Origin of the sequence: Streptosporangium sp. NPDC006007, from assembly GCF_040614315.1 — a bacterium.
Classification (GTDB): Bacteria; Actinomycetota; Actinomycetes; order Streptosporangiales; family Streptosporangiaceae; genus Streptosporangium.
Window position 1 is genome coordinate 1 of the sequence record NZ_JBEXUG010000010.1, and the last position, 57,671, is coordinate 57,671.

Consider the following 57,671-nt stretch of genomic DNA (forward strand, 5'->3'; position numbering starts at 1 on the left):
GTGAACCCCGCCCACACCTCCCGCACCTGCCCGCGCTGCGGGCATGTGGCGAAGGAGAACCGCCTCACCCAGGCCTCGTTCGTCTGTACGGCGTGTGGACACACCGCGCACGCCGACGCCAACGCGGCGATCAACATTCTCAGGGCAGGGCTTGCCCTTCGCCGGGCTACGCAAGCGGCTTAGCGAGAAGCCGCTCCTTTCAGGGAGCGGAGGAGTCACCTGTTCAACCCCCGTCTTGGGCCGACGCCGGGCCCTGATATCTGCCATATTTTGGCCTATCGAGGGGTCTATCGCTGTATGGTCGCCAGACGTAACATGCCGGAGAGGAGATACCGGCGGTATCTTCTCCCGGCCCGACGGTGTAACCGATGTAACGGCAGACGGACGCCTGTCGATTGGTAACTGTATTGTCTCGGGGGTTTTGCTGTGCCCCGGCATGAATAGGGGGCGCAGGCGCATGGACTTCTGGAAGACCATTTTCGGCCTCGTCAGGCGGAGAGCGATAGGGCCCCCTCTGGGCGCTCTCGGGCTCGTCGCCGCGGCCCTGGTCTTCTTCCTCGTGCCGACCTACTACGTGTCGACCGCGTCCATGGTGCTGACCACCCCGGCGACGGGGGGGACGCTCTCGACCGACCCCACCAGGCCGATCGGGCTTACCAACCCGCTGCTGCAGTTCAGCGACGGGCTCCGCGTCACGGCGGGCATCCTCATCCTCTCCATGAACACCCCCGAGGTGCTGGCCGAGCTGGGGGTGGCGGAGAACGGCACCACCAAGGTCACCGTCAACGACGGACGTACCAACCCGGATCTGCTGGGCATCAGCACCAACGGCCCGTTCGTCTACGTGGAGGTGGAGGGCCGGGACGCCGCCGAGGCCCAGAGCGTCGTGCTGCGGGCCAAGGAGCGCATCCGCAAGGAACTGGCCGACCGCCAGCAGGCGCTCAGGGCGCCCCGCTCCACCTTCATCTCGATCGTCGACGTCGTGCCCTCCTCCGTCCCCACCGCCAAGATGTCCGGCAAGCTGATGGCCGCCGGCGGGGCGCTCTTCCTCGTGCTCCTCGTCGGCCTGGGCATCGCCTACGGCCTGGCCTACCGGCGGGCGGACGGCCACCCCGGCGACCATCCCGGCGACCACGCCGGCACTCCGGAGGCCGAGGGGAGGCGCGGCGACCCGGACGACGGCGACGTGGTGGCCGGGCCCGAGGGCGACGCCCCTCCGGCTCCACCCGAAAAAGGACCGTTCCAAGATGACTCGGCGGAGCTCATCGTGGTGGTGGAGGAGGACGACGAGGGGTCGTTCGCGCACGGCGGCGACCACGGGGCCGACACCATCGTGTTCACGCGCGCCGGTGGGCGGGACGAGCCCGAGAAATGACCGGCGGGCGGGACGGGCGCCGGAGAGCGAAGGCGGCGGCCCACGGACCACGGGTCCCGGCCGGCCGCCGGATGTCGGAGTAACACCCCGCCCGGGTGCGGGCGATGACCATTGGCGGGTTCGGGCCCGGCTGCCCGCCGTACGGCTGGGGGGAGGAAACACATGGACTTCTGGGGGACGGTCGTCGTCCTGTTCCGGCGTTGGTACGTCGTCGTGCCGGCGTTCGCGCTCTCCCTCGCCGCCGCGGCGGGCGTCTACTCGACGGTGCCCACGACCTACACCTCGGGCGCGGTCCTCGTCCTGACCACGCCGACCACCGGCGGCAGCCTGCCGACCAACCCGCGCATCCCCAACGGCCTGACCAATCCGCTGCTCAACTTCGACCGAGGGCTGAACGTCTCGGCCTCGATCCTCATCGCGGTGATGGGGACGCCGGACATGGCGGCCGAGCTCGGCGCGGTGGAGGGCGGTGACACCTCCTACGCGGTCACCAACGGCGGCAGCAACCTGGAGTCGCTGGCCACGGGGCCGTACCTCTTCATCGAGGGCGAGAGCTCGTCGCCGCAGGCCGCGCGGGACATCGTGACGCGGATCATCGTCCGGGCCAAGCTTGAGCTGGTCACCCGTCAGAAGGCGGTGAAGGCGCCTCCGGCGACCTACATCACCACCTACGAGGCGGTGCCGCCGACCGTCGCGCTGCCGCAGCGCGGCAAGAAGCTGCGCGCCGTCGCCACGGCGGTGGGCATCGGTGTCGCGGCGGGTATCTGCGCGGCCTTCGCCGCCGAGAGCCTCCTCCAGGCCCGCAAGGCCCGGCGCGGTGCCGTCAGGCGCCGGGGCGCCGAGGAGACGCCGCCGGCGCCGGAGCCCGCACTCAACGGCCGGTCGCCGGCCGACAGTCCGGCTGTGAGGGGCTGACGTCCGTGACACCCTTGCCATCCCCATCCCCATCCCCATCCCCGGCCCCGTCTCCCGCGGCCCCCTCGGCGTCCGTGCCCCCGGCGGCCCGGGGCGCCGCCCTGCCGACCCGCAGGCGGGCCGACGGCGCGACCCTGGTCTGCTTCTTCGTCGTGGCCCTGTTGATCATCCCGGCCCGTCTCGTCTTCCGGGCGTTGCCGCTGTCGCTCACCCCGGCCAACTTCGCGGCCCTGGTCGCCACCCTGTGCTGGCTGTGCGCGCACTTCACCGTCACGCTCGGCATGGCGAAGGGCCGCACGCCGGTGCGGAGCGCGCTGTTCGTCTTCCTGACCGCGATGATGGCCACCTTCGGCTACGCCACCTACGGCTATCTGCCCGCCGACGAGCTCAACCTCGCCGACCACGCCATCATCCTGCTGGTGGCCGGCGCCGGGCTCGCGCTCATGGTGTGCGACGGGGTCCGCGGCGTCGACCGCCTGGACTTCGTGCTCAAGGTCGTCGTGCTGGCCGGCGCGGCCATCGCGGTGATCGGGGCCTGCCAGTTCCTGTTCGAGCTGGACCTCACCCGCTACCTGGCGCTGCCCGGCCTCCGCTACACCTCGGAGGACGGGTTCATCAGCGCGAGGTCGGACTTCCGCCGGGTCGCCGCGACGACCGGTCACGCCATCGAGTTCGGCGTCGTGTGCGCGATGCTCCTGCCGCTCGCCGCCCACTACGGCTTCAAGGCCCGCGAACGCGGGGAGCCCGCCCTGCGCTGGTGGCTCTGCGCCGGTCTGATCGGGATGGGGCTGATGTTCTCGGTCTCCCGATCGGCGGTGCTGAGCCTGGGCGGCGTGGCGATCGTGCTGTTCCTCGGCTGGCCCGCGCGCCGGCGGATCCAGGCGCTGGGCGTCACGGTCGGGTTCCTGGTGCTGATGCGGATCATGGTGCCGGGGCTCATCGGCGCCTTCTACAGCCTGTTCGCGAACGTCGGCACCGACGACAGCGTCCGCTACCGTACGCACGACTACGAGGTCGCCGCCTACGAGGTCGCCAAGCATCTGTGGCTGGGACGCGGAGCCGGCACGTGGTACGCCCCCAAACACCAGGTCTTCGACAACCAGTACCTTCTCTCCGCGGTGGAGACCGGCCTGGTCGGCATCACCGCGATCGTCGCGATGTTCGTGTGCGGGATCTACTCCGGGCTCCGGGTCCGCCGTCTGAGCGCCGACCCCGGCACGCGCGACCTCGGGCTCACCCTGGCCGCCTGCCTGGTGGTCCCGCTGATCGGCGCGGCCACCTTCGACCTGCTCTCCTTCGCCACCGTCACGGGCCTGTCGTTCCTGCTGATCGGCGCCGCCGGGGCGTTGCTGAGGAGCACGGTCGCGGTGGCCGCCGAGCGGCCCCGTGAACCCGCGGCCCCCTGGCGGGCCCGGGTCGGCACCGCGACCAGGGGGTTGTTCCGCAGGTCCGGCGGGGCGGGCGGCTGACGCGCCACCCGCCCCGCCGGGGCCGTCACTTACAGGGCAGCGGGCCGACGGTCGAGGTGATGCGGTAGTTCTCGTCGATCGTGACCAGCGTGTTCCCAGCCCAGTCGATCTTGGCGCAGTCGGACTCGACCGGCGCGTACTCCCAGGACTTGTCGACCAGTCTGTTGTCGCGCACGACCAGCTTCCCTCGGCCGTTCCTCAGCTGGATACTGTAGGTGCCGCCCATGATGAGGTTGTCGGTGACGCTGGCGTTCACGATCTGGCTGTCGGTCAGGAAGATCGGCGCGGTGATGTCCTTGGCGTCGCGCTGGTCGACGGTGTTGTGGTCGAAGATCAGGTTTTCGCCGGTGTGGTAGGTCTGGATGCCGTCGGAGTGGTCGTCGGGGTTGGAGCACAGGTGGACGTAGGAGTCCCGGATGACCACGTCGTCTCCGGCGGCCCGGAAGCCGTCCCCGTGGTTGCGGACGTGCACGCGCAGCGCGGTGTACTTGTCCTGCCCGATGCCCGGCAGGGTCTCGCAGCCGGTGGGCGGTCCGACGGTCGAGTCGACGATGGTGAACCGGAAGGTCTTGGGCCCGTTCGCGTTGATCACGGTGCCGTCGATCCGGCTGTTCTTGATCGTGACGTTGTCGGCGTGGATGAGCAGGTCACCCCGGATGTGCTTGCCGTTCAGCATGGCCCCCGGGGTGGTGACGCGGTAGGCGGCGTTGTCCTCGTTCAAGGCCAGCTCGGCGAGCTTCACTCCCGGCGGCACGCCGGTGCAGGCCGGAGTCGGATAGGCGCAGGCGCCGTCGTCCGGGATCGGGGAGTGCGAGGGGTCGGCCGTCAGCGTCGGCAGGGGGGTGCTGCGGGTGGGGGTCGGAGAGGCGGTGGGCGGCGGGGTGCGCGTGACGGTCGGGCTGGGAGCCGGGGTGGCCGTCTCGCTCGGGGTCGTGCCCGGCGTCGGCTCGGGGCTGCCGGGCAGGCTCGGCGTCGGCTCGATGGTGCTCGGACCCGGGGTGGCCTCGGGCTCCTGGTCCTCGCCCGTGGTCGCCGAGGGGGAGGGCGGCGGCTCCGGTGACGGGGTGCCGTGTCCCGGCGGGCGGCGGTGCCAGCGGAAGATGACGTCCACCCAGTAGTTGTAGCCCTTGGGGTTCGAGCGCCGGGGGAAGGCGCTGCCGCCGTACCCGAACACCCCGGGGGTGCGGGTCGCCGTGGTCAGCGGGCCCGAGCGGGTGGCGCCGAAGCCCCGGCTGCCCACGTAGGTGCCGTTCTCGCTGTGGTAGGAGACCGTGTAGACCCGGGTGGCCTCCAGCCGTACCGGGGAGGCGAAGCGGGCCTCCTGCCAGCCCGAGGGCCTCTCCCCGGCGAACGAGACCTGTGCCAGGCGTCGTCCGCGGCTGTCCCAGAGGCTTCCGGTGTGCCTGCCCTTCTCTCCGCGCGCCTTGTAGAACCGCACTCCGGTCACCCAGCCGCCCTGGGCCGGGGTGAAGCGCATGCCCAGCTCCATGGGCGTGCGGTCGGCGTGCGCCGGCGCCTTCACCGTGGTGGCCGCCGACCAGAAACCGGTCTCCTTCGGTGCGCCGAGCTCCGAGCCGGACTCGGGCCGGGCCGCGGACGCCTGCCTCACCGTGACCTCGCCACGGTTGAGCAGCCATACGGCCGGGACGGATATCGCCACAAGGGCAACGATCAGGATTGCTACCAGGCCTGGCTGCGACCTTCGACGGCCGGGGTGGTCACCCGTACGTTTCTCGTCGCCGTGTGGGGGGTGCGTACTGGCCATTTCTCTGACCTCCGCGCCGATCGACGATCGGCTTGACGATGTGTCGTTCTGGTCCTCGTACGGAGGCCATTGTTGCGACTGAGGTCATGGCAGGGCAGGGGTTTCGCGACTATTTCCCTGCAAGTGATATTAAATAACGATTGTCCTACTATGTCGCGACTTGCCTATTCGGTTGGGAGAAAAGCAACGGCCGGGCGCCGAAAAGGATTCGAATATGAAGATCAGCCTACACAGTTCAGCGGGCCGACGGTCGAGGTGACGCGGTACTTCTCGTCGATCGTCACCAGCGTGTTCCCGGCCCAGTCGATCTTGGCGCAGTCGGCCGCGACCGGTCCGTAAGCCCAGGATCCGTCGACCAGCCTGTTGTCGCGCACCACGAGTCTTCCCCGCCCGTTCTGCACCTGGATGCTGTAGGTGCCGCCCATGACGAGGTTGTCGGTGACGCTGGCGTTCACGATCTGGCTGTCGGTCAGGAAGATCGGCGCGGTGATGTCCTTGGCGTCGCGCTGGTCGACGGTGTTGTGGTCGAAGATCAGATTTTTGCCGGTGTGGTAGGTCTGGATGCCGTCGGAGTGGTCGCCGGGGTTGGAACACAGGTGGACGTAGGAGTCCCGGATGACCACGTCGTCTCCGGCGGCCCGGAAGCCGTCCCCGTGGCCGCGGACGTGCACGCGCAGCGCGGTGTACTTGTCCTGCCCGATGCCCGGCAGGGTCTGGCAGGTGTCGGCGCGGCCGACGGTCGAGTCGGCGATGGTGAACCGGAAGGTCTTGGGGCCGGCGGCGTTGACGACCAGGCCGTCGATCCGGCTGTTCTTGATTGTGACGTCGTCGGCGTGGACGAGCAGGTCACCCGGGATGTGCACGCCGTCCAGCACGGTTCCCGGGGTCCTGACGCGGTAGGCGGCGTTGTCCTCGTTCAAGGCCAGCTCGGTGAGTTTCACGCCGGGCGGCACGCCGGTGCAGTCGGGGGCCGGATAGGCGGGACACCGCGTGGCGCCACCTGTGGGGCCGCCTGTGGATCCGGCGGAGGGACCCTCCGCCGGACCTCCGGCGGAGGAGGAGGAGCATCCCGCCGCGAGCGTCACGGCGGCCGCCGAGAGGGCGGTGAGAAGTCTGGCCCATCGCATCGTCGTTCACTCCATCGCAGTCGGAATCGCACGTGTCGTCGTATCGGTACCGCGGAGCCGCTCCCGCAATCGTGCCCACGACCCGGCCGACAGATCCCGCCCGCTGATCGCGGACACCGGCAGCGGCCAGTCGATCCGCAGGTCGGGATCGTCGTAGCGGACCGACAGGTCCTCGGCCGGGTCGTGCTCGCGGTCGATGCGGTAACAGACGTCCGTCTGCTCGGTCAGAGCCTGGAAGCCGTGCAGCAGGCCGGGGGGCACGTAGAGGGTGGTGAACGTCTCGTCGTCGAGCAGCACGGACGTCCGTTCCCCGAAGGTCGGCGAATCCGGGCGCGCGTCGATCAGCACGTCGTGCACCGCGCCGCGCGCGCAGCGCACCAGCTTCGCCTCGCCCCGGCCGGAGCGGCCGTGCATTCCGCGGATCGTGCCCCGCCGGGAGCGGGACTGGCTGTCCTGCACGAAACTCGCCGGGTCCAGCCCGAACCTCTCGGCGGTGACCCGGTCGAAGGTCCGGGTGAACAGCCCCCGGTCATCACGGTGCGGCGTCGGTATGAATAACAACACCCCGTCTATTCCGGTTCGTTCTACTCTCATGTCGTCAATCCTTCAGAGGTGATCGGGAGGCGTTCCGGTGAACGGCCCTGTGGATGAGGACGGCCCCGCGGACGAGGGCGTTCCGGTGGCCGCCGAAAGTTCCGGCGGGCGGCGGCCGGTCGTCGGCGTGGTCATGCCGGCCCACAACGAGGAGGCCGTGATCGCGGGCGGTCTCGACCGGCTGCTCGCCGGCACCGCGCCCGGCGAGTTCGACGTGGTGGTGGTCGCCAACGCCTGCTCCGACCGGACGGCGCAGGCCGCCAGGCGGGCCGGGGTGCGCGTCCTGGAGACACCCGTGCCGGGCAAGGCCAACGCGCTGCGGCTCGGCGACGAGGTCTGCCGGACCTTTCCGAGGGTGTACCTGGACGCCGACGTCGAGCTGGACGCCGGGGCGGTACGCGCGCTGGCCGCCGCGGCCGGCAGGCCCGGCGTGCTCGCCTGCGCCCCGGACTCGGTGCTGGACCTGGACGGGGTCGGCCGGCTCGCCCGCCGCGTGCACACCGTGCAGGACCTGCTGATCGCCCCGTTCCGCGCGCTGGCCGGGGTCGGGGTCTACGTCCTCACCGAGGAGGGGCACGCCAGGGTCTTCCCCATGCCGTCCGACGTGATCTCCGACGACGGCTGGGTGCACGGCAGCTTCGCCCCGCACGAGCGGGTCGTGGTGCCCGAGGCCCGCTCCGTGGTGCGCCCGCCCAAGACCGTCTCGGCGCACCTGAGGCGGAGGGTGAGGGTGCGCCTGGGCAACCGGCAGCTCGCCGTCCTGGGCCGGCCCGCGCCCGAGGGCCGCCTGCGGCTGAGCTCCCTGGGCGCCCTGGTGGCCGGGCGGCGGGTGAGCCCGCTCGACGCGGGCTGCTATCTCGCCGTCATGCTCCTGGACCGGGCGCTGACCCGGATACGCGCCCTCCGAGGGGGCGGGGTCCAGTGGGGCATGGACGTCGGCAGCCGGTCCCGGGCGGGCGGGTGACCCACCCGGCACCGCCCCGCCGGGCCGTACGGCCCGGCCGGGCGGAAGCCGGGTCCGCTCAGGCACCGGCCCGCTCGGAGACGGTGTATATCCGGATCCAGTCGAACGGGCTGTCCGGCCGGGCCTTGCGTTTCGCCTTCAGCGTGCGCACGTGGTGGAAGCGGCCGGTGCTCAGCAGGAGGTCCTCCTCCGTCGGGTTGAGGTAGATCACCGTGACCGGGCGCGGATTCCGGTCCACGGTCGCCAGCAGCCTCGTGATCACGGTGGCGAACGTCTCCCCCCGGAAGGGGTTGTTGAGGAAGACCACGCTGACGTCCTCGGGGATCTCGTAGTCGAGCACGTCCGACTGGACGAGCTCGACGTTCTCGCAGCGGAGCCGGAGACGGGTGCCGACGATGTTCTGCCGGGCGATGTCGTTCAGCTCCCCGGACAGCTCAACCCCGATCACCTTCTTGAACGGGTACCGCCACGCGGCCTCCAGCACCATGCGTCCCATGCCGGAGCCCAGGTCGATGAAGACGTCGCTCTCGCCGACGGCACGCCTGGGCAGCGTACGCCGCAGCAGCCGCCAGCTGGCCGCCACGTAGTCGACCCGCTCCTCACCGGCGAGCCCGAGCCGCGCGAGGCTCACCGTGTCCGAGGTCCGCACGCCGTACCGGCGCTCGAACAGCAGGCGGACGGCGACGCCGCGCAGCCATCGACAGGGGCGCTGGAGCGGTCCCAGCACCGTGCCCACCGCGGTCGCCACGACCTCCAGGGCCGCCTCCACCACGGTCGCGACGAGCTCCGCGGCCGTCTCCACGGCGGGTGTGATCTCTCCGCCGACGACGACGGCCTGGAGAAACAGGCCCATGGCAACCACCTTTCTCTGATCGGATGGGACGACCGGCCGGCTCTCTCCTCCCGGCGTCCCGTGAACTCTCCGCGGCCCCTACCGGCCGACGGCCGCGTAGGCGGCCAGCAGCGCGCTCCTGGAACGCTCCCAGGACAGCGGGCCGCTGACGCGGGCCCGGCCGATCTCCCCCATCCGGTGACGCTCGTCGGGGTCGTCGAGCAGACGGGCGATCAGCTTGGCGAACTCCGACTCGTCGTTGGCCGGCGCGTACACCGCGGCGTTCCCGGCCGAGACCCTGGCCTCCTTCAGGTCGAAGGAGACGATCGGACGGGACATCGCCATGTACTCCATGATCTTGTTCATGGTGGAGACGTCGTTGAGGGGGTTGAGCGGGTCGGGCGCCAGGCAGATGTCCGCCGCCGACAGGTAGCGCACCAGGTCCTTGTCCGGGATCCGGCCGGTGAACTCGACACGGTCGGAGAGCCCCAGCCGGTGGGAGAGCGCGACCATGTCCTCGAAGGTGTCTCCGCTGCCGACGAACACCGCGTGCCAGTCCGTACGGCTCAGCTCGTCGCGGAGTCTGGCCAGTGAGCGCAGCGCGTAGTCCACGCCGTCCTGCGGGCCCATCACGCCCAGGTAGCACAGCAGGTGCGGCTTGCCCCGCCTGAGTGACTCCTCGACGGGAACCTGGTGGAAGCGCTCGACCGCGGGCGCGCTGCGCACCACGAACACCTCCTCGGGCTTCTTGCCGCCCCGGCTGACCGCGACGTCGCGGTAGCTCTCGTTGGTCGCGATGACCACGTCGGCCACCCGGTAGGTGAGCTGTTCGAGCCGGCACACGGCCCGGTAGAGGAGGTCCTCGCCCCGGTCGAAGCGGGACAGGTAGAGCTCGGGAACGAGGTCGTGCTGGTCGAACACGAACCGCGCGCCGTGCCGTTTGAGCATCAGCGCCACCAGGAACAGCAGATCCGGCGGGTTGCAGGCGTGCACGACGTCCACGGGGCCGATCCGCCGGGCCAGCCGGAAGGTGTGCCAGAGCGCCGAGCCGTACTCCCGCAGATAGCCGAGCGGCCCGCCGGTCGCGGCCCGCAGGGGATAGCGGTAGATCTTCACCCCGTCTATCTCGATCCGCGGCTCGGTGTCCCGCTTGGTGCCGAGAGGGCAGATGACGTGCACCTCCCATCCGGCGTCGCGCAGCGTGGTGCTCTCCTGCCACACCCGCCGGTCGAACGGGACGGAGAGGTTCTCGACGAGAATGAGTGCTTTACCAGCCAAGGCCCACGTATCCAGGGTGTGCCCGGCGCGTGTCGGCGTCGGGGAGTCGGACGAGATCGATGATTGTGCGGTCCTCCGCGCCGTCGAGAGCGCTCAGCACGGCCGGATCCTGGCAGCCGACGACGCAGACGTCGGCGTGTGCGAGCACGTCGTCGGCGGAGTTGGTCAGCAGGTCGCCCAGGTGCGGCAACCTGCTCTCCATGTAGTCCCTGTTGGCTCCCATCAGGCGCGACAAGGTGACGTTGGCGTCGTAGATGCGCAGGTCGAAGCCCTTGCCGAGCAGGCGCTCCGCCAGCTCCACCAGCGGGCTCTCCCGCAGGTCGTCGGTGCCCGGCTTGAACGACAGCCCGAACAGCCCGACCTTGCGGCTGCCCGCCGCGGCCACCAGCTCGAAGGCGCGCCGCAGGTGGTCCTCGTTGGACGGCAGGACGTGCGAGAGCAGCGGCACCGAGACGTCGGCCTGCCGCGCCGCGTAGACCAGGCCCCTGAGGTCCTTGGGCAGGCACGAGCCGCCGAAGGCGAATCCGGGGCGCAGGTAGGCCGTGCTGATGTTGAGCTTGCGGTCGGCGAGGAAGACGTCCATGACCCGGTGCGAGTCCAGGCCGAGCGCCTGGCAGATCGCCCCGATCTCGTTCGCGAAGCCGATCTTCAGGCCGTGGAAGGCGTTGTCGGCGTACTTCGTCATCTCGGCCACCGCCACCGGCACCCGGAAGACCTCGCCGGGCAACCCCTCGTACAGCGCGGCGACCGGGTCGCCGCTCGCCGCGTCGAACTCGCCGATGACCGTCTTGGGCGGCTCGAAGAAGTCGCGCACGCTCGTGCCCTCGCGGAGGAACTCCGGGTTCACCGCCACGCCGAACCCGGTTCCGGCGGTCAGCCCCGACGCCCGCTCAAGGATCGGGACGAGCAGGTCGGTGCAGGTGCCGGGGAGCATGGTGCTGCGGAAGACGACCGTGTGCCGCCCCTCCTTGGCCGCCAGCGCCCGGCCGATCTCCTCGGCCACCCGCTCCAGGTAGACGGTGGACAGGCTGCCGTTCGAGGCGGACGGCGTGCCCACGCAGACCAGGGAGATCTCGGTCGCGCCGACGGCCTCGGCGACGTCGGTGGTGGCCCGCAGCGCGCCGCTCCGCACCACCTCGGAGGTCAGCTCGCCGATCCGCTCCTCGACGACGGGCGCCTGCCCTCGGGCGATGAGCTCGACCTTGAGCGGATTGACGTCGACCCCGATCACCTCGTGCCCGCTGGCCGCAAGACAGGCTGCGGAAACGCAGCCGACATAGCCGAGCCCGAACACGCTGATTCTCATTTGTGTTTTGCCTCCGTCGCGTCACGTGCCGCTTGGTCGTGAGGCAGGAGGAACGCTTTCTCAAGCCTCGTCTGACTCATCCGCCGGCCGGATGACTTATTGTGATCACTGCGATTTCGAGAAGCAATTATCGCCGGAAATTCCGGATGCGATCAACGGTTCAACATCCGGAATCCACGGGCAATCCTTCGCAGGGCGGGGCCGAGCGCGGACGACTTGGCCGCGTCGATCACGGAGGTGCGAGCGCGCCGTAGTGTCTGCAGGGTGGAGCTGCGTGTCACGATTCCCTGGCACACCAGCGTCTCGCCGGTCTTGGCGCGTCGTTTGTATTCGTCCTCACCCCGGCCGAGGTCGATGCGGGTGATTCCGAGGGCGGGAGCGGCGGCGACGAGTTCGCGCAGCAGCATCCATCCGGGGGAAAGATTCGCGAAGGCGGGATCGTAGACCGGAAACCACCAGTGCAGCACCTTTCCGGAACGTAATCCGAAATGCGCCGCGATCAGATGAGGACCGGCGTGCAGAGTGGACAGCACACCGCCGAAGGCGGAGTCGCGGGTGTGCAGCAGTCGCGTCAGCAGTTCACGGCGATCCGGTTCGGCGAAATAGTCCCTGGCCCCGGTGGCGGCGTACTGCCCGCGTTTGAGCTCCACCACCCGGGCCAGCGCCTCCCGATCGAGTGAGTCGGCGACGAACCGCACCGTGCCGTGGGTCCGCTCCGTCTTCGCGATACGGCGGCGGGCCTGCCCCATGTTGTCCTTGCCGCTCCGTGACACGCGGCCCAGATACCCCTCCAGGCCGCCGGAGACGTCCAGGAACGGCGACGGGCGGCGCGACTCCACCCACGGCTCGAAGCCGGAGTGGCCCTCGATGAGATGGTCGAACGCGAAACCGCGGACCCCGCCGGTGAGCAGGCCCAGCGGGGAGAAGGAGGAGCCGGGGGCCAGTACCGGCCCCTGGAAGTCCGCCGCGGGCCAGCCCGCGGGCCTGATCAGCGACCGCTCACGGTGATGGGGCAGCAGGGCCAGCACCCGGCCCGCCCGGTCCCTGCCCACCGCGACCCGCACCCGGCGCCCGCTGGCGTGCACGGCCGCGGCGAAGCCGGGGTGGAAGTAGGGGCTGTCCAGCAGCGGATTGGCCGCCCGCAGCAGATGCCAGGCGTCGAGTTCCTCCGCGCCGAGCGCCTCGAACCCGACCGTCCTCATCGCCGTGGGCCGGTCGGGGTCACCGGCGCCCGGCTCGCCGACCGTCTCGCTCGCGGGCACGCTCATCGTTGTCCCTCCTCGGGAGGCCGGGTCAGTCCGCGAGCTTCTGGAGCCGGCGTGACGGCCGCAGGAGTGCCATGACCGAGGCTCTTGAGGTGCGGCGCCCCGCGAGCGCGCGTACCGTCTCGCCGAGCATGACCGCGAGATAGTAGGCGAACGAGGCGAGAGTGCCCCGGCGCCGGTGGAAAAGCGCCACCTTGTTGACGGTGAGCAGCGCGGCGAGGGTGGGATTGACACCGGAGTCGCCGCCGATGTGCTCGACCAGCGCCGTCGGCTCGTACCAGAACATCCAGCCGTGGTCTCTGGCGCGCAGCGCGAACTCGGTCTCCTCGCTGTAGAGCAGGAAGGACTCGTCCCACGCGCCGATCTCCTTGATGGTCTTGGTCGAGACGAGCATGGCCGCGCCGGTCGCCCAGGCCACGAAACCGGCTCTGCCGTACTCGCGCGGGTTGGTGACCATCTCTCCCAGGGTGCCGATCCGGCCCGCGAGGTTCCCGCCGATCACCGCCTCGGCCAGCGCCCTGCCCACGGAGGGCATCCTGCGCAGCGAGGGCTGCAGGCTGCCGTCGGGGTTGAGCAGCCGGGGCGCGGCGATGCCGCACCCCGGCCGCCGCAGCGCCTCGGCGAGCGGGAGGATGGAACCCGGCCGCAACCTGCAGTCGGGGTTGATCACCATGACGGCGTCGAGGTCCTCGATGTCCAGGACGTCGATGCCGGCGTTGACCGCCGCGGCGTAGCCGGCGTTCCGCCCCACCTGGACGATCCGCATCGGAAGGCCGGTCGCCTCCCCGGCGAGCTTGAGCGACTCGTCCTTCGAGGCGTTGTCGGCTACCACGACGTGCGCGAGATGGACGCCCCGTGCTCCGTCCCCCAGGGAGCGCAGACACCCTTCGAGCACCTGCGCGCTGTTGTAGGTGACGATCACTATGGCGATCCGGGGGGTACCAGGCGTCATATACCGGTCATCCTCATATACGGGTCATCTTCGACGGCAGGGGTCTGTTACCTCGTTCCAAGGCGTGGTCGTGGTTCCGGCCCTCAGCCACGGACACGCTTGAACGCCCTCGCGGCGAGCCGCCGGGCGCGCAGGGGCAGAGAGGGGGCACCGTTCAGGACGTCCGAGATCCAGGCGGCGTCAAGGTCACGGCGGAGGCTGTCACGCGACTGCAGCCAGGTGCCCGGCTGGGCGCGACCGCCGTCGCTGGTGTACGCGCACGTCACCCGCGCCCGGCGCATCATGCCGAGCACGCGCCTGTCGTAGGAGCCGAAGGGGATGGCCACCCTCGACACCTGCCGTCCGGTGAGCTCGCTGAGGAGCCGGTGGGAGTCGGTGAACTCCTGGTCCACCTGCTCGGGGGTCAGCTTCCGCCAGTCACGGTGCGCCCAGCCGTGCGAGCCGACCCGCATGCCCGCGCCCACCAGCTCCCTGACCCCGTCCGAGTCCAGCCTGCCCTGCTCACCGAGCAGTCCGGCCGGCACGAAGAACTCCGCGGTGAGACCGCGTTCCAGCAGCCGGGGGAGGGCGATCTCCACATCCGACGAGTTGCCGTCGTCGAAGGTGATGCGGACGTCCTGGCGGCCCACCACCGCGTCGAGCACCTGCTCGAACTGCTCCACGCCGACCCAGAAGTCGCCCTCGCCCGGGTCCAGCTCGTGGCTGATCGGACCGATCCCGTGCACCGTGAGATTGACGACCGACTGCACCAGCACCCTCGTTTCTGGTCCGGCACTCCGACGGAGGGAGTGGTGCCCGCACGATGTCTGATTCCCGATTGATATCGGGTTCCAGAGCGTCTCGTTACAGGCTTTTTCCCGTAAAGACGGTTGATCGCCTCGGAACCGTCGCGCCGGAGGCCGTCCGGGCACCTCGCCGCACGAGGAGCGGCCCCGGACGGCTCGGCTAACCCGCCGGGTACGTCCCGAGCCGGTCGGCGTACCAGGCCGCGGTGAGCCGGAGCCCCTCCTCCAGCCCGACCCCGGGACACCAGCCGAGCGTCTCGGCGGCGGATGTGATGTCGGCGATCCGCGCGCTGTCCAGCGGCCGGTCGGAGATCGCGCCGTACCGGGGGCGCGGCGAACCGCCGACGATCCGGCTCAGCAGCTCCACGGTGTCCCGGATGGACGTCCGCGTCCCCGTGCCGATGTCGAAGCCCCGCCCTGCCGCCTGAGGGGTCGTGCCCGCGGCGAGGAAGGCGTCGACCACGTCGTCGACGTAGACCCAGTCCAGCTGGCGTGTCCCGCTGCTGAGACGGGGCTCCTCACCGCGGAGCAGCGCGAGTGTCACGTACGGCACCAGCTTCGTGATGTCCTGCTGGCCCGGCCCGTAGACCATGCCGATCCGCAGGGTGGTCACCGAGACGTCCCACAGCTCGTGGAACATCCGCGCGTAGCCGCCGGCGGCCCATTTGGCGACCGCGTAGGGCGAGGACGGGGTCGTCTCACCGTCGCCCGGCCGCGGCTCCTCAAGCGAGCCGGCGAGCACCACCCGGGTGCCCGGCATGCCGGTGACGGTGGTCAGCAGGTTGACCACGCCGGCGAGGTTGCTCTCCAGCATCGGCCGGACGAGCCGGGGGTCCCGGGCGCCGGCGACCTCGCTGGCGAGGTGGAACACGACGGCGGGCCGGGTGGAAAGGAGGAGGTGTTCGATCGCCTCGGGGTCGCTGACGTCGGCGACGTGCCAGGTCTCCCCGGGGCCGCCTTTCTCCCTGGGGCTGCGGCTGACCGCGTGCACCCGCGCGCCGAGTGCGCCCAGGCGCCGCACCAGGTGGGCCCCTATGAAGCCGGTGGCGCCCGTCACCAGCACGGACGCTCCATGCCAGCCGTGCCCCTCCTGACGGCGGACGAGGGTTTCCGTGGATGCCGGCGCGGTAAGCATGGGCGTTCTCCTCGCGGGTGTGACGAGTTCCGTCGGATGCTCTGGTCGGCGGCTCCCGGCTGGCAGGTCCGCGCGTGTCATAGCTTGTCGGACCAATAGCCATGGATCGTGTTAATTTCCCGAAAAAGCAACGGGGCCGCTCGGATGAGCGGCCCCGTGGTCTTCTTGTCGATCAGTCGATGCGCCAGGTGTCTCCGGCCAGCAGCAGGTCGTCCAGGTCACCCGGGCCGCCCCGGTCGACGGCCTCCGCCAGCTGCCCGGCCATCAGCTCGTCGTAGGAGGGGCGTTCGACGGAGCGGAAGACGCCGATCGGGACGTGCTCGAAGGCGGGCTCGTCCAGGCGGGAGAGCGCGAAGGCCAGGGAGGGGTCGGGGCGGTGGGCGTCGTGGAGGAGGATCTCGTCCTCGTCCACCGTGGAACGCGGGACGACCTCGATGCCGCCGTCGGCGGCGCGCCGTACCGCCTTGGAGGCCGAGACGATCGGCCGGCCGTGCTCCAGGCGCAGGGTGACGTCGTCGCGCTGCTCGGGGTCCTTCAGCGGGTCGAAGGCGTTGTCGTTGAAGATGTTGCAGTTCTGGTAGATCTCGACCAGGGAGGTGCCGCGGTGGGCGGCGGCCTCGCGCAGCACCGACTGCAGGTGCTTGCGGTCGGAGTCGATGGTCCTGGCCACGAAGGAGGCCTCGGCGCCGATCGCCAGCGAGATCGGGTTGAACGGCTTGTCCAGCGAGCCCATCGGGGTGGACTTCGTGATCTTGCCGACCTCGGAGGTGGGGGAGTACTGGCCCTTGGTCAGGCCGTAGATGCGGTTGTTGAACAGCAGGATGTTCAGGTTGACGTTGCGGCGCAGCGCGTGGATCAGGTGGTTGCCGCCGATGGAGAGCGCGTCGCCGTCACCGGTGATCACCCAGACCGACAGGTCGGGGCGGGAGGCGGCCAGGCCGGTGGCGATCGCCGGGGCGCGGCCGTGGATGGAGTGGAACCCGTAGGTGTTCATGTAGTACGGGAACCGGGACGAGCAGCCGATGCCCGAGACGAACACCATGTTCTCGCGTTTGAGGCCGAGCTCGGGGACGAACGACTGGACCGCGGCCAAGATGGCGTAGTCGCCGCAGCCGGGGCACCAGCGGACCTCCTGGTCGGACTTGAAGTCCTTCATCCCCAGCTTGACGTCGGTCTTCGGGACCAGGGACAGCCCCCGGCCGTTGCCGATGGTCTCACTCACTGTCGATCACGTCCTGGATCACGCCGGCCAGCTCCTCGGCCTTGAACGGAAGACCGCGCACGCGGTTGTAGCTGATGATGTCGACCAGGAAGCGGGCGCGGAGCAGCAGCGCGAGCTGGCCGAGGTTGATCTCCGGCAGCAGCACCCTGTCGTAGGAGCGCAGCACCTCGCCGGTGTTGGCCGGCAGCGGATTGAGGTGACGCAGGTGGGCCTGGGCGACCTTGCCGCCGGCCTTCCTGATCCGCCGTACCGCGGCCGCGATCGGGCCGTAGGTGGAGCCCCAGCCGATGACCAGCACGCGGGCGTCCCCGTCGAGGTCGTCCACCTCCAGCGGCGGGATGTCCCGGGCGATCCCGTCGATCTTGGCCTGGCGGAGCCGGACCATCCGGTCGTGGTTGCCGGGGTCGTAGGAGATGTTGCCGGTGCCCTCGGCCTTCTCGATGCCGCCGATCCGGTGCTCCAGGCCCGCGGTGCCCGGGATGGCCCAGGGCCGGGCCAGGGTCTCGGCGTCCCGCTTGAACGGCAGGAAGGTCACCCCGTCCTCGCCGTTCGGCGCGTCGGCGAACGCGGTGGTGATGTCCGGCAGATCGGCCGCGCCGGGCACCCGCCACGGCTCGGAGCCGTTGGCCAGGTAGCCGTCGGAGAGCAGCATGACCGGGGTGCGGTACTTCACCGCGATCCGGGCCGCCTCGATGGCCGCGTCGAAGCAGTCGGACGGGGTGGACGGCGCCACGATCGGCACCGGCGACTCGCCGTTGCGGCCGTACATGGCCATCAGCAGGTCGGTCTGCTCGGTCTTGGTGGGCATGCCGGTGCTCGGCCCGGCCCGCTGCACGTCCACCACGATCAGCGGCAACTCGGTGGTCACCGCCAGGCCGACGGTCTCGGCCTTGAGCGCGACCCCCGGGCCACTGGTGGTGGTGACGCCCAGCGCGCCGCCGAAGGCCGCCCCCAGGGCGGCGCCGACGCCCGCGATCTCGTCTTCGGCCTGGAAGGTGCGGATGCCGAACCGCTTGTGCCTGGAGAGCTCGTGCAGGATGTCGGAGGCCGGGGTGATCGGGTAGGAGCCGAGGAAGAGCGGCAGCCTCGACTGCACGGAGGCGGCGATCAGCCCGTAGGCGAGCGCCTGGTTCCCGGAGATGTTCCGGTAGACGCCGGGCAGGAGCCTGGCCGGCTTGACCTCGTAGGAGACCGAGAAGGACTCGGTGGTCTCGCCGTAGTTCCAGCCCGCCTGGAAGGCCGCGATGTTGGCCTTGGCGATGTCCGGGCTCTTGGCGAACTTGTTCTCCAGGAACTTGATCGTCGCCTCGGTCGGCCGGTGGTAGAGCCAGCTCAGCAGGCCGAGGGCGAACATGTTCTTGGAGCGCTCGGCGTCCTTCTTGGAGAGGGAGAAGCCCTCCAGGGCCCTGACCGTCAGCGAGGTCAGCGGCACCCGGTGCACCCGCCACTCGGCGAGCGAGTCGTCCTCAAGCGGGTCGCCCTCGTAGCCCACCTTCTGCAGGTTACGCCGGGTGAACTCGTCGGTGTTGGCGATGATGTCGGCCCCGCGCGGCAGGTCGCCGAGGTTGGCCTTCAGCGCGGCGGGGTTCATGGCGACCAGGACGTTGGGGGCGTCGCCGGGGGTGAGGATGTCGTGGTCGGCGAAGTGGAGCTGGAAGCTCGACACGCCGGGCAGGGTCCCCGCGGGGGCTCGGATCTCGGCGGGGAAGTTGGGAAGGGTCGACAGGTCGTTGCCGAACTCCGCCGTCCCGGCCGTGAATCGATCACCGGTCAGCTGCATGCCGTCGCCGGAGTCGCCGGCGAACCGGATGATCACGCGGTCGAGTTGCTGAACCTGCTTGGTCACAGCTCAGTCCTCCTCGACGCGACTGGGCGCCGTTGATGTTGGCACGTTCTTGGTTCCATGCTAGATCCCTCGGAGTAACGCGTGGTCTTTCGCGTTCCACTCGGCGGAAGGGTGTGACGTAAGTCGCAGATCCTCGGCGGCCGCTGAGTTGGAGTGTGGGGCGGGCGGGCGGTGCGAGCCGCGGCCGGATGACATGGCCGCTGTGGGGTCACGATCGCGAGCGGTTGGCCCAACACAGAGCGGCGGCGAGCCGGCACAGGTCCACGTGCAGACGGCCGAAGAGGACGGTTAGGGTCACGTTGCCTAACTATATGTCCCGCCGGGCGGCCGGGTTCATCGGCTCGGGCCATGTGCTCATAACTCCTGGCCAAGACAGTCCCGGCCCCCGCCGCGGCGCCACCGGCTCCCGGTCACGGTGCTCCCGGTCACGGTGCTCCCGGCCGCGGAGGCGCCGGCGCCGGCTAGGGCCTCGCCGGCCTGCCCGGTGCCGCGGGGCCGCCCTCGGAGCCGTAGATCCCGCCGGCCCGCATCCCCTGCGAGCCGTACAGTTCGGGGACGGTCACGAAGGTGTAGCCCTTGCGTCCCAGGCGTCGCAGGATGTCCGGGGTCGCCTCGACGGCCGAGTCGCGGACGTCGTGCAGCAGGATGACCGATCCCCGTCCGGCCCCGGCGACGGCCCGGTCGGCGATGGTCTTCGCGTCCGCGCCGCGCTCGTCCCCGGTGTTCACGCTCCAGCCGACCAGCGTCAGGCCCAGCCTGCCCGCGACGGAGGCGGTCCGGCCGTCGGTCACGCCGTACGGCGGGCGCAGCAGGCCGGGCGCCTGCCCGATCGCCCGGGTGATCGCGCACTGGGCCCTGTCGATCTGGTCGGCGGCCTTGCTGTCGGTGAGGGCGGTCAGGTCGCGGTGGGACCAGGTGTGGTTGCCCACCAGGTGCCCCTCCCGCATCATCCGCCTGAGTAACTCGGGGTGGGCGGAGGCGTTGGTGCCGGTGCTGAAGAAGGTGGCCCTGGCGCGGTGTCCGCCGAGGACGTCCAGCAGCCGTCCGGTGCCCGGACCCGGCCCGTCGTCGTAGGTGAGCGCCACGCACTTGGCCTTGGCGCAGTCCACGCTGCCTGCCCGCGAGCTCTCCGCCCGGGGCCTGGGGATCGACGTCTCCCTGATGGTCCGCTGCGGAGAGACGGCGCCCATGCCGGCCACCGCCTTCACGGCCGCCCGCTGCGCCCGCACCCCGGTCGCCGACAGCAGCGGCCCTATCTCGGAGGCGGGTACGGCCACCGCCACCCGGCCGTGCGAGGCCGAGGCCACCTGGTGGTCGTCGAACTCCACGACGAGGTCGCCGCGCGGGTTGAAGGCCAGGGAGTCGAACAGCTCCGCCTCCGGCCCGATCGCACCCGGGTTCACCTCGGGCCTTGAGCCGGCCAGCCGCCCCTTGACGAGCACGGCCAGCTCGGCCAGCTCGGGACGGCCCCGGAGCAGGGCGTCGGAGTCCAGGGCGCGCCTGTCCACCCGGTCGTACCAGACGGTGGTGCGAGACTCCACCCAGTCGGCCCCGGCGGACCGGCCGATGCGCAGCCGTACCCCGATCACCTGGCTGGACACGGCGGCGAGCTGCCAGTCGACGTTGAACTCGGGGTGGGCGGGGGTGACGGTCTCCCAGGCCTTCTCCCCGGGGGCGTTTCCCAGGGCGCCGCGGTTGAACCGGTCGAGCCATTCGGCCACCGTACGCTGGAGTTTCCCGGTGAGGCGGGGGGCGCCTTCGAGCGAGGGGTACACGGCGTGCACACGCTGGTCACCGGGGCCGCCTCCGGTTACGGTATGTACATCCAGCCCGTTCACCTGGGATGGGTCCCCATAGTTGATCATCGTGGGTTCCGACGGGACGAGGTCTTCCGCACTGGAGGACGCGGTGGTCGGGCCGCACCCGGCGACCGTGGCGGCGAAGATCGCGATTCCTCCGGCGAATCGCATAATGGGCATAGATGTAACGCTATATGTGATATAGCACACTTTACTGTTCCTTGGGGCGAAAGGTGCGGAGGTTTGGACTGTGTCGGGTTTGGCGGTTCCACTGGGTGACGGAGACGGCGGATTCCGCTACGGCTGGTGCGAGGGAGACTCAGGCGAACAGACGTCCGGGCCCCCGGCGCCGCCGGCCCGTCCGGCCCTTTTGACACATCCAGCCCTTTCGACACATCCAGCGCGTTCGATACGCCCGGCGGCGGAGGGCCCGTGAACGGATACTTCGGCTCTTACGCGGTGGTCCTCGCCCTGTTCGCGCTCGGGGTGGCGATCGTGGCCGGGATGCTGTTCGCCAACCGGATGCTCCGCCCCACCCATTCGACCCCCGACAAACTGCTCACCTACGAGTGCGGCGTCGACCCGGTCGGCGCCGGGTGGGCCCAGTCGCAGGTCCGCTACTACGTCTTCACCTACCTCTACGTGGTGTTCGCGGTGGACGCCGTCTTCCTCTTCCCCTGGGCCCTGGTCTTCGACGCCCCCGGGTTCGGGACGACCACCCTGGTGGAGATGTTCGTCTTCCTGGGCTTCATCGCCCTCGGCATCCTGTACGCCTGGCGCAAACGCGTGCTCGTCTGGACCTGACGGCCGGCATCGGAGGAGACGGGAGGAGAATGGGTGTCATGGCGGACCTTCCGATGCCCACTCTGGGGCCGGTCTCCCGGCTGGCCCCCAAGCCCATGCGCTTCATCCTCAACTGGGGGCGGCGCTACTCGCTGTGGGCGTTCAACTTCGGCCTGGCCTGCTGCGCGATCGAGTTCATCGCGACCTCGATGAGCCGGCACGACTTCATCAGGTTCGGGGTCATCCCGTTCGCCAACGGCCCCCGTCAGGCCGACCTGATGATCGTCTCCGGCACGGTGACCGACAAGATGGCCCCCGCGGTCAAGCGGCTGTACGAGCAGATGCCCGACCCGAAGTACGTGATCTCCTTCGGCGCCTGCTCCAACTCCGGCGGACCCTACTGGGACTCCTACTGCGTGACCAAGGGCGTCGACCAGATCATCCCGGTGGACGTCTACGTCCCCGGCTGCCCGCCCCGGCCCGAGGCCCTGCTCCACGGCATCATGATGCTCCAGGAGAAGATCGCCGCGGAGAACCTGGGGGAGCGGTATGCCTGACCTCGCGGACGGCCGGGCGCGAGACCGGCGGGCGGTCGTCGCCGCGATCCGGGAACGGTACGGCACGCGCGCCGAGGTGTCGGAGTCGTTCGGGGAGACCACCGCGACCGTCCAGGCCGGCGATTGGATCGACCTGCTGACCTTCGCCCGCTCCCGGGGGTATGAGTTCTTCGACTGGCTGACCGCGGTGGACGACCCGCCGGACGGGTTCGAGGTCGTCGCCCACGTGTTCGACCCCGTCTCACACGGACGCCTGCTGCTGCGCACCCGGGTGCCGCGCGCCCAGCCCCGGCTGCCCAGCGCCGTCGGCGTCTTCCGGGGCGCCGACTGGCACGAGCGTGAGACCTTCGAGATGTTCGGCGTGATCTTCGAGGGGCACCCGAACCTGGTCCCGCTGCTGCTGCCGGAGGGCTTCGAGGGTTTCCCGCTGCGCAAGGACTTCGTGCTGGCCGCCCGGGTCGCCAAGGCGTGGCCCGGGGCCAAGGAGCCCGGCGAGTCCGACCACGGCTCGCCGAGCCGCCGTAAGACGCTCCCGCCGGGCGTGCCCGCCGACTGGGGCCGTGACGACGGCCGGGACGCCCGCTGATCGGAGGATGTGATCATGGCCGAGGTGCTCGACGTCGCCGTCCGGCTCGTTGTGATCGTCGCGGCCTTCCTGGTGCTGCCGCTGATCGCCGGGCAGGCCGAGCACAAGGTCATGGCCCACATGCAGGGACGCCTCGGCCCGATGTACGCCGGGGGCTTCCACGGCTGGGCCCAGCTGATCGCCGACGGGGTCAAGTTCGCCCAGAAGGAGGACGTGGTGCCGGCCGCCGCCGACCGGCGGGTCTTCGTCCTCGCGCCGGGCGTGGCGCTGATCCCCTACCTCGTGGTGATGGCGGTCATCCCCGTCGGTCCCGGCCTGGCCGGGGTGGACCTGGACGCCGGGCTGTTCTTCGTCCTGGCCGTGATGGGGGTCGGCGTGCTCGGCTCGATCATGGCCGGCTGGTCGTCGGGCAACAAGTACTCCCTGCTGGGCGGGGTGCGTTCGGCCGCCCAGCTCATGGCCTACGAGCTTCCACTGGTCCTCGCCGCCTCCAGCGTCGCGATGGCGGCGGGCACGCTCTCCCTGCAGGGCATCGTGGAGTCCTGGCGGTGGTGGTGGCTGCCCTGGCAGGCGATCGGCGGCGTGGTCTTCTTCACCGCGGGGCTCGCCGAGCTGCGCCGCCCGCCGTTCGACATGCCGATCGCGGACTCCGAGATCATCATGGGCCCGATGACCGAGTACACCGGGATCAGGTTCGCCCTGTTCATGCTGGCCGAGTACGCCGGGATCATCGTGATCGCCGCGCTCACCGCCACGCTGTTCCTGGGCGGCTGGCACGGCCCTCTCCTGCCGGGACCCGCGTGGATGCTCGTCAAGGTGTTCCTCCTGGTGTTCGTGGTGATCTGGGTCCGGGTGAGCTACCCCCGGCTCCGTGAGGACCAGCTCCAGAAGCTCGCCTGGGTCGGCCTGGTGCCGCTGGCGCTGGTCCAGCTCGCGCTGACCGGGGTCGTCAGGGTCCTCACCGGGTGATCCGTCCGGGGGACGGGGCGCGGGCCTGACCGGAGTCCGCGCCGTCCGGCCGGGCCGATGTTCGAAGCGCGCGCACCGGGCATGGAGGACGAGCAGGGGTGCGGTGACCACGTACCTTTGCCGGGAGGACGGCCTGCCCGCCGCGCCGGTGTGGCGAGTGGTGCCGCCGACCCGACCGGCACCGGTGAACCACACGCGACCCGGTGAACACTCGTGGTCACCGCACCAGGTGACATCGGCGGCCAAGGACGGAACACATGACCCTCACGCTTGCCGTGGACGACGACCTGGTCGTCGAGGTGCCGGAACATCCACCGGTACGGCTGCCCCTCGCCGGTCCGGGCAGGGCGAGCACGCTGCTCTTCTTCGGTTACCCCGGCCGGGGCAGGACGAGGTACGGCCTGGCGGTGCTGGACGACTCCGGCCTGGTGATGCTGGAGGCGCCGGGCTCCCGCTCGCGCCGCGAGGTGGAGGCGTTCGCCGGCGACAACGGCCTGACGTTCGAGCTCAGGCGGTTCGCCACCGGGGAGGAGGCCAGGACGGCGCTCGCCCGTAGATCGCCCGCCTGGCGCGCGGTGACCTGGCGCCGGTCGCCCTCCGCCCTGCCCCGGCTGCGGGTGCCCGGGGTGCGGAGCCTGCGGCCCCCCAAGGGGTCGCCGAGGGTCTGGTGGCGCGAGCAGCTGCTCTACGGGCTCATGTGGCTGGTGCTCGCCTACGGCGTCGCCTTCGTGACGCTGGTCGTTCTGAACATGAGGAACCCCGGCGGTGACGTCAGCCGGGGGATGGGCGCGCTCGGGGTCGCCGCCCTGGTGCTGGCCGGGCTGACCGTCCTGGGCGCCGGTGTCATGGCCGGGGTCGGCCGGAGGCGGGCCCGTCACCGGTCCGCCGACGGCCGCGTGCTCGGACGGCGGGGCGAGCCCCACTGCCGCCTGGTGGCCGTGCACGGCCGGCTGCTGCTGGAGACCGCCCGCCGGACCCGCGAGATCGACGCGTCCAGGCTGCTGCTCTACTCGGCCGACCTGGGAATGACCGGCCTGGTGGTCGGGGACGGTCTGCTCCACCTGCCGGGACACTGGGACCCCGGGGAGACGGACCGCTTCGCCGTACGCAACGGGCTGGAGCTGGAGACCCGGACGCTGACCCGTCAGGAGTATCTCGACCTGACGGCCCGGGTGAGGGACGCGGTGCCCTAATGCACGATCCGCAGCATGATGTCGGCGGCCGTGGGCCGGTTGCCGGGGTGCTTGTCCAGGCACGCGGCGGCCAGCGGGCGCAGTGACGGAGGCAGGGCCGTCAGGTCGGGGTGGTGGTTGATCACACGGTTGAGGATCGCGGGAATGGTGTCGTCACCGAAGGCGGCACGGCCGGAGGCCGAGAAGATCATGGTGGCCGCCCAGCTGAACACGTCGGTCTCCGGGCCGATCGCACCTCCGCCGAGCTGTTCGGGGGACATGTAGGCGGGGGTGCCCATGATGTTGCCAGAGGTCGCGGTGACCTGGTCGAGCGCGCGGGCGATGCCGAAGTCGATCACGCGTGGCCCGTCGGCGCCGATCAGCACGTTGGCCGGTTTGAAATCCCGGTGCACCACGCCCGCCCGGTGGATCGCGGCCAGCGCGCCCGCCGTGGACAGCGCCAGCCGGGTCAGGCCGTCCTCGTCGCGCGGCCCCTGGTCGCGGACGAGCTGCTCCAGTGAGACGCCGTCCACGTACTCGCTGACGATGTACGCCTGGTCGTCGGTGATGTTCACGTCGAGCACCCGGGCGGTGGAGAAGGTCGCCACCTTGCGCGTCGCCTCCACCTCCCGCAGGAATCGCTCCCGGACCACCCGGTTGCCGGTGAGGTGCTGGTGCAGGACCTTGATGGCCACTTTCCGCCCCTGCGGGGTGAGGGCCAGGTGGACCGTGCCCTGACCGCCCTTCCCCAGACTGCCGATCAGCCGGTACGGCCCCAGCCAGTCCTGGGGCGTATGCGACGGCCGGGTGTGGCCGGGATGGGCGGGAGACGGTGGGTGACCTGCCGGCGCGTGGGTCGCCTGCGTGTGCCGGGGGCCGTTCCAGGTGTGGTGGGGCCGGCGCGCGGGCGCGGGCGTGTTCGATGGCAGGGTGGGGGCGGTCGGGTACGGCGAGGCATGAGGCGCGGCGGGGACGGGGAAGGGGCCCTGGAGGGGGTGCTGCCCGGAGAAGGGCGGCGGTCCCTGGAACACCGGCGTGTCCTGCCGGAACACCGCGCCCCTGATGATCAGCGCGTGGCCCAGCCCGCCGAGCCAGCTGCCGAACAGCCCGACCATCATGACGGCGTCCAGCCAGACCGGGATCCGGTCGGAGTCGCCGTAGACCCCGGCGCCGACGATGAACACCCCCGCGCCGAGACCGTAGAGGACGGTGGCGAGGGCCAGCATCGGGCTCCGCAGCCGGCGGGCCGCGTGGCCCATGATGAACGGCGTCCCCAGACCGCAGGTGAACAGCGGGACCAATGTCCACGCCACGCTCAATCCCGTGTTGGATCGCTGGGGTGGCCGGCTCTGCCAGGCGGGACCGTACTGGTGGGACATGTGGCGAAGAATACGTATTTCTAGGGTTTCCCGCAGTCACCTTCGCGGGTGACTCCGTTGCCGGGGGCGGAACTCGAACACACAGACTGTGGATAAGTGTTGTGGATAACTTGGGGATTTTGGGATCGTTCCTGCCCGGAACCCACTTCACGGAGCAGCCGCATTCCCCGAGGGGCGCCCATGCGCCATTATGTTGAGTTGTGGCACGGATACCAGGAGTGGGGTTGGCGAAAGGGCTCTCCGTCACCCTTCGCCACATGCTGAGCAGATCGGTGACTCAGCGGTACCCCGAAGTCCAGCCCGAACTGCCCCCGCGGAGCCGGGGGGTGATCGGCCTGGTCGAGGAGAACTGCACGGTGTGCATGCTCTGTGCCCGGGAGTGCCCCGACTGGTGCATCTACATCGACTCCCACAAGGAGACCGTCCCGGCGCCCGAAGGGGGCCGCCCCCGCGCCCGCAACATGCTCGACCGTTTCGCGATCGACTTCTCCCTCTGCATGTACTGCGGGATCTGCATCGAGGTCTGCCCGTTCGACGCCCTGTTCTGGTCTCCGGAGTTCGAGTACGCCGAGGGGGACATCCGAAACCTTCTCCACGAGAAGGACAGACTGACCGAGTGGGCCCGGACCGTCCCCCCGCCCCCGGCCCACGAGCCCGGCGCCGATCCCCCCAAGGAGTTCGCGGCGACCTCCCGCCCCGCCCGCCCCGCTCCCCCTCCGGGTTCCCTCTCCGTTCCCGCCGGGACGGTTCGCCCCGCACCCCACCCCGCCGACGCCCCCTCGGAGAGCCCGAGGGGGACGGATGCCTCCGAATCCGGTGGCGGGACCGATGCCTCCGCCGGAACTCCCGGTCACCCGTCCTCCGCCCCGAGCGCCGACGTCTCCTCCTCCTCCTCCGGCGCCGCCGCCCCGCAGTCCGCGACAGGCGGTTCCGGCGCGGCGGACAGAGCCGATACGACGGGAACGGGTAGGTCCGCTGCCACGGGTAGGCCGGATGCGGCGGGGGCGCGGCCCGGCCGGGGACCGGGACGACCGGAACGACCGGCGCGGCGGGCCTCGGCCGGACACGCGAGCGTCCGGGCCATCCGGCCGCCGGGAGCCCTCCCCAAGAAGAACGGCCCACCCGCGGAGACTTCCGTGGCCGACACGTCGTCCCCGGACGGTCCGCCGGACGGCACACCCACGGACGGCACACCCACGGACGGCACACTTACGGACGGCCCCCCGGACGGCACACCCCCGGACGGCACACCCCCGGACGGGGCATCCGCCGGTGACTTATCCACAGGCGGGCCGTCTGCCGAGAAGTTATCCACAGGTAAGGGTGGCGTGTCCCCGGCAGGGGCCACATCGGAGCAGACTTCTGCCACGTACCCGAACGGAGAGTCCGAGGAGGAGACGTGACCGAGGCGCCGTCCTATCTGTCACCGACCGGGCAGGAGATCGTCTTCCTGCTGCTGGGCGCTGTGGCCGTCGGGTCGGCGCTGCTCGTGGTGACCACCAGACAACTCGTCCACGCCGCTCTCTGGCTGGTGGTCTGCTTCGGCGCCCTCGCCGGGGGCTATCTGGTCCTCACGGCCGAGTTCGTCGCCTGGGTCCAAGTGCTGATCTATGTCGGGGCGATCGTGGTCCTGCTGCTGTTCGGCATCATGCTCACCCGTGCCCCGATCGGCAGGGCCGCCGACCTCGACAGCCGGAACCGGCCGGCCGCCGCGGTCGTGGCGACCGCCACCGCCGTCGTGCTGGTCACCGTCGTCATCGACGGCTTCCGCACTGCCTACATCCCTCTGGAACCGGGTGGTGGATCGGCCAAGGAGCTCGGCTCCAGCGTCTTCCGTAACTGGGTGCTCCCCTTCGAGGCGCTCTCGGTCCTCCTGCTGGCCGCCCTGATCGGCGCGATCGTCCTGTCCCGCACCGACATTCGCGGGAGGTGATGACGTGCACGTCGTCTACCCGGCGGTCGTCTCGGCGCTCCTGTTCTCCATCGGCGTGTACGGTGTGCTCGCCCGCCGTAACACCATTCTCGTCCTGATGTCCGTGGAGCTCATGCTCAACGCGGTCAACCTCAACCTGGTCACGTTCGACATGTGGTTACGTGACCGGTTGCACAGCGGTCAGGTTCTCACCCTGTTCGTCATCGTGATCGCCGCGGCCGAGGTCGGCCTCGGTCTCGCGATCATTCTCGCTCTGTACCGAAACCGCCAGACCGTGGACCTCGACCGGCTCCGTGCCCTGGCAGAGCCTGCCGCGCCCGCCGACACCGGCGGACAGAGCGGCGCCACCGGCGTCACCGGTGAAACCGCCCCCCGGCCCATCACCAATGACGGAGACCTGCCCCAGGGCCGGACTTCCCAGGCTTCCCGGACTTCCCAGGCTTCCCTGATTTCCCGGCCCTCCGCCGGATCGGCCGACGTCGTCACAGGGCCGGTTCGGCCCGGAATCGTGACCGGACCGGCCAACAGGACGGTTGACACCTCATGATCACCATCGCCGCCCTGGTCATCCTGCTGCCGTTCGCCGCGGCCGCCGCCGGGCTGCTGGGGTCACGCTTCCCCCGGGGCCTTCGCGGCGGAGCCGCCGATCCGGTCGCGAACAGCAGGGCCGCCTGGATCGCGATCCTCCCCACCGCGATCTCCACGGCACTCGCCATCTGGCTGGTCTACGCCGGCCGGACCGGCACGGGCGGCGGACAGGGCAATCCCCTCCTGCCCCCAGCCGGATCCACCGGCCCGCACGGGCCGGACGGTGTCACCGGGACCCTCGGCATCATCGACACCGGATCCCTGCCGATCTCGGTCGGGCTCTCCGTGAACGGCCTCGCCGCCTCGATCGCGGTGCTGGTGACCGTGGTCGCGCTGGCCGTGCAGATCTATTCGATCGGTTACATGAGCGGCGACCGGCGCTATCCGTCCTACAGCGCCTTCATCAGCCTGTTCACCAGCGCCATGCTCCTGGTCGTCTACGCGGCCGATCTCCTCGTCCTCTACGTGGGCTGGGAGATCATGGGGCTCTGCTCCTACCTGCTGATCGGACACTGGTGGGAGGACCGCGCCAACTCCCGCGCCGCGGTCAAGGCGTTCCTTGTCACCCGGCTCGGCGACGTCGGCTTCCTCTTCGGCCTCTTCGTCCTCGGCACCGCGGCAGGCAGCTTCAGAATCGCCGACGTCGTCGCGAAGGTTCCGGAGATGTCCTCCGGCACGACCGTCGCCGCGACCATGCTGCTGCTCGCCGGGGTCGCAGGGAAAAGCGCTCAGGTCCCGCTGCACACCTGGCTCCCCGACGCGATGGCCGGCCCCACCCCGATCAGCGCCCTCATCCACGCGGCCACCATGGTCGCAGCCGGGATCTTCCTCGTCGCCCGCCTCTACCCTGTCTTCCTCGTCTCCCACCCCACCCTGGACGTGCTCGCGGTCATCGCCGCGCTCGGCATGCTCGGCGCCGCGCTGGCCGCCCTGGCACAGCAGGACCTCAAACGGGTCCTCGCCTACTCCACGATCAGCCAGCTCGCCTACATGGCCGGTGCGCTGGCCGCGGGGTCCAAGAGCGCGGCGATCTTCCATCTGATCACCCACGGCGCCTTCAAGGCGCTGCTCTTCCTCTGCGCCGGAGCCGTGATCCACGTGGTCGGCTCCAACCTCATGAGCGCGATGGGCGGCCTCCGAGGTGAGCTTCCCACCACCTTCGTCGCGATGACGATCGGCTTCGCCGCCCTGATGGGCCTCCCCCCGACCAGCGGCTTCTTCAGCAAGGACGAGGTGCTGGCGACGATGGAGCGGGCCTTGAGCGCCGGACCGCTCACCGGCGCGGCGGCCCTGCTGCTGTACGGCTGCGCGCTGGCCACGGTCGCGGTGACCGGTGCCTACGCCACCCGCGCGTGGCTGCGCACCTTCTTCGGGGAACGCTCCACAATGGCTTCCCCCCATCCTCACCCCGCCCCGGAGCCCGGCGCACCCCACATCGCCGACCTCCGGCCCGGAACCGGCCCGGACCAGGTGGCCGACGTCCTGCCCGTCCCCGAGTCCGCCCATATCGCCGATGTCCAGCCCGCACCCAGCCCGGTCCACCTCACCGATGTCCGGCCCGTGCCCGTCCCGGGTCGCGTCACCGATGTCCGGTCCGCGTCCGGCGCGGCTCACGTCCCCGACGTTCACGGGGTTCCCGCCACCATGCGCCTGCCGATCGCGCTGCTCGCCGTGCCCGCCCTGCTCCTGGGTTTCGCCGGCGCCGCCGATCTTCAGTGGGGCACGGCCGTCCTCAGCCTCGCGCCGGCGTTGTTCGGCGCCGGCCTGGTGTACGTCGTGTGGCGAGGCGACCCCCTCAGCGATCCGGCCCGCATGCTCGGCCCGCTCCGGACGCCCTGTGAGCAGGCTTTCTCCATTGATTCCGGCTACCACATACTGTTCGTCCGGCCGGTGCTGAGCCTCGCCCGCCTGGTGGCCCGCACCGACGACCGCCTCGTGGACGGTGCGGTGCGCGGCTCGGGGCGGGTGACCCTGGACGTGGCGGGTCTGCTGCGCCTGGCGCAGAACGGCAACGTCCAGCTCTACATCACCGGTCTCCTCGCGGGCATCCTCCTCCTCGCGGTGGGGGCGGTGATCTTCGGATGAGCCTCCCGATCCCTCAGAGAGCGATCCCTCAAAGAACCCACGGCATCCCGACCCCTCGGGGAACCCACGACACGATCTCTCAGACAACCCGCCTCGTCCCAACCCTTCAGGGAACGATCCCCGGGAGAATGCGCGTCGTCCCGTCGGCTCCCCATGCTCACCCAGGTGGTGGCGCGCGGACAGCCGAGATCCGGATCCCGGCGCCCGGCTACGACGGTCGAAGCCCGGCCTCCACCCGGGACGGGGTGGTCCAGCCGTGAACTGGGTGCTGATCGCGCTGCTCGGGGTGCCGCTGACCGGAGCCGCCGTGCTGCTCATGCCGTTCCGGATGGGCGCCGCCGCCGCGGGACGCCTGCTCCGGGCACACGGTCTCGCGGTGTCCGGGGTCACGTTCGGGCTCTCCCTGGTGCCGGTCGCCGGGTTCGGCTACGGCGACACGGCCGGGATGCGGTTCTCGACGGACCTGGCCTGGGTCCCCGGACTGGACATCAGGTTCCATCTCGGCGTGGACGGGATCTCGCTGCCGCTGGTCGTGCTGACCACACTGCTGACCTTCCTCTGTTTCGTCTACCTCTGCTGGGGGCGTGCCGACGGACCCGGGCAACTGCTCTGCCCCGAGCCCGGAGGCGGCCGTCCCCGAGCCCTGGTGTTCACACTGCTCATCCTCGAAACCGGCATGATCGGCACGTTCCTCGCGCTCGACCTGCTGCTGTTCTTCCTGTTCTTCGAGGTCGTCCTCATCCCGATGTACTTCGTGATCGCCGTCTGGGGCGGGCGCGCCAGGCGGGCGGCGGCGATCAAGTTCATCCTCTACACCTTGCTCGGCTCGGTCGTCCTCCTGCTCGGACTGCTGTTCATCTGGGCACAGACCGGCACCCTGGACATGGTGACCCTCGCCCGCTCCCACGGGGCGGGGATGGCCGGCCCGGTGCAGATCGCGGCCTTCGTGGCCGTCGGCGTCGGCCTGGCGGTCAAGACCCCGATGTGGCCGTTGCACACGTGGCTGCCCGCCGCTCACACCGAGGCGCCCACCGTCGGCTCGGTGCTCCTGGCGGGCGTCCTGCTCAAGATGGGCACCTACGGCTTCGCCCGCATCGCCATCCCCATCCTGCCGGAGGGGGCCGCCGCCGTGGCCCCCTGGCTCGGGACCTTCGCGGTGATCGGCATCGTCTACGGCTCCCTCGCCTGCCTTGCCCAGCGCGACCTCAAGCGGATGATCGCCTACTCCTCGATCGGGCACATGGGCTTCGTGCTCCTGGGTTTCGCCACGCTCACCCCGGTCGGCGTCAACGCCGCCCTGTTCGGCAACATCGCCCACGGTCTGATCACCGCGCTGCTCTTCTTCGTGGTCGGAGCGATCAAGGAGCGCTACGGCACCTCCGGCATACCGGCGCTCGGCGGTGGCATGCTGTCGCGGCTGCCGCACCTCGGCTCCCTGCTCACCTTCGCCTGCGTCGCGTCCCTCGGGCTGCCTGGTCTGGCGGGCTTCTGGGGGGAGATGCTCGCCCTCCTCGGCGCGTTCGACCCGGCTCCGGGCCTGCCTCGCCCGCTCTACCTGACCTTCATGGCCGTCGGTGGTCTCGGCACCGTCCTGACCGCCGCCTACTTCCTGGTCATGCTCTCCCGTGTCACCCACGGCAGGCACACCGAGACCGTCTACGCCCCCGTCCTCACCATGGCAGGCGAGGGAGGCGGAGAGGACCGGACGACGGTCGTCGCGAGGAGCCGGAGCGAGCACATGAGAGAGCGCATGAGAGACGTCGCCGGTTACGAACTGGCCGCCTGGGTGCCGCTGATCGGTCTGATCCTGCTGTTCGGCCTCTGGCCGAAGGCGCTGCTGTCCCTCACCGGCCCTGTGGTCCAGACCTTCGTGGGGGCGCCGTGATCCAGTCGATCGACTACTACGCGGTCGCGCCGCTGCTGCTTCTCGTGCTCACCGCCGGGCTCGTGCTGCTCCTGGACGCCTTCCTGCCGCGCAGGCCGTATGTCCGCCCCCTGCTCGGCGCGGTCACCCTGGCCGGGGTGCTCGGTGCCCTGGGGGTGGTGCTCTCACAGGCGTTGCGTCTCCAAGGGCCGATGCGGACCTTCTGCGTCCCCGGCGGGTTACGGAGCCCCGCCACCACCGGCCTCGGCACGCTCGGCCTCCCTCCCGGAGCCGTCCCCGCCCCACCCCTCGGAGTGACCCCTGGCCCGACCTCAATGATCTTCTCCGGCCCGCCCCCTGGGGTGACTCCCGGCCCGGTCTCCGCGATCGCCCTCGGTTCGGTATCCGAAGTGGCCTCCGGCCCGACCTCGACGATCGTCCCCGGTCCGTTCTCGGTGCTCTTCTCCGGCCTGCCCCCTGAGGTGGCTCGGTCGGGCGCCGCGCCCCTCTTCGGCTCGGAGTCCGGAGCGGCCCCGGGATCCGGGCCGGGTGGCGGCGACGCGGTTCTGTGCTCGTTCGTGGTCGACCACTTCACCCTGGTCTTCGCCGGGCTCGCGCTGGCCGCCGGCGTCATCGTGGTGCTGCTGTCGATGGCGGAGCTCTCCTTGGGAGAGATCCCCGTCGGCGAGTGGTACTTCCTGCTGCTGTGCACGCTGGCCGGCGCCGTCGCCCTCCCCGCCTCCCGAGATCTGGTCATGCTGGTGGTGGCCTTGGAGCTGGTCTCGCTGCCGGTCTTCGCGCTTACCGCGCTCAAACGCTACGACGGCCGGAGTTCGGAGGCGGCGGTCAAGCTTTTCCTGGTCTCCGTGGTCTCCACGGCGGTGATGCTTTTCGGGGTCTCCCTGCTGTACGGCGCGACCGGGACCGTCTACCTCGATCGGCTGGCCCGGAGCCTGTCCTGGCACATCGCCGGGTCCACCGGAGGCCCCGGCTCAGTCACCCCGGTGTCCTCCGGTGCCGGAGCGTCCCTTGGCGCCCACGCCCCCCCGCTCCAGATCCCCCCTGATCTGTCTCCCGTGCTCACCGTGGCCATTGTTCTGGTGCTCGCCGGATTCGCCTTCAAGGTCGCGGCGGTGCCGTTCCACGCGTGGGCGGGCGACGTCTACCAGGGGGCTCCGGTCCCGGTCGCGGCGCTGCTCTCAGTGATCTCCAAGGCGGCCGGGTTCGCCGGGCTGATCCTCATCCTGGTTCTGGCCCTCCGAAGCCGGGCGGACACCTGGGTCCCGCTGATCGCGATCATCGCGGCGCTGACCATGACGGTCGGCAACCTCCTGGCCCTGCGCCAGCGCCACGCCGTACGTCTGCTCGCCTGGTCCTCGGTCGCCCAGTCGGGTTACATTCTCGCCCCCCTCGGGGTCCACGACGACGAGACGATGAGCGCGTCGATCGCCTACCTGGTGTTCTACGCGGCGATGAACCTGGGGGCGTTCGCCGTGGTCATGCTGGTGTCGCGGCGTCGTCCCCGCAACGAGCTGGACGACTACCGGGGACTGGCGTTCCGCAGTCCGGCGGCCGGACTCGCGCTGGCCTTCTTCCTCATCTGCCTGGCCGGTCTGCCGCCGGGACTGGCCGGGATGTTCGCCAAGATCGTGGTGTTCCGGGAGCTCGTCGACGGTGGTGGAGTCTGGCCGGCCGCGGTGATGGCCGTCAACACCGTCATCGGTCTCTACTACTACGTCGTGTGGACCACGCGAATCCTCACCCCGGGCCCCAGCTCGGGCACATCCTCAGCCCCCGGCCCCACCCCGTCCCCGACTCCCGTCTCCACCTCGGCCCCAGCCCCGTCCCCAGCCTTGGTCTCGGCGGGGGTCTCGGCAGGGGTCTCGGTGGAGAGTGGCGCGGCTGTGATCCCCGAGACGGACGGTGACCGTACCGGGTGGGTACCGGTGGCCGTCGCGATCACACTGGCAGTGGTCATCGCGGTGGTGTTCTCCGTCGCCCCGCAGACCGTGCTCGGCCCGCTGCCGACGACCTTCGTCGCGCCGGGCTGAACACTCCCGGGAACGTTAGACCTGGCCGGAGTCGTTGGCACTGGTGAACCGGCATCAACCGGCCCGGCATCAACCGACAGGGGGGGCAGTGCACCACAACGGTCTGCGTACCGCGGTCCTCCTCGGCGCGCTGTCCGCGATGATCGTCGCGGCGGGGGCGTGGCTGGGCGGTGGCACCGGGGTGCAGATCGCGGTTCTGGTCGCCCTGGCGACCAACGGCGCCGCCTACCTCTTCTCCGACCGGATCGCCCTGTCCGCGATGCGCGCCCGGCCGGTGGGAGAGGTCGAGCAACCGGTCCTCTACCGGATCGTGCGTGAGCTCTCCACTGAGGCCCGCCAGCCGATGCCCCGGTTGTACGTCTCGCCGACCATGCAGCCCAACGCCTTCGCCACCGGCCGGAACCCTCGCAACGCCGCGATCTGCGTCACCTACGGCATCACCCAGCTCCTCGACGAGTCCGAGCTGCGCGGGGTTGTCGGCCACGAGCTGTCCCACGTCTACAACCGGGACATTCTGGTCTCGTCGGTGGTGGGCGCGCTCGCCACGATGATCACTTATCTCGGTTACGTCGGCCTGTTCTTCAGCGGGGGAGACGATGACGAGGGTCCGGGCTTCATCGGTGCCCTGCTCATGATGGTGCTCGGCCCGGTCGCCGCCGGGATGATCCAGATGGCTGTCTCCCGCTCCCGCGAGTATCAGGCGGACGAGTCCGGGGCGCGGCTGACCGGTGACCCGCTGGCTCTCGCCTCCGCGCTGCGGAAGATAGAGATGGGTGCCCGGCAGTTGCCGCTCCCGGAGAACGCCCGCATCGTCTCCACCGCCCATCTCATGATCGCCAACCCTTTCCGGGGGGCGGGACTCGGCAGGTTGTTCTCCACACACCCGCCGACCGCCGACCGCGTCGCCCGGCTGGAAAGGATGGCCGGCTACCGCCGTTGACGAGGCGCCCACGTTGACGAGGCGCTCCGGCGGGGCACCCGGGCAGGCCGGTGACTCATCCGGGCGCGCCTGTCACCAACCGGCCGAGGTGAGAGGCGACGAGAGTCGGGGCCGCCGTCAGGAACGTTGGGTGACCGGGTCGGTCTCCTCGGGAAGGAGTCCGGGGACGCCGTCGACGCTCTCCCGGTTGTTCTTGGCGCGGTAGGCCCGCCTCTGCTGGACGTCCTTACGTTCCGCCCACTCGTCGAGCAGGGGCCGGTCCCTGTCGAAGGACATGAACGGCACCGAGAAGCCGCAGGAGTCGGAGATGCGATCACAGTCGACGACGATGATCGACCGGACTCCGGGGTGCGGGCCGAACCTCTTGATCAGTTCGGTGAAGCCGGGGCTCTCCGGGACGAGGACCCGGCCGGTGCCGTACAGACGGAGGATGTTGGGGGGACCGGAGAAGGCACAGAACATGATCGTGATACGACCGTTCTGGCGGACGTGGGAAATGGTCTCGACACCGCTGCCGTCCAGGTCGAGGTAGGCCACCGTGGTGTCGTCGAGAACGGCGAAGGTGTCGGGGTACCCCTTGGGGGAGACGTTGACGTGCCCGCCCTGCTCGGGAGCGGTCGCGACGAAGTAGACCGGCTGCGCCTCGATGAACTCACGCAGCCGGTCATTGATCTTGTCATGAATTTTCCCCATAAAGGGGACGATAAGTGGTTGTCACTCGCCGGGCAGCCACCAGGTCCACGGGTCGCTCCTGATCTTGAAGGAGTCCAGCTTGCGAGTGGATCCGGTCTCGGCGTTCACCGTCCGCTTCACCGCGGAGGTGGGGTTGTTCTCGTCGCCGCTGTCCCGGCCCGTCCAGAGGGTGAGCGTGCCCGCCGGGTCCCAGTAGAGCCGCTGCGCGTTCTCGTTCTTGGGGATGCCGAGCCGAATCGCCTCGGAGACGGTGTCCGACGTCAGGTCGTAGGTGCGCAGACGAGGCTTGTTCGACGGGCCCGTGATGATCAGCGCCACCGTGGACCCGTCGTCGGCCAGAGCGACCGGCGAGTTGTTGGAGACGATCTGCGGGACGATCTGGCTCGCGGTCTGCCGGCCGTCGGCGTCGAAGACCGCGAACTCGGTGATGTTGTCGTCCGTGAACCGGCCGGTGAGCATGTGCCGCCCATCGGGGCTGAAGCTCAGCACGTTGTTCTTCGACGGCAGCTTGATGGTCTTACCGGTCTTGAGGTTCGCCACCAGGCTCGGCAGCTTCTCCGCGCTGTCGAAGTAGTCGACCACGACGATCGAGCCGTCGGGGGAGAACATGGTGTCCAGGTCGTTCTGGCCGATCCCCTTGGGCAGGGTGGCGGCCTTGCCGGGAAGTGGGCGGACCTTTCCGCTGTTCACGTCGCGGACGACCAGCTTGTCGCCCCTGAAGTAGTTCACGAACCGGCCGTTGCCGCTGATCGCGAACATGGTGGTGATCTCCCTGTCCACCTTTCCGTTGGCCTGGCGGGGGTGGATCCGCGCGTCGGCCAGCTTGACGGACTTGCCGCTGCGCAGCGTCAGAGTCCACTTGCCACAGGGAATCCTGTCGTCCTTCTTGGCGCAGCTCTTGATCCATGCGTACCGCACCGAGTCGTCGGATGCGGCTCCCGTCTTCGCCTCCGCCGGGGTCACGGTCATGGTCACGGCGGTGGCCGCCGCGGCGGCGAGCGCGAGTGCTGCGAATCCACGTGGGGGGATCATCGAGATTCCTTTCGTCACCTGGATAGATGCGGCTCCGGTATGAAAGGTTGCATCACGAATCAGCCACACCCAATGAGATACAGCCTTTCTGCTGTCATAAGGAAGGCCGTATCCCATTGAAGGTGATCGGTGCACTTGGCATCGTCGTCCAGCGGTCCTGCGGAACCACCCCGAGAAGCCGGCCGCCGACCGGACACCTCGCCCGCGCTTCAGGCTCGCCGCCCCGACTCGCGGGGGGGGGAGACATCGGCCGCCCGCGTGCCTGAAACGGGCGGAGAGAACATCCGATAACGATCTTTTGATCATTGGCCAAGCCACCGCCGCCTGTGACCCAGACTGACTGACATGGACGAGACGGTGTGGACGGAGGACGGCGTCCGGCTCTGGGCGATCCGCGGCGGCGAGGGTCACTCCGTGGTCTTCTGCCACGGCGGTCCCGGCCTGTGGGACACCCTGGGGGAAGTGGCCGGGCTGCTTGCCGGAGTGGCGACCGTACACCGCTGGGACCAGCGGGGCTGCGGCCGTTCCCAGCGGTGCGGGCCGTACTCGGTTGCCCGGTCGCTGGCGGACCTGGACGCCGTCCGCCGGCATTTCGGTTTGGAGAGGATGACGTTACTGGGACATTCATGGGGCGCACAGCTGACGTTGCGGTACGCGTTGGACCATCCCGAGCGCGTCAGCGGGCTGGTCTACGTCTCAGGAACGGGGATCGATCGCGACGCCGACTGGCACGGCGAGTACGCACGTAATCTCCGGAGCAGGCTGGGTGACCACCTGAGGCGCTGGGAGACACTGCGGGAGCGTGAGCGCACGGACGCCGAGGACCGGGAGTTCTCGGTGCTGCAATGGTCGGTCGACTTCGCCGACCGGGACCGAGCGCTGGAGCACGCCGAGCGCATGGCCACTCCATGGCTCGGCGTCAACTTCGAGTGCAACGCCGCCCTCAACGCCGAGGACAGGCGTCACTGGGGCACGCCGAAGCTGCGGGCGCGGTGCGAGGCGCTGAACGTCCCAGTACTGATCGTGGACGGGGCAGAGGACATCCGCCCTCGCCGGTCGGTGGATTCGCTGGAACGGGCCCTGCCTCTGGCATCCCGGGTCACGCTCAACGGGGCCGGGCACCTACCGTGGATCGAGGATCCGGACGGCTTTCGGTCAGCGGTCGGCGACTTCCTGCTCGGGCTCCGGTAGCCGACCTCTTCGAGCACGCGGAGAACGGCCTCGAAGAGCGCTCGAAGGTCAGAAGATGAACGGCCGACAACCCGCGGCAGGCCGGGATCCCCCGTGGAGGGGCGCTTCCGTTACCGACAAACGCCGTGGAGACCGCGGGAGTGGCCGGGACACAGGCGAAGGCAGACGCCTTCGACCATGTGCCCCGGATATGCCCTCCGCGCCGAGATACCCCTGAAACCGCAAGCTCGGAGCCTCGACCGCGCGTTCGCCAGGGATGGTCTGATGCCTCCGTGGCCTGTTCGCCGGCCTCGCTTTCCGCACATGCGACGTTGTCACAGGTTGGACACTATGTAAGATCCAGCACTGCGGGTAGTCGTCCCAGATGAAACGGGGTCACGCGGGGCTAGCGGTAGTTCGTGAACTGAAGGGCGATCTCCAGGTCCTTACCCTTGAGCAGGGCGATGACCTCCTGGAGCTCGTCCCTCTTCTTGGAGCTCACCCGCAGCTCCTCACCCTGAATCTGAGCCTTGACCCCCTTGGGGCCCTCGTCCCTGATGATCTTCGAGATCTTCCTGGCGTTCTCCTGGTCGATGCCCTCCTTGAGGGTGACCACGAGGCGGTACTCCTTGCCGGACAGCTTGGGCTCATCCGCGTCCAGGACTTTGAGCGAGAGACCCCGCTTGATCAGCTTGTCCTTGAACACGTCAAGGACGGCGTTGGCGCGTTCCTCGCTGTTGGCTCTGATCTCGACGGCCTTCTGCCCCCCCGACCAGGCAATGCTCGCGCCGGTGCCCTTGAAGTCGAATCGGTGCCCGACCTCCTTGACCGTCTGGTTCAGCGCGTTGTCGGCCTCCTGGTGGTCGATCTTGCTGACGATGTCAAAACTGCTGTCGGCCATGCGTCGACTATCCTCTCTAGCTCTCTTGTCGACCCTAGCGCTTCGCCTGTCGGCACAGGATGAACGTGACCGCCAACACCCAGACGACGGTGTCAAAGAAGGGCGGGAGTCATTTCGAATCTCCACCGGCACACACGCCGGCCTTCGTCATCCCGCGCGCCGACCTTCGCGGCCCCGTGCGTCCGGCGTGGAACGATGATCACGTCTGTCTGTTTCAACCATCGTGCCGGCCCCCACCCGCGAGGCTGAAACCCCGGTTCTCCGCTCTCAAAACCCCCGGCCCCACAGGTCTTCCCTCTCACAGAAGCACCGTGAGGACCGAGGCGCAGGCCGCGAATCCCCGGCCCCACGGCCTGTTCGCAGGCCGCCTCCGCCGATGTCACGTCACACCCGGAAGTCCGCTATTCTTCTTCCTGTCACCGCTTCGAGCGGATGGCGCGGCAGGTTGCCCGAGTGGTCAAAGGGAGCGGTCTGTAAAACCGTCGGCTCAGCCTACGCAGGTTCAAGTCCTGCACCTGCCACCAGCAAAAACGGCAGCTCAGAGGCCCTTCGGGGCCTCTTTTGCGTTTCGGGGTCATGCGGCCGTATGCCGCCCTGAGCGCCTGTGTGTCGGTGCTCGCGCAATATACGCGCAATGATCTTGACAGCGTTTCCCCAGGTCAAGCCCGGCTTCCAGGGGCGGGTGAGTGCGGACCGGTCCGGAAACGCCGAAGGGCCCCGGGGGAGTCCGGGACCCTGATCGTACGGCGTGCCTTTCACATGGTCAGCGCTTCGCTGATCCGCCTGTTGGCGATCTCCTTGTGCCCGTCGAGGCACTTGGCGTAGACCCGCAACAGGACGTCCACACCATGCCCCGCCCTAACGGTCATGGCGTCGAACTCCACCGGGGTGAACGGCAGGCCCGGCAGCGGCGGCGGGGGAACCGGCTGGACTTCAGTGAGGATCTTGACGGTGACCGACTTCTGGGAGGCCTTGGCCTCGGGGTCGGCGTCGACCACGGAGACCTGCCAGACGGGCAGGCCGGTGGTCTTGTCCTTGGCGTAGACCACTCGCGTGGCCGTCGAGGCGTCGAAGTCCTTGACCTGCTGCACCTCCCCCACCAGGTAGCAGCCGTGCGGGAAGACCTGGTCGAAGCCGATCGAGATCGGGCCCTGGATGGCCATAGGGCAACACCTCCTCTTCTTGAGTAGCCAGTCTGCTTGACTGGCCAAGTTGTGACTTCATTAAGCACGAAGCTCGCTTGGTTAGTCAAGTACACCAAGCGAGCTTCGTGAGAAAAGTTGGAGCTACCGGTTGTGGCTACCGGATCGGGTACGCGTCCTCCAGCTCATGACGATCGCCGGGAAGAACGGTCTCCACCACGACCCACGCCTTGCCCGTGGCGTCGCAGGCGACGGCGTAGACGCTCAGCAGCGCGGCCGAGCTTTTCACGTCCAGGAGCTTGCGCTCGTCGGGGGTGGGGTTGCGGGCGGTGACGTGCTCGATGATGTGGTCCAGGGAGACGCCGGCCGCGCTCTCCACATACCGCCGCACCCCCTGACGCAGGTCGGCGCCTTCGGCCAGGGCCGTGCCTTCGCCGACGTCGGCCGCCACCCAGGTGGAGGAGATCTCGCTCGGTTCGCCGTCGCGCTCGATGAGGACCCGGCGGCCAACAACCGAGGCCTTCGGTTCGATGCCGAGGTAGGCCGCGATGCGGTTGGGGGCCTCGATCGGTCCGGCCGTGAGCAGCTTGCTTGAGGCCTGGGTCTCTGTCCGGTCGAGGAGTTCGCGGCCCGTTCGGGGTTGCTGGCCGGTGGGGATCGAGGGGCGGCCTCGGACGAAGCGGCCCTTGCCCTGCTGGGTGACGATCCACCCCTGGTCACGCAGGACGCCAAGGGCTTTGACCACGGTGGGCCGGGCCATGCCGAACTCGGCCATGAGAGTGTGTTCGCTGGGCAGCAGCGAGCCCGCCGGGTACTCGCCCGAGTCGATGCGCCGTTCCAGTTCGGCGATCAACTGCGCGTACTTGGGAGGCGTGTATTCAAATGACATTAAAGCCTCACATTCAACATGCCTGTCTAGCCAAGCAGGCTATCAGTGCAGGTTAAAGATGCGAAGGCATTCACCGACAGAAACCCATCACCCCGTGACAGGCTCGGTGGCGCGACGGGATGGGGGTAACGCTCCCCGGCCCCCTCCAGACCCGAGGGACCCCACCCCGCCGCGCCGTTTCCTATCGGACCTCCCCGGAGAGCAACGCCCTCCATACGCCGTCGCCCTTACGGATCGGCCAGCGATAGGTCTCATGCACCTGCCGGGCACCGTTGAAGCGGTGCGTGCGGCGAATGAACGCCTGCCCTCCGGCATGGCACAGCTCATAAAGGGTGGAACAGCAGTCACAGGTCCAGGCGATCACCCGCAGGCGCGCCACCCCCTGGTACGGCGTGCGCCACACCAACTTCATGTGATCACGAAGAGGCATCGCCACGTGCGGACTCAGGCACCCGGCTGCCGCGATCACTGCGGAGCCCAGTCGGTCGGCACCACGGGCGGCGGGGCCATCCGGCGTAACTCGGCATATCGGGCGGCCACCCGCCGCGCCGTACTCACCGGATCATCGGCCGGGCTGTAGGCGTCCCACCCCAGCCCATCCCGCGCCGGCCTGCCGGAGGCGTCCTGGCCGGACTTCCAGCGAAACACGCGGCCGTCGGTCCACACCACCAACCCCGACCAGACCGACACCAGGGCGAGGCCGTACCCGTCGTGCACATCGGAGTCGATCCCCAGGCCCGCCAACTCCTGCTGTAACCGCTGCGCCGCCTCGACCGCGCTGATCACCGTGTCCGGCCTGATGTGGTTCGGCCTGACGGGCGGAAGCTCCCACATATGCATCACGCCGCCTCATCCACAGCAGAACAGTCCAGGCACTCGACCCGGACCAGCGTCACGGCCTGCCCATCAAGATGGAGCGCCACCTCGGCGCGGTTGCGGCGAACCCACCGCCAGCCGCGACCGTGGCAGGTCTGGCACCCCCGGCCCGTCGGTTTCCCCTCGGCAATCATGAGTCAAGGTTCTTCACCTGCGTCGATGCAGCCCATCCCGGCCCGGAATCCTTCGGCAGAATGGCCGATATCCCTTGACGGGATAACCGCCCAACGGCAACGGTTGAATATCCGGAAGCGAAGACATCTAGGAGATATGTCATATGCCCGCAGATGCGACTGAACCAGTCGTTATCTTGCCGGAACTATGGCAACGCCCCGAAATCCTGGAAAGCCTCCGAACTCGGAATATCGGGCAACTCTTCCGGCTCATCCGCCAGCACGCCGGAGCCAGTCAGACCCGCATCGGCGTCGCGGTGAACCTCAGCCAGGGCAAGGTCAGCGAGATCATGAAAGGGGCCGTCCAGGTCACCTCGTTCGAGGTCATCGAACGCATCGCTGAAGGGCTGAACATGCCCGACCCGGCCCGCATGACCCTCGGCCTGGCCCCCCGAAACCCTCTTCCGAAGCCAGACCTCAGGCCGGAACGCGCATCATCCAGCCAGGTCACACCGCCGGAAGCAGGCCTGCCGACGACGTACCTCATCAGCCTGACCGGCGCATCCAGCCGCCCCGTCATCTCCGGCCTGCGTCACGTTCTCAGCGGCCACATCCAGGCCGAGGCCATCATGGGGCCGCCCCTGCTGATCAACGCCGTCAAAAGCCAGATCCCTCTCATCGGGCAGGTCTGCCGAGTGACGCGCGGAGCCGACCGCGCCGAGGCATTGAACTTCGCCAGCGAACTGCTGGAATTCTACGGCTGGCTCCACCAGGATCTCGGCGACTTCACCCAGGCCACGATATGGACCAACAAAGCCCTGGACTACGCAATGGAGCTGGGCGATCAGCGGATCATCTCCTATGTGCTCATGCGCAAAAGCGCCATCGCCATCGAGGCCGGCGACCACGGCCACGGTCTCGGCCTGGCCAACGCCGCCCTGGCCAACCCCGACGCCCTCACCTCCCGCCTACGGGCTGTTGTCCTACGGACCCGAGCCATAGCGAACGCCTATCTCGGAGAAGCCGCGGACTCCGCTCGTGATTCGGAGACCGCCCTCATCGAGGCCACCGCCGGAATGATCCAGACCGACAGCGACCGCGCGCCGTACTGCACGCCCGCCTACGTCGCCATGGAGACCGGCGCCACCCGGCTCCTGCTCGGCCAGGCCACCACCGCAATCCCGATCTTCGAGGCCAGCCGCTCCCAATGGGCGCCCTCCAGCCAGGCCCGCGACCACGCCCTGTTCCTGACCCGCATGGCCACCGCCTACGCCATGGCAGGCGAGCGCGACCAGGCATGCACGGTCACCGAGGAGGCCATCCCGCGCATCCAAGCCCTGCGATCCAGCCGGGTGGCCGGCCAGCTCACCGCACTCCGGACCCAGTTGACTCGGTGGTCGACGGACCGGCCCGTGGCAGACTTGCTCACCAGACTCGACCTCCTCTCAGAGTCCTTCTATCCGCCAGCACCCCGGCCACCAGAAGGAGAACGGTGATCAACGCGCTGCCCACCGCGACCACCACCGAGGAACGCCACCGCAACGCCCCCGTCGCCGTCCTGCCCGTCGGCAGCTTCGAACAGCACGGCGACCACCTGCCGCTCAGCACCGACACCATCATTGCCACCCTCATCGCCCGGCGGATCGCCGAGGCCTACCCCGTCCTGCTGCTGCCCCCGATCACGATCTCCTGCTCCCACGAGCACAGCGCCTGGCCCGGCACCGTCAGCATCTCCGCCCGCACCCTGCACGCCGTCATAACTGACATCTACGACTCCATCACCCGCACCGGCCCCCGCGCCCTGGTGGTGGTCAACGCCCACGGCGGCAACTACGTGCTGAGCAACGTGATCCAAGAGGCAAGCGCCGAAGGCCGCGCGATGGCGCTGTTCCCCACCCGAGACGACTGGCAGGCCGCCCGCTCCGCCGCCGAGCTGGCCAGTTCCACACACGAGGACATGCACGCCGGAGAGATCGAGACCTCCATCCTGCTGCACGCCTGCCCCGAAGTGATCCGCCCCGGCTACCAGGACGCCGACCACCTCGCCGACGACCGCCGCCACCTGCTGACCGAGGGCATGCAGGCCTACACCGAAACCGGGGTCATCGGCCGCCCATCGTTGGCCACTGCCGAAAAAGGCAAGGCCGTCCTCGACTCCCTGACCAGCAGCTTCGCCGACGTGATGAACCTGCTCACCAAGCTCTGAGCACCGTGCTTGACGCGATCACGATCACGTAGCGCGGACACTGCCGAATTGTTCTTATGAGTATCAAGCGGCGGCGTGCCCGCCGCCGTACTGCGGCCCGCCGCCCGCCCGCCGACCGGGCATGCGGCCTGGGGGCCGGTCCCGGCCGGCGGCGGGAACCCGGGCCGCCCACCGCACCACGCATCTGCGGTACTCAACGTCCGCGCCGCACCTGGAACACGCCGCCGCACCTATTTCGCTCTGACGATCGCCAGAAAGTGGCTGATCTTCGCTCAGGGTCGGGGGCGATCGACGATCCGGGACTTCGTACCTCAGCCCCGGCTCACTGAGCACCTATGACTCGGGATCGAAGCTTGGCCCTGCACCCATAGCACTATCCACAATCTGCGGGTCTGATAGCTACTTTTCACGTATCCTATGTTTATGGAATTTGATGGTTTAGACGTTCTACGTATGAGTGGTTGGCAAAACTCAGACGAAAATCATCCTGCGGGGAAAGGCCATCCAGGCTATCGAGTCGTCTGCCGCTGTTTAGCTTGGATCACACATCCCGAAGTTATTATGGGCTCCAATAATATGCGGATCCGAATTGCCGTGGGAGACGTTGACACAGGTGGAGTTACTCTACCCAATGCTATTCCAATGAAGGCCCATGGCCACTGGGTACTTCCCCAGAAAGTACATCGGACTCAGAATGAGTCTAGTATCAATTTCAAAGGCGAAGGTATTTATGAAATAGACTTCAAAGCTTGGCAAGAGGTAGTGCCATCTATATCTTTTGTGGAAATTCTCGTTCGAACTGAATCTGTCGATCCTGAAAATATCCTAAGTGAAGGACGGACAATAACGTCAAGCATGTTGACACTATTGCAGTTCGCCCTAGGGCCCAGGGTCGCGGCTGTGCCACTTGTGGAAGAAACCGGCGAGATTTTCGAAGACTGGCATTGGAACAGGTCGCTCGCCTCTAGTTCGCTTTCATGGGAGCCTCAACTTGACATGCAAGGGGCCCATGGTAGTGAAGTAGTTCAGGCTATGGAACCACTAATCGACAGGTGGATTGCTCTCGACGAAGGCAAACGCGCTCAATTTCGTATTGCGTGTCAGTGGTGGCAGCTCGCAGACGCTCAAAGCGATCTGGTAGTGAAGTACCTTAGTTTATGGCTAGTGGCTGAGTCTCTCAATAAGAGAAAGGATATCCCCGAAGTTCTAAGCGAGATGCTAGAGATCCCCATTGGTAGATGCGCAAAATTTGTCAAGCGAATCTATGGGCGTCGCTGCAGATTGGCGCATGGCGAAGATAGAAGTGTTGGCGAGGAGGAAATCAATGAGGTTCGCTGTTTGGCCGGCACACTTCTTTCTGAGAAGCTCTGTACGTCACCAAGCCCCCTCTATGCGGCACAGCTGAAGCAGTTCATAGTTCCTCCCTCAATTTAGGCGCAGCCTTGCCGCTAATTGAGCGCTCTAGCTCGTATGCGATTTATACCCTTTATGAGCCGATCTCCAGAGAGGCCGCCAGCAACTTAACCGCTTCTATCACCGCTGTTCCAGCAGTTCCCGCCATCGTCGCTATTCCTGCAATCTTCTGTAGAGCGGTTCTTATTTTGCTGGGATCATCTGCCTCGACGATTTCAGCACTGGCCACTTCGATATCATTGGACGAATCAGGGTCGAGTTCGGGCTTGAGCGCAGCGATAGCAGACAGCAGACTGCCTAGTTCTGCCGATGGAACGGTGGCATTATCGCCAGCTACGAATGAGTTGCCTTGAACGGCACTATTGCGCCCAAAAACTCCCGCCGCCCGATCGTTGAACGTGAAATTGTCGCCACTGTTCACTACTAGCCTCCCTAGCTGGATCGTGTAACTTGAAGAATTATTCTTGTTTTCTAAGACTTTAGTAAATTCGTCGAGTCGCCGTACTAGTCCTTTGCTTTCTTGCCGCAAATCCTTTCGCATAGCCGCTAGATCATCTGTTGGAAATTCAACCGTTGCGGCAGTTATTCCAATCAGATTTGGCTGAAGATGGCTGTTTCGACTACGTCGAGACATTCGCTTCAGTTCCGATGCCAGTAAGTCGCGCACTAGCCTAACGTTGAGAGTATCTCGATGGATGCGCCAAGCGCGAAGGATTAGCCGGAGCGTCTCTAGCTGGTGGTAGGTGCGGCTTAGTTCACCACGAATATAACGCGCTTGCTCAACGTGATATTCGCGCCGGCGAATGACGAAAGTAGGAACAGGCCGGTTCCGGGCGATTATCGGTATAGTGGAAAAGACTATTTTATTTCGCCGTGTGTCGAGTTCATCGATTAGGAGCAAGGGGAGCCCGGATGACATCCACCAACTCATGCTCGCATGGCTCGTACTAGTTGTTCTACTTAACAAGTCTGCTGTCAGCAACTGGTCGAAATCAAGCACCGACTTTTCGTGCCCCGATATACGCAATGGGAGCTCAAGGATCTTATTCGCCAGAGCATTAATTGTTCGAGGTCCGACCCCTGGCTTCCATTTTGTAACAACGCCGATTTCTGCTCTCCATGTTGTATTCATACAGAGAAGGCGGCGATAGATTGGCTTTATCCATAACGGTGAGCGCTCGTGCCAAGCTGGCGGGAACCGGATAAGCGAGGAAGCATCAATGAAAGATTGTTGTCCGCGCCATGCTCGGGGTTCGTTAATATCGACCAGCGGCTGAATGACACCGACACCACGAAGGAACTCTCTGCCTAAATCTGGATCCGGCCAACTTGGGCGATTGAGACGGCCAGTATCAGAACTAAGAAGTAGTCTGAGATCAACGATTGGAAACTGGATAGCCACAAATTGACTGCGAGTGAGTTGGCAGGTTCCGTCCATCTAACGCTATCCAGCTGTGATTATCGGCGTAGTTTTCATAGACACAACGGTCTCCTCGTCGAACGGGGGGAGACCGCCGGGGTGTAGCGCGGTCATTTGCCGCACATACGGGAATCGAACCCGCCCTATCAGCAAACACCGTTGATGACTTGCTGACAGCCAGCTCCAGCCGACCCGCATTTCCTGCCTTCGGCGCCCGTAGCTAACCGAAGCACCCGAGTAGTCTAACACAAGGAACTAGCGGTCGTGACGCTCATCATGGTACGACTCCCATCGAAGGAGCCACTGAACTATCGAGACCCACCTGATGATGGCCCGAGACAAGTAGTCGCGCTCGGCTGGATGCAAGGAGGTAGTGAAAAGAATGATTCTTAGCCCTGGATCGCAGGTCAGATTCCGAGTACGGGATGGGGATTGGATGGGATCGTCTTGGTCCGCCCAGACAGCCAAAGGGAAAGGTGACGTATACGTTTCACACCGCGAGGGAGGGCGTCAGATTAAGACCTCCTTTCATGAGTCAGGTCAATGGCATTTTTCGGTATTAAAGGAAGGGCAGAAGCGCCTAGAGGAACACACTTCGCCCTACTTCGGTGTGGTGAAGAACCATTCAGAGATTGCCTCTGGGTGGTTACATGCAATGCGTATTACTGTGCCCCGGAGTGAATTACGTGTCGGCTATCAAGAGCAGGTGCGGCAGCGACCTACCATAGATATACCTACTGATCCGAGCATGGATGTGGTGTCGATAGATTTGCTCTTAGGAGAAGAGTCCGCTGCTCCTATCCGTGTAGACCGAGCGTTTCTCGTTGCACATATGGAGCGGGGAGATGGCGGCCAGGCAGTCATCTTGGCACGGCCAATGTCAATCGATACCCCTGTACATGTGGGCATTTCACCTCGGATCTCTGAGGTGCGGCGCGGTCTGCGCGATCAAGGATGGGACGGGACTTGTCTAACCCGGGCAGTGATAGTTGGACGCGATGAGGTCGAAGGATTTCTCCGACAGATCGAAGTTGCTATCGATCCAGAATAGCGGGATATGCGCGGGATGGTCTTCGGTGGTCGAGACGGGCAAAGGTGCTCTTGCCCTGGTGAGAGGCCCTATCTCCGCTTGGAACGTAGCCCTCTTGAAAACCGCTAGGCCGGGTGACCGGTCTTGAACCGCGCCGGGTTTCGTGGAGGCTATGGTGTGCCCCGGCGCGGTTCACCTGGCATTACCGGTTGAGGTGGTGATCGTTCCCGCTCATCCGTCGGTTGAGGTGTCAGGGCACCGGTGAGTGGATGTGCCTTCGTCGCCAGCGTCAGGGGGTCTCTGGTGGCGGGCGGTGGCCCAGGCTGACAGGGCCGAGGCTAGGTTGATGACGGCGACCGCCAATGGGATCCACTCGGTAGGTTGCATGCTGTCACGACCTTTCGGTATGGGCGGTGGAGTTCCCGACCAGGTGAGGTCAATGTCAGCTTTGGCCTACAGGGTCCGGCATCTGATGCGGACTTGCTCGGAGGAATTCGTGCGGCTTGTCCTTCAGTGAGGCAGGCTGAACAGCAGTGGCTTGCGGGGCCGGTGCCGGGTACCACAGTGTTCGGCGCTGTCCGAACCACTGGCCGGACCCCTCGGCTTGCTAGCGGGCCTGTGTGAAGGGAAGCTTCGATGTCGTTCCTGTCGCCGACCGTTTCGCGCGGGCCGGTGCCAGATCCGGCCCAGGTGCACACCGCCACCGAACTGGCTAGCGCACTGGCTGTGCTACGAGCGGACCGCTCCTATGCCGCCTTGGATAGGGCGGTGCGGCCAGAGCGGTTACCACGCAGCACCATCGGTGGCCTGCTTACAACTGGTCGATGTACGGCCGAAACCCTGGAGCTTTTCTTGCGTGCCTGTGAGGTCCCGCGCGGTCAGTGGGTGAACTGGCGGGCAGCTCGCGAACGTACCTTGACTGCTTCCCCACTGGGTTTGGATGGGGCGATACGGGTGGCTCAAGCTGATCCGCGGCGACTGGGAGTACATGCGGCAATCAATGCTCTGGGCGCTACTGGCGATCTTCCGGCCTACGTCGAACGGGACACTGACACCAACCCGCATGGAGTGCGCGCCCTCATCCGCCAGGCCGCCCAGCGGGGGGGAATGGTGGTATTGGTCGGCTCCTCCTCAGTGGGCAAGACCCGCTGTGCTTTCGAGGCTCTGCAGGTCGTCGTGCCCGCCTGGTGGCTGCTGCACCCGACCGGGCCTGAGCAGGTGCGCCAAGCGGCTGCAACTGCACCAACGCGGTTGGTGGTGTGGCTTGATGAGCTCCAGAATTATTTAGGTGGCCCAGATAAGCTGGATGCGGGCACCATGCGTGCTCTTCTTGGTGCCGGCGCGATTGTGGTAGCTACGATCTGGCCTGAACGATATGCCACCTACACCGCTCTACCTTTCCCAGGGCAGGGCACTGACCTGTATGTCGGCGAGCGCGAGTTGCTCGGCTTAGCCGACGTTGTCCGGCTGAGTGACCGTTTTTCCATCCGAGAGCATGACCGTGCCCGCGCAGCTGCGGATGCGGGGGATTGGCGTATTGCACTGGCGCTGAAGTCTGGCGACTATGGGTTGACCCAGGTGATTGCCGCCGCTCCGCAATTAGTGCACTGTTGGGAGGCCGCCGATCCTTATGCGGCCGCAGTGCTCAATGCAGCCATCGATGCCACCCGCCTGGGAGTAACCTCTCCGCTGAGCACCGAGTTTTTGCGTCTGGCTGCTCCGGGCTACTGCGATGCCCGTCAGCGCGCAACTGCCCCATCTAACTGGTTCGAAGCTGCCTTGGCCTACGCTACCCAGACGCTGCGCGGTGCCGCAGCTGCCCTGGCTCCTGTCGCCGCTCCAGGCGCTATGGGCCAGATCGAGGGGTACCAGGTCGCGGACTACTTGCAACAGCACGCCGCAGCCAAACGCCACAGAATCAGCATCCCGGCCACCTGTTGGCAGGCTCTGGCTGACCACTTGATGGATCGCGGCGACCAAGAACGTGTTGGCAGAGCTGCCCGCGACCGGTTGTTGTACCGGTATGCCGAACCTCTGCTCCAAAAAGCCGCAGACGCAAACGTTTTTGAGGCGGCCAATATTCTAGCTGATCTGTTAGTTGAGCAAGGGCGCAATGAAGAACTCCGCACTCGCGCCGAAGCTGGTGATACGCCGGCCGCATGGCGATTAGCCGACATACTGGCCATGGATGGTCATGACGACGAAGCACTACAGTTCCTACGCGCACACGTCGATGCTGGCGGCGCTCACGTTGCCTGGCGGCTAGCCAATGTGCTGGTCAAGCAGGGCCATGACGACGAAGCACTACAGTTCCTACGAACTCAATTTGATGCTGGTGACCTTTATGTCGCCTGGAAACTAGCCGACATGCTGGTAGAGCAAGGTAAGCCCGATGAAGCACTAAAGGTTCTACATGCACAATCTGATGTCGACGATCTCTATGCTGGTATTCGACTGGCTAACTTGTTGGTCGAAGAAGGTCACCACGACGAACTTCGCGCCCGGGCTGAAGCTGGCAGTTCCTATGCCATTGGGCGATTGATCAACTTGTTGAACGAACAGGGCCATCACGACGAGGCAATGGCATTCTTACTCGCACAAGCCGATGCCGGTGACTCTCTCGCATCCTGGCGGTTAGCCGATCTGCTGGCCGAACATGGCCGACACGACGAACTTCGTGCTTGGGCTGAAGCTGGCAACGCGTCAGCCGCCGGACGGCTGGCCGACCTACTGGCTGAGCAAGGCCGTCACGACGAAGCGCTAGCGTTCCTCCGAGCTCAATACGATGCTGGAAATGTCCCTGTCGTTTGGAGCCTGGCCGACCTACTAGTCGGGCAAGGCCAGCGCAACGAAGCACTAAAACTTCTCCGCACTCAATACGATATCGGTGACGCTAGCATCGCCTGGAAGCTGGTCGACGTGCTAACAGAGAATGGCCAAGGCGATGAAGCATTGACAATTCTTCACGAGCAAGTCAACGCTGGTGAGACCTATGCTGCCAGTCGGCTGATCGACTTCTTGGGCAAGCAGGGTGATCACGATGAGGCTAGTAGATTGCGTTGTTTCGGGATCACCCTAGAGGAATGATCTAAGAACATGCCATAGAGTTTCTGAAACTGCACAGCACCCTGAAGCGGCTCACAACCTGCGAAACGTAGGTGTTGGAGAAATCCTTCCAGTTCCTCCGTCAGGATACTGAGGTCGTCTAACATGAACCGCTTCAACCTTCGAGAGTTGCTGAACATTGCTCTCGGATTCGGTGATGATCTGCCGCGGGAGCGGAGGGAGTAGATCGATCACTGATGGACCTTTGGCAGCCCTGCTATGACGTGTAATATGTGTGCAATGATTATGGTGGTAGTTAGGTCCTGAACGTGCTGCATGCCAGGTCAAAGGCAGTGTAGCCAGAGCAATGGTCACGTTCTGTAAAACCGTCGGCTCAGCCTACGCAGGTTCAAGTCCTGCACCTTCCACCCCAGCAGAAAGAGGCCCCTCACCAGCGCGAACGCGCCGGGGGGCCTTTTTCGTGTATCCGGTCGTCAACGACGATCTACGGGTACTTGCGTTGTATGTGCGTCGGCGCTCAGCCGGAGTTCTGTGAGGGTTTCAGCGCCTCGGTAATCAGCTTCCGGGCGTGCTCATCCTGTCCCAGGATGCACGTGGCGTAGACCCGCGATGGTCGGTGTGCCGTGATCGCTGATCGCAGTCCTGGCCTGGCGGGGTTGTCAGGCCAGGGCGAGGGTGACGGTGAAGCCGAGCGCCGCCTCGTCAGGAGCGGTCGACGTACCATTCACCGCAAACGCTCGGGCGGCCGTCGTTCGGCCGCATGCAGGCGCGGACGGCGAAGTGGTGCTGGGTGTCGGTGTTCCAGTTCATTACCTGCTGCGAAGCTTGCTGGAACGGGCCGCACTGCTTCCAGCCGCCGCGGCTGATGACGATGTTGTCGTCCCTGAAGTGCGTGGGGACGCTGCTGGGCATGGCCTGGAGGCTGCGGTCGGCCCACACCTGGTCTCCGGACCGGTAGGTGGCGGCGCTGATCATGGCGAAGCTGTGGTTGAAGGCCCTGCCGTTGCGTAAGTCTACATTCCGGCCGTAGGCGGAGAACGACACCCCCCACCCGACGCGGCCGAAGACGTCGAAGGAGTAGTTGTCGCATTCGGACGGTGTGGCCGTGATGGAGCCGGTTCGCGCGTCCGTCGTCGTTCCGGCGTGTGCGGGGGAGGTGAGGCCGAGCGTGCCGAGGACGAGGAGTGCGGAGAGGGCCACGCGTCTTCTAATGGTCATCCTTCTGCCTTTCTGGCTGACGGGGTTGTGCCAGCTGGTGTCGCCGGAGATCACGTTGCGCCAGGGCCTTCGACGGCGTGGCCCGGACGGACTCCGGACAGCCTGACAACACGCGTGCTGCTCCGGCAATGGGGTGGGACAGCCCTGGGACAGTGAGAAATGATCATGGCTTTGCCCTGTGCCGTTCATGTCGTCTTGGGATACTTCACGTATTCCGGGCCGATGCGAGATGAGGTGGCAGGTGTCAGCGGAGCGGCTGGCCGAGTTGCTGTCCGAGCTGAAGCTGCGTGGCGGGCGCACATATGAGGCTCTGGGACGCCGTACCGGGATGAGCCGGTCCACGGTCCATCGCTACTGCCGCGGCGAGATCGTCCCGGACAGTTACGGCCCGCTTGAGCGCATCGCGCGAGCGTGTGGCGCCGACAAGGCCGAACTGGGCGAGCTGTACCGGCTCTGGGCAAAGGCGACCGCGTCTCCGGGCGCCGAAGCCGTGACATCCGGCTCGCCCGCGGAGAGCGACGTATCCGGCCAGGGGGGCATGTCGAGCGAAGGCGACGCGGCCGGCAAGGGCGGCGCGGCCACGGCGCCGGTGACGGTCACGCGGGAGCCCGCCCTCGCCTTGGTGGCGCCCGCCGCGAAGGGGGCGCCTGTCATCTCCGCGGCACCCCGCGCGGAGGAGGCGCCCGCCGTCTCCGTGACCTCTCCGGTGAGGAGCACGGCCCTCGCGGGAGAGGGCGAGACCGTCGAGATCGGTCCCGGCCTCGGCTGGGGGGCCACCGAGGTCGGCGGGTCGGGTGTCGCGGCCCGGCGGCCGAGGTGGGCGGGGGCGCGTCAGGGGCTCGCGTTCCTGAGTGCGGCGTTGGCGGTCGCGTGCTTGACGGTGCTCACGGCCAGCACGCCGCCCCCGCCCCCGAGTCCAGTCGCGCAGCCGCAGTGGATCACCGGGCCCGCCTGGACCAAGCCTCCAGCTCTTGTCCCGCGCACGTTGTTCGGTGTCACCATGAACAGTTCCACCGGCACCATGCCCGCCTTCCGGGTCGGCGCCGTGCGGCTGTGGGACAGTGAGACCCGCTGGGCCCAGATTCAGCCCGAGCGCGGCGAGTACGACTGGTCGGTACTCGAACGTCTCGTCACGGGCGCCCACCGGGCCGGCCTGCCCGTGCTGTTCGTGCTCGGCGGGACACCCGGGTGGGCGAGCCCCGGAGGTCCCGCGGCGCCGTACCCGGACGGGTCCAAGGCCGCACCGCCCGACGACCTCGCCGACTGGGACACGTTCGTGCGCGCCCTGGTCGGGCGTTATCGCGGGCGTATCGCGGCGTACGAGCTGTGGGTGCTCGGCAACGACCGTCGCTTCTACGCCGGCACCGTCGAGACGCTGGTCGAGATGACGCGACGGGCCAGCGTGGTCATCAGAAGGGCCGACCCCAAGGCCACAGTGGTCTGTCCGGGCATGGGGCGGTTATGGACGCCTGAGGGGCGAAGTGTGCTGCGGCGGTTCGCCGAGCTGGGAGGGTACGACCACTGCGACGTCGCGGGGATCAAGCTGCATCAACGCACCGCGTCCGATCCGCCCGAGAGCATGCTGGAACTCGCGACCATGGTCGATCGGACGATGCACAAGGTGGGGATACAGCCGCGCCTGTGGAGCACGGGCACGACCTACTCGATCCCCCTGGAACGACCGCTGGACGAGACCAGGGCGCGTAACTACGCGGTGCGTTTCTTTCTCACCGGGCTGTGGGCGCGGAACGTCAACCTTGAGCGCATGTACTTCTACAACTGGGGCGGCACCAAGATCCCGATCGTCCTTCAGGCCGAGGGAGGCGCTCCGACCCGTGCCGCGCTGGCCGTCGAGCAACTGCAGCGGTGGCTCGCTCACGCCCACAGCCGATCGTGCGGACGCGGCCTGGCGATCAATCTCCCCGAGAACGTGTGGCAGTGCGAGTTCACCGTGATCGAGCCCGACTGGGAGTACACCGCGACGATCCGGTGGGCGTTCTCCGGGACGGCCGACACCACCGCGGGCCCGAATGCTCACGTTGTTCGACGGTTGGACGGCGCCACCGTGCAGGTCAGGCCGGGGGATACCATCACCGTGACGGAAGAGCCCGTGCTGATCGAGGACCGTCCGTAGAGCGAGGCCGGGTCCAGGGGGACAGCGCTTGAGGAGTAGCGGGATCGAGTCCAGCCGGTTGGTGGGCCGCCATCGCCGGGTGGCGGAGAGCGCACCGTCTCCCGGCCGGCTGCCGCCGCTTATACCGGCGCCACGAATGCAGGGCAGACCACTTCGCGCCCTTCGTCGCCATCGCCGCCGCCTCGTTCGCTACCGCCGACTCACCACATAAGTCACTGCTTTCCGTGCTGTCGGCGCACCATCTCGGTGATCCAGATGGGCGCGAACGGAGACGTGCAGCCCGGGGAAGTCGGGTAGTCCTTGAGCACCTCCAGGCGCTCACCGATGTCGATCGCGCGGGTGCGGTGCTCGGCGTGCTCGATCCCGATCTGAGCCAGGCAGTGGTTCATCGCCCACTGCAGGCGATCCGGGGCGTCTTTCATCTCCGCCTCGATGACGTCGAGCAGTCCTGCGAGGTCGAGGCGCTCGGGCTTCTTCGCCACGCGTTCGGTGGTCAGCGCCCAGCCGGCACTCGCGACCACTGGATCCGGATCGGCGGACCAGGCCGGGCAGAGCTCTTCGGAGTGCGGGTTCTTCTTCACCACGTAGTTCACGAGCCAGTCGTGCACCTTGGGCGTGCGCGCCTCACGCACCATGACGTCCAGCTCGTCACGCTCGAACGCCTTCGGGCGGCAGATCAGGATCGCCAGCAGTCTCGCCGCGGTGTCATCCGTCTCCCAGAGCCGGCACGCGAGTTCCTGCTGCGTCTTCAGCCGCTTCGCGAGCGCGCGCAGTTTGCCGAGGTTCACACCGTGATCGTCACCGTGTTTCTCGTTCACCTCGCGTGCCCTCGGATCCTCAAGGTCGGCCAGCTCGGCCATCACCTCGGCCACCGTCGTCTCGGCCACCTCAGCCTCCTGTCCTCACGTGCGAGATTCAGCCTACGACGGAAGTCGGCCTCCTTACAGGTCGCGGGATCGCGCACCGAAATCGTCCACGCTGGTGATGCGGCGCCGACCTGATAGCGCCCTCACGGTCGACTGCCGGTGGCTGATCTTTTCTCGGGCCGGGACCGATCGGCGGGCCAGGACTTCGTCTCTGATGACAGCGCGGATGTGTTCCCCGATCCGGTCGGGGGGCGGATCCCTACCTCGTCTCAGGGGCCGAGGCCTTCTCGCCGTGGCCGGGGCACGGCCGGACGAGGGACGCGCCCGGCGGGGTAGACCGTGGGCTGCGCCCGTCTGTGCGGGCCGTATCCCTTTCAGGCGTTGGTGAGCGATGAGCTCTGGACAAGACCGGGGCCTGTGCGGGGCGCCGGGGTCACGGGCGGCTCAATCGCGGAGGCCGTCACGCCGTCCGCGCGACGCGACGCCGGCTTGAGCGGAGTGGTCCCGGCCTGGAGAGACGGTGGTTGGACGGCGCGTCACCGGTTCTTGGCGGAGCCTCACCTTGGCGGTCGGCCGTCTTCTGGCGCGATGACTCAAGCCGCCAGAGGCGGCGCCGGTCACCCGGGCGGGCTCAGTGTCGCTTGAACCGCCGCAGACCTCGGTTCTCCCGCCACAGCTCGATGACGAGATGGTCGGCCGAATCGCCGATCTTGGTCAGGACGACCTCGTGGATGTCGGCGCGGAACAGGTGGGACTGGCCGCTGGGCGAGGGGGCGAGCCGTTTGGCCTGGGAGGAGTCGGTGATCTCCACCGCCAGGCCGGACAGCTTGGCGTCGCCCGGCCATTTTGACGGATCGTCGTCGTCGGGGGTGGTGGACGCGCTGTGCAGGGCGAACCGCGGATCACGCTGGAGGTCGTGCGCCTTGCGGGAGCCGAACATCATGCCCAGCCAGAGGTCGCCGCCGACGAAGTCCACCTCGACGGCGCTGATACGGGGTGACCCGTCTTTACGCAGCGTCGCGAGCAACTTGTTTCTGTGAGCGTCGAAGAGTGTTTGCACCATGGCGGCGAACTCGGGTGCCGAGTAGATCACGTCATTCCAAGCAGCCACTGAAGCCTCCATTCTGGTGGGTGCGAGGGTGTACTCTCATGTGCCGGCGACGGAATTTCTTATAGCTCGCGGTGCTGTTCGACACGCAAATGAGAAAGGTTCTTGTTTATTTCCCGTGGCTCGGTCTTCAGGGCTTGGGGTGCGGGCCGGGGCCGGAGGAGCGCCGGGGTGGCCGCATGGGTGTTGACGTGTTGGTTCCGTACGGCGAGGCGCCGCCGGGCGGTCCGTCGGCCGGTGTCGCCGACCCTCTTCCACGGCCTGGTGGGGCGTTCTGCGATCAGGCGGTGGTCCGCGAGCGGAGGGGACGTCGCCGGGTCTCCTTGGTGGGGAAGAGCCGGGCACGGCCCCTGGCTCTGAGTTCCCCGGGGTGAGTGGCCTTTCACGGTACGATCATTGTATGCATCACCACCATATATCCCATGTCTAGTGTTATTTCGATTATATCGGTCGTCGTCTTATCGGGCCTGTCCGAAAGCGGACAGTGAATTAATCGGCGAAAGATTCGCCTGGTCGGCCGCCGGCCCGGGTGCCGTGGTCACGGCGGGTTCGAGGGCCGCGGGTGGGGGCTCGGCTCCGAGGGCGCCCGGCGGACACGCGTGCTCCACCCGCTCCGGGCACGCTCATCCGCCCAGCGCCTCCCACAGGGTGGCGAACTCCTCGACGGTCAGCGGACGCAGGCCGAAGTCGTCCGGATAGATCGGCCCCTCGGCCAGGAAGCCGTGCTCATCGTCGATGTGATCCCACGAATACCGCCGGGCCAGGCCGTCCGAGCCCAGTTCGGCGTGTTTCACCGGCCAGTACTCCCCGCCGTCGTCGATGACGGTCTCGAAGAGCCACACGTGACCGTCGTCGTCC

At 67.8% G+C, this 57,671-nt stretch carries 49 protein-coding genes, 1 tRNA gene and 1 pseudogene (1 of these 51 running past the window's edge); 24 read left to right on the top strand and 27 right to left on the bottom strand.

The annotated features are described in order from the left end of the window. From ABZ194_RS10545 to ABZ194_RS10560, 4 genes are all read left to right on the top strand, one after another. Positions 1–183 (top strand): zinc ribbon domain-containing protein (locus tag ABZ194_RS10545; RefSeq protein ID WP_355594591.1); only part of this gene is annotated, 183 nt, incomplete at its 5' end. 274 nt (positions 184–457) lie between these two features. Further along, positions 458–1,375: a hypothetical protein gene (locus tag ABZ194_RS10550; protein ID WP_355594593.1), complete on the top strand. Its 918-nt coding sequence runs from the start codon at positions 458–460 to the stop codon at positions 1,373–1,375. Between the two features lie 162 nt (positions 1,376–1,537). After that, positions 1,538–2,290: a hypothetical protein gene (locus ABZ194_RS10555; RefSeq protein WP_355594595.1), complete on the top strand. Its 753-nt coding sequence runs from the start codon at positions 1,538–1,540 to the stop codon at positions 2,288–2,290. A 74-nt stretch (positions 2,291–2,364) separates the two neighbouring features. Further along, a complete protein-coding gene (locus ABZ194_RS10560; RefSeq protein ID WP_355594597.1) occupies positions 2,365–3,759 on the top strand; it encodes an O-antigen ligase family protein in 1,395 nt (464 codons plus the stop codon). Positions 3,760–3,784: 25 nt separating this feature from the next. Here ABZ194_RS10560 and ABZ194_RS10565 read toward each other — a convergent pair whose 3' ends face one another. The 3 genes from ABZ194_RS10565 to ABZ194_RS10575 form a co-directional block, all read right to left on the bottom strand. Then, positions 3,785–5,419: a DUF4082 domain-containing protein gene (locus ABZ194_RS10565; RefSeq protein WP_355594599.1), complete on the bottom strand. Its 1,635-nt coding sequence runs from the start codon at positions 5,417–5,419 to the stop codon at positions 3,785–3,787. Between the two features lie 326 nt (positions 5,420–5,745). Continuing rightward, a complete protein-coding gene (locus ABZ194_RS10570) occupies positions 5,746–6,651 on the bottom strand; it encodes a hypothetical protein (protein ID WP_355594601.1) in 906 nt (301 codons plus the stop codon). A 6-nt stretch (positions 6,652–6,657) separates the two neighbouring features. Continuing rightward, positions 6,658–7,245, bottom strand: a complete 588-nt coding sequence (locus ABZ194_RS10575; protein WP_355594603.1) for a dTDP-4-dehydrorhamnose 3,5-epimerase family protein — start codon at positions 7,243–7,245, stop codon at positions 6,658–6,660. Between the two features lie 37 nt (positions 7,246–7,282). Here ABZ194_RS10575 and ABZ194_RS10580 point away from each other — a divergent pair, with 37 nt between their 5' ends. Then, positions 7,283–8,209: a glycosyltransferase family 2 protein gene (locus tag ABZ194_RS10580; RefSeq protein ID WP_355594605.1), complete on the top strand. Its 927-nt coding sequence runs from the start codon at positions 7,283–7,285 to the stop codon at positions 8,207–8,209. Positions 8,210–8,267: 58 nt separating this feature from the next. Here ABZ194_RS10580 and ABZ194_RS10585 read toward each other — a convergent pair whose 3' ends face one another. From ABZ194_RS10585 to ABZ194_RS10635, 11 genes are all read right to left on the bottom strand, one after another. Next, on the bottom strand, positions 8,268–9,062 hold the full coding sequence (locus tag ABZ194_RS10585) for a methyltransferase domain-containing protein (protein ID WP_355594607.1): 795 nt from the start codon (positions 9,060–9,062) through the stop codon (positions 8,268–8,270). Positions 9,063–9,140: 78 nt separating this feature from the next. Further along, complete coding sequence (locus tag ABZ194_RS10590) at positions 9,141–10,319, bottom strand: glycosyltransferase family 4 protein (protein ID WP_355594609.1); 1,179 nt, start codon at positions 10,317–10,319, stop codon at positions 9,141–9,143. Beyond that, a complete protein-coding gene (locus tag ABZ194_RS10595) occupies positions 10,309–11,625 on the bottom strand; it encodes a nucleotide sugar dehydrogenase (RefSeq protein WP_355594611.1) in 1,317 nt (438 codons plus the stop codon). The genes ABZ194_RS10590 and ABZ194_RS10595 overlap by 11 nt, the downstream gene beginning before the upstream one ends. Positions 11,626–11,777: 152 nt before the next feature. Then, on the bottom strand, positions 11,778–12,893 hold the full coding sequence (locus ABZ194_RS10600; protein WP_355594613.1) for a GNAT family N-acetyltransferase: 1,116 nt from the start codon (positions 12,891–12,893) through the stop codon (positions 11,778–11,780). A gap of 25 nt (positions 12,894–12,918) precedes the next feature. Next, the gene (locus ABZ194_RS10605; RefSeq protein WP_355594615.1) at positions 12,919–13,842 is read right to left on the bottom strand and encodes a glycosyltransferase family 2 protein; all 924 of its coding nucleotides are present in this window, start codon (positions 13,840–13,842) and stop codon (positions 12,919–12,921) included. Between the two features lie 83 nt (positions 13,843–13,925). After that, the gene (locus tag ABZ194_RS10610) at positions 13,926–14,591 is read right to left on the bottom strand and encodes a polysaccharide deacetylase family protein (protein ID WP_355594617.1); all 666 of its coding nucleotides are present in this window, start codon (positions 14,589–14,591) and stop codon (positions 13,926–13,928) included. A gap of 196 nt (positions 14,592–14,787) precedes the next feature. After that, positions 14,788–15,762, bottom strand: a complete 975-nt coding sequence (locus ABZ194_RS10615) for an NAD-dependent epimerase/dehydratase family protein (RefSeq protein WP_355594619.1) — start codon at positions 15,760–15,762, stop codon at positions 14,788–14,790. Positions 15,763–15,934: 172 nt separating this feature from the next. Continuing rightward, positions 15,935–16,984, bottom strand: a complete 1,050-nt coding sequence (locus tag ABZ194_RS10620; protein WP_355594622.1) for a 2-oxoacid:ferredoxin oxidoreductase subunit beta — start codon at positions 16,982–16,984, stop codon at positions 15,935–15,937. After that, positions 16,977–18,830: a 2-oxoacid:acceptor oxidoreductase subunit alpha gene (locus tag ABZ194_RS10625; protein ID WP_355594624.1), complete on the bottom strand. Its 1,854-nt coding sequence runs from the start codon at positions 18,828–18,830 to the stop codon at positions 16,977–16,979. Before ABZ194_RS10625 ends, ABZ194_RS10620 begins: the two co-directional genes overlap by 8 nt. A gap of 208 nt (positions 18,831–19,038) precedes the next feature. Next, positions 19,039–19,128: a putative leader peptide gene (locus ABZ194_RS10630; protein WP_355594626.1), complete on the bottom strand. Its 90-nt coding sequence runs from the start codon at positions 19,126–19,128 to the stop codon at positions 19,039–19,041. A gap of 163 nt (positions 19,129–19,291) precedes the next feature. Continuing rightward, complete coding sequence (locus ABZ194_RS10635; protein ID WP_355594628.1) at positions 19,292–20,809, bottom strand: polysaccharide deacetylase family protein; 1,518 nt, start codon at positions 20,807–20,809, stop codon at positions 19,292–19,294. Between the two features lie 252 nt (positions 20,810–21,061). Between ABZ194_RS10635 and ABZ194_RS10640 the strand changes: the two genes are divergently transcribed. From ABZ194_RS10640 to ABZ194_RS10660, 5 genes are all read left to right on the top strand, one after another. After that, on the top strand, positions 21,062–21,433 hold the full coding sequence (locus ABZ194_RS10640) for an NADH-quinone oxidoreductase subunit A (protein ID WP_355594630.1): 372 nt from the start codon (positions 21,062–21,064) through the stop codon (positions 21,431–21,433). A gap of 95 nt (positions 21,434–21,528) precedes the next feature. Beyond that, positions 21,529–21,969, top strand: a complete 441-nt coding sequence (locus ABZ194_RS10645; RefSeq protein WP_355594873.1) for an NADH-quinone oxidoreductase subunit B family protein — start codon at positions 21,529–21,531, stop codon at positions 21,967–21,969. Next, on the top strand, positions 21,962–22,555 hold the full coding sequence (locus ABZ194_RS10650; RefSeq protein ID WP_355594632.1) for an NADH-quinone oxidoreductase subunit C: 594 nt from the start codon (positions 21,962–21,964) through the stop codon (positions 22,553–22,555). Before ABZ194_RS10645 ends, ABZ194_RS10650 begins: the two co-directional genes overlap by 8 nt. Positions 22,556–22,570: 15 nt before the next feature. Further along, positions 22,571–23,524, top strand: coding sequence for an NADH-quinone oxidoreductase subunit NuoH (gene nuoH, locus ABZ194_RS10655; RefSeq protein WP_355594634.1), 954 nt, complete (start codon positions 22,571–22,573; stop codon positions 23,522–23,524). A gap of 257 nt (positions 23,525–23,781) precedes the next feature. Continuing rightward, entirely contained in the window at positions 23,782–24,717 is a 936-nt protein-coding gene (locus ABZ194_RS10660) for a hypothetical protein (RefSeq protein ID WP_355594636.1), read from the top strand. On the opposite strand, the gene ABZ194_RS10665 is transcribed toward ABZ194_RS10660, so the two are convergent. Then, complete coding sequence (locus ABZ194_RS10665) at positions 24,714–26,009, bottom strand: protein kinase (RefSeq protein ID WP_355594638.1); 1,296 nt, start codon at positions 26,007–26,009, stop codon at positions 24,714–24,716. The genes ABZ194_RS10660 and ABZ194_RS10665 overlap by 4 nt on opposite strands. Before the next feature lie 323 nt (positions 26,010–26,332). Between ABZ194_RS10665 and ABZ194_RS10670 the strand changes: the two genes are divergently transcribed. The 7 genes and pseudogenes from ABZ194_RS10670 (at position 26,333) to htpX (ending at position 35,536) form a co-directional block, all read left to right on the top strand. After that, on the top strand, positions 26,333–27,478 hold the full coding sequence (locus ABZ194_RS10670) for a 4Fe-4S binding protein (RefSeq protein WP_355594640.1): 1,146 nt from the start codon (positions 26,333–26,335) through the stop codon (positions 27,476–27,478). After that, a complete protein-coding gene (locus ABZ194_RS10675; RefSeq protein WP_355594642.1) occupies positions 27,475–28,008 on the top strand; it encodes an NADH-quinone oxidoreductase subunit J in 534 nt (177 codons plus the stop codon). Before ABZ194_RS10670 ends, ABZ194_RS10675 begins: the two co-directional genes overlap by 4 nt. Before the next feature lie 4 nt (positions 28,009–28,012). Then, a pseudogene (gene nuoK, locus ABZ194_RS10680) lies at positions 28,013–28,297 on the top strand (NADH-quinone oxidoreductase subunit NuoK); the annotation flags it as partial. Positions 28,298–28,551: 254 nt separating this feature from the next. After that, positions 28,552–30,681, top strand: coding sequence for an NADH-quinone oxidoreductase subunit L (locus tag ABZ194_RS10685; RefSeq protein ID WP_355594644.1), 2,130 nt, complete (start codon positions 28,552–28,554; stop codon positions 30,679–30,681). Between the two features lie 256 nt (positions 30,682–30,937). Further along, positions 30,938–32,566 (top strand): NADH-quinone oxidoreductase subunit M, encoded by a 1,629-nt coding sequence (locus tag ABZ194_RS10690; protein WP_355594646.1) that lies wholly within the window; start codon positions 30,938–30,940, stop codon positions 32,564–32,566. Next, complete coding sequence (locus ABZ194_RS10695; protein ID WP_355594648.1) at positions 32,563–34,596, top strand: proton-conducting transporter membrane subunit; 2,034 nt, start codon at positions 32,563–32,565, stop codon at positions 34,594–34,596. The genes ABZ194_RS10690 and ABZ194_RS10695 overlap by 4 nt, the downstream gene beginning before the upstream one ends. An 88-nt stretch (positions 34,597–34,684) precedes the next feature. Beyond that, complete coding sequence (gene htpX, locus ABZ194_RS10700; protein ID WP_355594650.1) at positions 34,685–35,536, top strand: zinc metalloprotease HtpX; 852 nt, start codon at positions 34,685–34,687, stop codon at positions 35,534–35,536. Positions 35,537–35,653: 117 nt separating this feature from the next. Here htpX and ABZ194_RS10705 read toward each other — a convergent pair whose 3' ends face one another. Then, positions 35,654–36,229 (bottom strand): pyridoxamine 5'-phosphate oxidase family protein, encoded by a 576-nt coding sequence (locus tag ABZ194_RS10705; protein WP_355594653.1) that lies wholly within the window; start codon positions 36,227–36,229, stop codon positions 35,654–35,656. A 21-nt stretch (positions 36,230–36,250) separates the two neighbouring features. Beyond that, on the bottom strand, positions 36,251–37,261 hold the full coding sequence (locus ABZ194_RS10710; protein ID WP_355594654.1) for a hypothetical protein: 1,011 nt from the start codon (positions 37,259–37,261) through the stop codon (positions 36,251–36,253). A gap of 345 nt (positions 37,262–37,606) precedes the next feature. On the opposite strand from ABZ194_RS10710, the gene ABZ194_RS10715 reads away from it, so the two are divergent. Next, positions 37,607–38,452: an alpha/beta hydrolase gene (locus ABZ194_RS10715; RefSeq protein WP_355594656.1), complete on the top strand. Its 846-nt coding sequence runs from the start codon at positions 37,607–37,609 to the stop codon at positions 38,450–38,452. Positions 38,453–38,837: 385 nt separating this feature from the next. Here ABZ194_RS10715 and ABZ194_RS10720 read toward each other — a convergent pair whose 3' ends face one another. Continuing rightward, entirely contained in the window at positions 38,838–39,332 is a 495-nt protein-coding gene (locus ABZ194_RS10720; protein ID WP_355594658.1) for a YajQ family cyclic di-GMP-binding protein, read from the bottom strand. A 439-nt stretch (positions 39,333–39,771) separates the two neighbouring features. Here ABZ194_RS10720 and ABZ194_RS10725 point away from each other — a divergent pair. Further along, positions 39,772–39,856: transfer RNA gene (locus ABZ194_RS10725), tRNA-Tyr, on the top strand. A gap of 231 nt (positions 39,857–40,087) precedes the next feature. Here ABZ194_RS10725 and ABZ194_RS10730 read toward each other — a convergent pair. The 4 genes from ABZ194_RS10730 to ABZ194_RS10745 all read right to left on the bottom strand — a co-directional run bounded on the left by ABZ194_RS10730 (position 40,088) and on the right by ABZ194_RS10745 (position 42,206). Continuing rightward, positions 40,088–40,495 (bottom strand): plasmid replication, integration and excision activator, encoded by a 408-nt coding sequence (locus ABZ194_RS10730; RefSeq protein ID WP_355594660.1) that lies wholly within the window; start codon positions 40,493–40,495, stop codon positions 40,088–40,090. Between the two features lie 136 nt (positions 40,496–40,631). Continuing rightward, positions 40,632–41,363, bottom strand: a complete 732-nt coding sequence (locus tag ABZ194_RS10735; protein WP_355594662.1) for a GntR family transcriptional regulator — start codon at positions 41,361–41,363, stop codon at positions 40,632–40,634. A gap of 181 nt (positions 41,364–41,544) precedes the next feature. Further along, positions 41,545–41,775: a hypothetical protein gene (locus ABZ194_RS10740; protein WP_355594664.1), complete on the bottom strand. Its 231-nt coding sequence runs from the start codon at positions 41,773–41,775 to the stop codon at positions 41,545–41,547. 53 nt (positions 41,776–41,828) lie between these two features. Continuing rightward, positions 41,829–42,206, bottom strand: coding sequence for a hypothetical protein (locus ABZ194_RS10745; RefSeq protein ID WP_355594666.1), 378 nt, complete (start codon positions 42,204–42,206; stop codon positions 41,829–41,831). A gap of 310 nt (positions 42,207–42,516) precedes the next feature. Here ABZ194_RS10745 and ABZ194_RS10750 point away from each other — a divergent pair, with 310 nt between their 5' ends. The 3 genes from ABZ194_RS10750 (at position 42,517) to ABZ194_RS10760 (ending at position 45,992) form a co-directional block, all read left to right on the top strand. Further along, positions 42,517–43,848 (top strand): helix-turn-helix domain-containing protein, encoded by a 1,332-nt coding sequence (locus ABZ194_RS10750; protein WP_355594668.1) that lies wholly within the window; start codon positions 42,517–42,519, stop codon positions 43,846–43,848. Continuing rightward, positions 43,845–44,558, top strand: coding sequence for a creatininase family protein (locus ABZ194_RS10755; RefSeq protein ID WP_355594670.1), 714 nt, complete (start codon positions 43,845–43,847; stop codon positions 44,556–44,558). Before ABZ194_RS10750 ends, ABZ194_RS10755 begins: the two co-directional genes overlap by 4 nt. A gap of 423 nt (positions 44,559–44,981) precedes the next feature. Then, entirely contained in the window at positions 44,982–45,992 is a 1,011-nt protein-coding gene (locus ABZ194_RS10760; protein ID WP_355594672.1) for a hypothetical protein, read from the top strand. A 52-nt stretch (positions 45,993–46,044) separates the two neighbouring features. Here ABZ194_RS10760 and ABZ194_RS10765 read toward each other — a convergent pair whose 3' ends face one another. Continuing rightward, a complete protein-coding gene (locus tag ABZ194_RS10765; protein ID WP_355594674.1) occupies positions 46,045–47,409 on the bottom strand; it encodes a hypothetical protein in 1,365 nt (454 codons plus the stop codon). A 1,648-nt stretch (positions 47,410–49,057) separates the two neighbouring features. Here ABZ194_RS10765 and ABZ194_RS10770 point away from each other — a divergent pair. Continuing rightward, complete coding sequence (locus tag ABZ194_RS10770) at positions 49,058–51,508, top strand: tetratricopeptide repeat protein (RefSeq protein WP_355594676.1); 2,451 nt, start codon at positions 49,058–49,060, stop codon at positions 51,506–51,508. Between the two features lie 681 nt (positions 51,509–52,189). On the opposite strand, the gene ABZ194_RS10775 is transcribed toward ABZ194_RS10770, so the two are convergent. Beyond that, the gene (locus ABZ194_RS10775) at positions 52,190–52,705 is read right to left on the bottom strand and encodes a hypothetical protein (RefSeq protein WP_355594678.1); all 516 of its coding nucleotides are present in this window, start codon (positions 52,703–52,705) and stop codon (positions 52,190–52,192) included. 241 nt (positions 52,706–52,946) lie between these two features. On the opposite strand from ABZ194_RS10775, the gene ABZ194_RS10780 reads away from it, so the two are divergent. After that, the gene (locus ABZ194_RS10780; RefSeq protein WP_355594680.1) at positions 52,947–54,839 is read left to right on the top strand and encodes a helix-turn-helix domain-containing protein; all 1,893 of its coding nucleotides are present in this window, start codon (positions 52,947–52,949) and stop codon (positions 54,837–54,839) included. Between the two features lie 212 nt (positions 54,840–55,051). Here ABZ194_RS10780 and ABZ194_RS10785 read toward each other — a convergent pair whose 3' ends face one another. From ABZ194_RS10785 to ABZ194_RS10795, 3 genes are all read right to left on the bottom strand, one after another. Then, complete coding sequence (locus tag ABZ194_RS10785; protein WP_355594682.1) at positions 55,052–55,726, bottom strand: DNA alkylation repair protein; 675 nt, start codon at positions 55,724–55,726, stop codon at positions 55,052–55,054. Between the two features lie 610 nt (positions 55,727–56,336). Then, positions 56,337–56,816 (bottom strand): pyridoxamine 5'-phosphate oxidase family protein, encoded by a 480-nt coding sequence (locus ABZ194_RS10790; protein WP_355594684.1) that lies wholly within the window; start codon positions 56,814–56,816, stop codon positions 56,337–56,339. 620 nt (positions 56,817–57,436) lie between these two features. After that, positions 57,437–57,671 carry the 3' portion of a hypothetical protein gene (locus ABZ194_RS10795; RefSeq protein ID WP_355594686.1) on the bottom strand. It continues 77 nt past the right edge of the window, so only the last 235 of its 312 coding nucleotides appear in the window; its start codon lies off the right edge, out of view; its stop codon occupies positions 57,437–57,439.

Excerpts from the sequence above, each read along its gene's own strand:
- ABZ194_RS10750 (WP_355594668.1), top strand. The coding sequence starts at position 42,517 with ATGCCCGCAGATGCGACTGAACCAGTCGTTATCTTGCCGGAACTATGG.
- ABZ194_RS10760 (WP_355594672.1), top strand. The coding sequence starts at position 44,982 with ATGGAATTTGATGGTTTAGACGTTCTACGTATGAGTGGTTGGCAAAAC.
- nuoH (WP_355594634.1), top strand. The coding sequence starts at position 22,571 with ATGGCCGAGGTGCTCGACGTCGCCGTCCGGCTCGTTGTGATCGTCGCG.
- ABZ194_RS10670 (WP_355594640.1), top strand. The coding sequence starts at position 26,333 with ATGCTGAGCAGATCGGTGACTCAGCGGTACCCCGAAGTCCAGCCCGAA.
- ABZ194_RS10735 (WP_355594662.1), bottom strand. The coding sequence starts at position 41,363 with ATGTCATTTGAATACACGCCTCCCAAGTACGCGCAGTTGATCGCCGAA.
- ABZ194_RS10600 (WP_355594613.1), bottom strand. The coding sequence starts at position 12,893 with ATGAGCGTGCCCGCGAGCGAGACGGTCGGCGAGCCGGGCGCCGGTGAC.
- ABZ194_RS10570 (WP_355594601.1), bottom strand. The coding sequence starts at position 6,651 with ATGCGATGGGCCAGACTTCTCACCGCCCTCTCGGCGGCCGCCGTGACG.
- ABZ194_RS10645 (WP_355594873.1), top strand. The coding sequence starts at position 21,529 with ATGCGCTTCATCCTCAACTGGGGGCGGCGCTACTCGCTGTGGGCGTTC.
- ABZ194_RS10720 (WP_355594658.1), bottom strand. The coding sequence starts at position 39,332 with ATGGCCGACAGCAGTTTTGACATCGTCAGCAAGATCGACCACCAGGAG.
- ABZ194_RS10710 (WP_355594654.1), bottom strand. The coding sequence starts at position 37,261 with ATGATCCCCCCACGTGGATTCGCAGCACTCGCGCTCGCCGCCGCGGCG.
- ABZ194_RS10685 (WP_355594644.1), top strand. The coding sequence starts at position 28,552 with ATGATCACCATCGCCGCCCTGGTCATCCTGCTGCCGTTCGCCGCGGCC.
- ABZ194_RS10770 (WP_355594676.1), top strand. The coding sequence starts at position 49,058 with ATGTCGTTCCTGTCGCCGACCGTTTCGCGCGGGCCGGTGCCAGATCCG.
- ABZ194_RS10595 (WP_355594611.1), bottom strand. The coding sequence starts at position 11,625 with ATGAGAATCAGCGTGTTCGGGCTCGGCTATGTCGGCTGCGTTTCCGCA.
- ABZ194_RS10730 (WP_355594660.1), bottom strand. The coding sequence starts at position 40,495 with ATGGCCATCCAGGGCCCGATCTCGATCGGCTTCGACCAGGTCTTCCCG.
- ABZ194_RS10740 (WP_355594664.1), bottom strand. The coding sequence starts at position 41,775 with ATGAAGTTGGTGTGGCGCACGCCGTACCAGGGGGTGGCGCGCCTGCGG.
- ABZ194_RS10660 (WP_355594636.1), top strand. The coding sequence starts at position 23,782 with ATGACCCTCACGCTTGCCGTGGACGACGACCTGGTCGTCGAGGTGCCG.
- ABZ194_RS10585 (WP_355594607.1), bottom strand. The coding sequence starts at position 9,062 with ATGGGCCTGTTTCTCCAGGCCGTCGTCGTCGGCGGAGAGATCACACCC.
- ABZ194_RS10635 (WP_355594628.1), bottom strand. The coding sequence starts at position 20,809 with ATGCCCATTATGCGATTCGCCGGAGGAATCGCGATCTTCGCCGCCACG.
- ABZ194_RS10605 (WP_355594615.1), bottom strand. The coding sequence starts at position 13,842 with ATGACGCCTGGTACCCCCCGGATCGCCATAGTGATCGTCACCTACAAC.
- ABZ194_RS10765 (WP_355594674.1), bottom strand. The coding sequence starts at position 47,409 with ATGGACGGAACCTGCCAACTCACTCGCAGTCAATTTGTGGCTATCCAG.
- ABZ194_RS10555 (WP_355594595.1), top strand. The coding sequence starts at position 1,538 with ATGGACTTCTGGGGGACGGTCGTCGTCCTGTTCCGGCGTTGGTACGTC.
- ABZ194_RS10575 (WP_355594603.1), bottom strand. The coding sequence starts at position 7,245 with ATGAGAGTAGAACGAACCGGAATAGACGGGGTGTTGTTATTCATACCG.
- ABZ194_RS10615 (WP_355594619.1), bottom strand. The coding sequence starts at position 15,762 with ATGCTTACCGCGCCGGCATCCACGGAAACCCTCGTCCGCCGTCAGGAG.
- ABZ194_RS10550 (WP_355594593.1), top strand. The coding sequence starts at position 458 with ATGGACTTCTGGAAGACCATTTTCGGCCTCGTCAGGCGGAGAGCGATA.
- ABZ194_RS10650 (WP_355594632.1), top strand. The coding sequence starts at position 21,962 with ATGCCTGACCTCGCGGACGGCCGGGCGCGAGACCGGCGGGCGGTCGTC.
- ABZ194_RS10775 (WP_355594678.1), bottom strand. The coding sequence starts at position 52,705 with ATGACCATTAGAAGACGCGTGGCCCTCTCCGCACTCCTCGTCCTCGGC.
- ABZ194_RS10715 (WP_355594656.1), top strand. The coding sequence starts at position 37,607 with ATGGACGAGACGGTGTGGACGGAGGACGGCGTCCGGCTCTGGGCGATC.
- ABZ194_RS10705 (WP_355594653.1), bottom strand. The coding sequence starts at position 36,229 with ATGGGGAAAATTCATGACAAGATCAATGACCGGCTGCGTGAGTTCATC.